This is a genomic window from Serratia sp. CY37869, from assembly GCF_052168895.1.
Taxonomy (GTDB): Bacteria; Pseudomonadota; Gammaproteobacteria; order Enterobacterales; family Enterobacteriaceae; genus Serratia; species Serratia ureilytica.
Map to the genome: position 1 here is coordinate 1 of NZ_JBJNLU010000005.1, position 56,372 is coordinate 56,372.

The window sequence follows — 56,372 nt, forward strand, 5'->3', positions numbered from 1 at the left end:
TTGCAAAAAACTTTTCAAGCGCGGATTTTTTCGGCAAAACGCTGGCCAAACCCGCATTTTTGTCACTTTTCGTACTGAATCTGGCTAAATTCCTGGGCGAAACGATCGACTTGCTGCCAATCTGTGTACTCAACTTCCTTACTGGTATCCGTTTCTCCACCGGTCATACGCATAATAAATTGAATCATGATGCGGTCGAACCAGCGATAACGTGGATAACGCAATGCCCCGGCAAACACCGCGCACTGTTTTGGCTGCCACGGCGACGCCAACAGGAACTTACGGGTATAGGCGTTGGTTTGCGGCGAACGCTTTTCCGGTTTGCGTGCGGTCAGATTGACGGCAAAGAATGCGCTGGGCATCCGATTCAACTGTTCGGCATGACGTTTAACGAATTTATCCAGCACCGGGTTAAAGTGCCCGTAGCGAATAGAAGCGCCGATCATCACCTGCTGATACTGGCTAAGGTCGATCTGTTCCGCCTGCAACAGATCGATAACCTCACAGCGCAGCGTATCCTGCAATTTGCTTGCTATATAAGAAGCGATAGCACGTGTTTGCCCGTCACGGCTCGAATAAAGTATCAATGCCTTCATGGCGTACTCCTTATAACAGGCTCACTCACGCCAGAAGGTTGGCGTGAACAGCACCAGCAATGTAAACACTTCCAGGCGCCCGAACAGCATCGTCACCACCAGGATCCACTTGGCCGCCGCCGGCATCGTGGTGAAGTTGTCCGCCACCACGCCCAGACCAGGACCAAGGTTATTCAGCGTTGCCGTCACTGCGGCAAACGCGGAGAAATCATCAACGCCGGTCGCAATGATCGCCAGCATGCTGACGATAAACACCAGCGCATAGGCGGAGAAGAATCCCCACACTGCTTCCAGAATACGTTCCGGCAGTGCGCGATTGCCCAATTTGATGGTATAGACCGCGTTGGGGTGCACCAGCCTTTTCAACTCGCGCGAGCCCTGCAGGTACAACAGCAGAATACGGATCACCTTCAGGCCGCCGCCGGTCGAACCGGCGCAACCGCCGATGAATGCCGAACACAGCAACAGCATCGGCAGGAACAGCGGCCACTTGGCGATGCTGTCGGTCGTAAAACCGGCCGTGGTCGCCATCGATACCACCTGGAAGAACGCCTGATTGAGCGTTTCCATACCGCTCTTATAGACGCCATGTCCCCAGAGCACCAACGTGCACACCACCACCAGCGTCAGTTGAACGAAGATAAACATGCGGAATTCAGGATCGCGCCCATAGACCTTCAGACTGCGGCCGCTTAGCAAAGCGAAGTGCAGACCGTAGTTACAGCCGGAAATCAGCAGGAACACGGCAATGATGGTGTTGATGGTCGGGCTGGCGTAATAACCGATACTGGCATCGTGGGTAGAAAACCCGCCAATGGCGATGGTCGAGAAACTGTGGCCGATGGCGTCGAACACCGACATCCCGGCCCCCCAGAGCGCCAGCGCACAGGCGACGGTCAGCAACACATAGATTAGCCACAGGGTTTTGGCGGTTTCGGCAATACGCGGACGCATCTTGTTATCTTTCAGCGGCCCGGGCATTTCCGCCCGATACAGCTGCATGCCCCCGACGCCGAGTATCGGCAGTATCGCCACCGCCAACACGATGATCCCCATCCCGCCCATCCATTGCAGCATTTGGCGATAGAACAGGATGGCCTTAGGCAACGAGTCCAGCCCCACCAGCGTCGTTGCGCCGGTAGTCGTCAATCCCGAGAAGGATTCAAAGAAGGCGTCGGTCAGCGACAAATTAGGACGTTCCGAAAACAGGAACGGCAATGCCCCCACGCTGCCCAGCACGGTCCAGAACAGCACGACGATCAGGAAACCTTCACGCGGCTTCAGCTCGTGTTTCTGCTTACGGTTCGGCCACCACAGCATCAGCCCGATGGTCAACGCCACGAAGAACGTTTGGCTGAACGCTCGCCCCGCCCCATCGCGATAAATCAATGCCACCAGGCCGGGAATAAACATCGTCCCGGAGAACAGGATGACCAGAAGACCAACGATACGGGTTATGGCGCGAAAATGCATTTCAGCACGATCCTTAGCAATTCAATTGGGAGGATTATTGCGAAATGGGGGTTAATTGCAAATTACCGCGACTGAGATCACGCAATTTATTCCCAAACAGCTCGACCTCAGTCGCCGGCAGCGCCAAATGCAGCACGACGGCGGCGCCGTATTCACCCTGCAGGATCCGACCTGCGATTTGCTGCAACAAGTTCTCCACCAGCGCCAACTGCGCATAGTCGCACTGCAAGATATATTCGGCTTCGGGCACCTTTTGCGCCAGCGCCAGCTGCTTCAATGCCTGTTGAACACCGTTGCCATAAGCTTTCACCAGCCCGCCGGTGCCCAGCTTGACACCGCCGTAGTACCGAACGACTACGGCGGTCACTTCACCGATACCGCTGCCCATCAGCTGCGCGAGGATAGGTTTGCCGGCGGTGCCCGACGGTTCTCCATCGTCGGAGAACCCCAGCTGCTGCGAATCATCGGGGCTACCGGCGACGAAAGCCCAACAGTGGTGCCGCGCCGCCGGGTGCTCATCCCGCACCTGCTGAATAAACGCCTTTGCCGCCTCCACCCCGCCGGTCGGCGCCAGCAGGGTGATGAAACGGCTCTTCTTTATCTCTTCGGTAAAGCAGGTTGCTTCCGCCGGTATCGGGTACGGCCGCATCAAGCCAGGTTCAGATCGCGCGTCATGTTCTCGATGCGCTTTTCATGGATCACGATGTTGTCTTCGATGCGAATACCGCCATACGGTTTCAGCGCATCGATGCGATCCCAGGCGAAGTGCTGCTTGAACTCGCCGCTGCGCCACGGCGCCAACAGAGACTCGATGAAGTACAGACCCGGTTCGATGGTCAACACCATGCCCGGCTGCAACACGCGGGTACAACGCAGGAACGGGTACTTGGACGGCGCCGCCAGATGGGTGCCTTGCTCATCCTGCATAAAACCGGCGGCGTCGTGCACCTGCAGGCCCAACGGATGGCCCAACCCGTGCGGCAGGAACGGCGTGGTGATACCCGTTTCGACCATCGCCTCTTCGCTGAGGCCATTCACCAGTTTGTGATTCTTGAGCAGCTTGGCGATGCGCTGATGCATCTGCACATGATAGTCGGTGTAACGCACGCCGGTTTTAATGGTGTCGATCAGCGCCAGCTGTTCACTATTGAGATCTTTCACCAGATGAGCGAACTCGCTGCCGCTTTGCGCCGCATAGGTACGCGTCAGATCGGCGGCGTAGCCGTTATATTCCGCCCCGGCGTCGATCAGAAAACTCAGGGACTCGGCCGGCGGCTGATGATCCAGCTTGGTGTAGTGCAGCACCGAAGCGTGCTCGTTCAACGCCACGATGTTGTCGTAAGGCACATCAGTATCGCGATGGCCGGTAGCCGTCAGGTAGGCCAGATTGATGTCGAACTCGCTCATGCCGGAGAGGAAGGCCTCATGCGCGGCACGATGGCCGGTTACCGCCGTCTTCTGCGCTTCGCGCATGCAGGCCAGCTCATAGCCGGTTTTAATCGAACGGTGGAAATCCAGGTAGTTCAGCACCGCTTTCGGGTTGATGTTTTCCGAAGGGATGCCGAGATCGCGGGCGCGCTGTTGGGCATAACCGATATAGCCGACGCGCTCACGCTGCGGCGGCAGCTGCTGCGCGATCGCATCGGCGTTGGCCAGCGGCATCAATTCGAGGGACTTGGTCCAGAAACTGTTCGGCAGCGGCTCAACGCTGTGCCAGTAGTCAACCGGGGAGTAGAACCACAGCTTCGGCTTGTTGACGCCATCTATCCACAACCAGCAGTTCGGCACCGACGTCACCGGCACCCAGGCTTTGAAATGCGCGTTCACTTTGAACGGGTAGCTATGGTCGTCCAAAAATACCTTTTGCAGTTCCCCGGAGTGAATCAGCAGCGCATCCAACTTGTTGCGCTCCAGCACTTCACGCGCGCGTTTTTGCAGTTCTGCCAGGTGGTCGTTATACAAAGAAGCCAGCGTTTCCATCACAGTACCCTTATGCCTTAGCACGAAAGAAGCCATCTTAACACAGCGCTCCGACGCACCAACCTCATCGCGTTGGGCATGCGGAGCAGCTCGCAATTCCCTGCAAATGCCGTTACATCCGCAGCTTAACCATTAACCAGCCGCCCAAACCGAGCAGCGCTATCGCCAGCGCCCACAGGCCATGGTGTTCCAACAACACCGCGCCGGCCGCGGCGACGCCCGCCAGACACTGCTGCAGAAAGCCACACAGCGCCATCGCATAAGCGCCGTACTCTTTGGCATCGCTGACCGCCATCGCCATGCTGTTGGGAAACAGCACCGCCTGGCCAAAAATGGTCAGGCAATACAGCGCGATGAACAGCGCCATGCCGGAAAGGCCAGCCAGAACGCCGCTCCACCACAGCAGCAGGATCGCCGCCGTCGCCAGCGCCACGATGCCGCTGCCGGCCTGCATCAGTTTTTTCCCGCCGAGACGCGCCACCGTACGGTTCACCGTCAGCGCTCCGCTGAAGTAGGCGACGCCGATCACCAGCCCCAGGGCGCCGAACGCCGTGACGTTGAGACCAAACTCCTGCTGCATGACGAACGGACTCACTTCCTGCAGTGTCACCGTGGTGGCAAACCCCAGCCCGCCGACGCAGGCCGGCCAAAAGAACCCAGGCCGCCGCAGGATGGCAAAGTAGGTTGCCGCCATCGCCGGGCGCACGCCCCCTGCCCGTCCCGCCTCCAGCGGCAGCGTCGCCATCAGCGCCAGAATGATCAAACCGGTGGCGCCCATCAGGACGAAGCCCATCTGCCAGTGCGCATATTGGCTCAGCAGGCCACCGATAAACTGACCGCCGCCCAGCGCGGTGATAAAGGCGATGGAGAGCACCGACAGACGCCGCGCCAGTTCGTCCCCGCTCCAGTTATCCCGCACGATGATGCGCGCGATGATCGCCGCACCGCCGGCACCCACGCCCTGCAGCGCACGCAGCGTCAGCAATTGGGCGCCGTTGCTGCACAGCGCCAACAGCCCGCTGCAGCCAATGAAAAGAAATAAAGACAGCGTCAGGGGCACGCGGCGGCCAAAGCGATCGGCGGCCGCGCCCCAGAACAGCACCGGCAAAGCGGCGCCGATGACGAAGATTGAAATGGACAGCTCGGTAGCGCGCCGGCTCATCGCCAGCTCCCGCATCACCGTCGGCAGCGAAGGCAAGTACACGGTCGTCGCCATTTGCGCCATAAACACCAACAGACACGCCAGCGTCATGGTTCTGGCGGGAATGCTCCATAAGCCGCTGCGTTTAACACAAGCCGCCTTAGTCATGCGTAACCTCGTCTGAATGTTCATTCGCTGCGAGCAAGTGTATGAGGGCCGACAAGCTCCGGCAAATGCCGATAGCACATAAAATATAACTTCGTTTCAAATCAAAAAACTAACTTGGCGACATGTGATCAGACCAGCAAAAATGCAATCTCTCATTTGCATATTGTTAACATAAAAACCACACTCCTCTTCATCTGGTCATACCAGATCATACGCTGATTCAGGAGATAGACATGCTCTACCAAGGCGAAACATTACAACTGCACTGGCTCGATAACGGCATCGCCGAGCTGGTGTTCAACGCACCGGGCTCGGTCAACAAGCTGGACACCCGCACCGTCGCCAGCCTGGGCGAAGCGCTCACCGTGCTGGAAAACCAGCCAGAGCTCAAGGGGCTGCTGCTGCGCTCCACCAAAGCCGCATTTATCGTCGGCGCCGATATCACCGAATTCCTTTCTCTGTTCGCCGCGCCGGCTGAAAAGCTGCAGGAGTGGCTGGTATTCGCCAACAACGTCTTTAACCGGCTGGAAGATTTGCCGGTGCCGACCATTTCGGCCATTAACGGCTATGCGCTCGGCGGCGGTTGCGAATGCATTTTGGCGACCGATTTCCGCGTCGCCTCACCGGACGCGCGCATCGGCCTGCCTGAAACCAAATTGGGCATCATGCCGGGCTTCGGCGGCTCCGTCCGCCTGCCGCGCCTGCTGGGTAACGACAGCGCGCTGGAAATCATCGCCGCCGGCAAAGACGTCAGCGCCAAAGACGCGTTGAAAGTCGGCCTGGTCGATGCGGTAGTGGCGCCGGAAAAACTGGCCGAAGCCGCGCTCAACATGCTGCAACAGGCGATCGACGGCAAGCTGAACTGGCGCGCCGCGCGTCAACCGAAGCTGGAGCCGCTGAAGCTCAGCCCGATCGAGGCGGCAATGAGCTTCACCACCGCCAAAGGCATGGTGCTGCAGACCGCCGGCAAACATTACCCGGCGCCGATGACCGCGGTGAAAACCATTGAAGCCGCCGCCAAGCTGGGCCGCGATGAAGCGCTGAAACTGGAAACCGCCAGCTTCGTGCCGTTGGCGCGCTCCAACGAAGCGCGTGCGCTGGTCGGCATCTTCCTTAACGATCAGTTCGTGAAGGGTCAGGCGAAAAAGCTGGCCAAGAATGTGGACGCGCCGAAACAGGCGGCGGTGTTGGGCGCCGGCATCATGGGCGGCGGCATTGCTTACCAATCGGCGTTGAAAGGCGTGCCGGTGATCATGAAGGACATCAGCGACAAATCGCTGACGTTGGGCATGAACGAAGCGGCCAAGCTGCTCAATAAGCAGTTGGAACGCGGCAAGCTGGATGGCCTGAAAATGGCGCAGGTGCTGTCGACCATTCAGCCGACGCTGGACTACGCCGGCATCGAGCGCGCGCAGGTGATCGTCGAAGCGGTCGTGGAGAACCCGAAGGTCAAAGCCGCCGTGCTGTCGGAAGTGGAAAACCTGATCGGCGAAGACACCGTTCTGGCGTCGAACACCTCGACCATTCCGATTAATCATCTGGCAAAATCGTTGAAGCGTCCGCAAAACTTCTGCGGCATGCACTTCTTTAACCCGGTACACCGTATGCCGCTGGTCGAAATCATCCGCGGCGAACAAACCAGCGACGAGACCATTGCCAAAGTGGTGGCCTACGCCAGCCGCATGGGCAAAACGCCGATCGTGGTGAACGACTGCCCGGGCTTCTTCGTCAACCGCGTGCTGTTCCCATACTTCGCCGGCTTCAGCCTGCTGCTGCGCGACGGCGCCGACTTCCGTCAGATCGATAAAGTGATGGAAAAACAGTTTGGTTGGCCGATGGGCCCGGCCTACCTGCTCGACGTGGTGGGCATCGACACCGCACACCACGCGCAAGCGGTAATGGCGGCCGGCTTCCCGGAGCGCATGAGCAAAGACTATCGCGACGCCATTGACGTGATGTTCGACAACCAGCGCTTCGGTCAGAAAAACCAGCTGGGCTTCTACCGCTACAGCCAGGACAACAAAGGTAAGCCGCGCAAGGACAACGACGAGCAGACCGATGCGCTGCTGGCCGAAGTGAGCCAACCGCGCCAGACCATCAGCGACGAAGAGATCGTTGCGCGCATGATGATCCCGATGATCAACGAAGTGGTGCGTTGCCTGGAAGAGAAGATCGTCGCCAGCCCGGCCGAAGCCGATATGGCGTTGGTCTACGGCATCGGTTTCCCTCCGTTCCACGGCGGCGCGTTCCGCTACCTGGATACGCTCGGCACCGCCAACTACGTTGAGCTGGCCCAGCGTTACGCACACCTCGGCGCCCTGTATCAAGTGCCGGCCGGTCTGCGCGCCAAGGCCGAACGCAATGAAAGCTACTACCCGGTGGCGACACCGCTGTCCGACGTCGCAACCCGCCAACCGGCATGAGGTCATAAAGATGGAAAACGTAGTTATTGTTGATGCCGTACGCACGCCGATGGGCCGCTCCAAGGGCGGCGCCTTCCGCCAGGTGCGCGCCGAAGATCTCTCCGCTCATCTGATGCGTGAAGTGCTGAGCCGCAACCCGGCGCTGAACGCCGACGAGATCGATGACATTTACTGGGGCTGCGTGCAGCAGACGCTGGAACAAGGCTTCAACATCGCCCGCAACGCCGCGCTGCTGGCCGAGATCCCGCACCGTGTGCCGGCGGTGACCGTCAACCGCCTGTGCGGCTCTTCGATGCAGGCGCTGCACGACGCGGCGCGCGCCATCATGGTTGGCGACGCGCACATCAGCCTGATCGGCGGCGTGGAACACATGGGCCATGTGCCGATGAACCACGGCGTGGATTTCCATCCGGGCCTGAGCCGCAGCGTAGCCAAGGCCGCCGGGATGATGGGGCTGACCGCTGAAATGCTGGCCAAGATGCACAACATCAGCCGCCAGATGCAGGATGAGTTCGCCGCGCGCTCCCACCAACGCGCACATGCGGCGACGCTGGCGGGTTACTTCAAAAACGAGATCATTCCGACCAACGGCCACGACGCCGACGGCGTGCTGACCCGTTACGATTTTGATGAAGTCATCCGCCCGGAAACCACCGTCGAAAGCCTGTCGGCCCTGCGTCCGGCGTTCGATCCGGTGAACGGCACCGTCACCGCCGGCAGTTCTTCCGCCCTGTCGGACGGCGCTTCCGCCATGCTGCTGATGAGCGAATCACGCGCCAAAGCGCTCGGTTTGAAAGCCCGCGCCCGCATCCGCTCGATGGCGGTCGTCGGCTGCGATCCTTCCATCATGGGCTACGGCCCGGTACCGGCCAGCAAGCTGGCGCTGAAACGCGCCGGCCTGAGCGTGCAGGACATCGATCTGTTCGAGCTGAACGAAGCGTTCGCCGCCCAGTCGCTGCCGTGCATCAAAGATCTGGGGCTGATGGACAGCATCGACGACAAGATTAACCTGAACGGCGGCGCCATCGCGCTCGGCCACCCGCTGGGCTGTTCCGGCTCCCGCATCTCGACCACCTTGTTGAACAACATGGAACGTCGCGACGCGCAGTTCGGCCTGGCGACCATGTGCATCGGCCTGGGCCAGGGTATCGCCACCGTGTTTGAACGCGTTTAGCTGTGTCTATCTTGGGATGACCGCGTCACCACTTCAAATCGCGGCATCCCGCCAAGTTTAGTTGCCGTTCTTCCCGCCTGTCAGGGGCGGGTTTTTTATGCCTGAAATTTGCCGACGCCCAAATAAAAACGGGGCGACCCTCGGCCACCCCGTTCACTGCGCATCGCCTCTGTCAGATAAACGAAAACGCGTCGCCAAACATATGCGCTTCCTGCGCGCCGCGCTCGGCGCAGAAACGCTCGCGGGCGATTTTCGCCATCTCGAAACGCCCGGCGATGTAGATGTCATGCTCCGCCAACGTGCCGAAATCCTGCAACACCGCGCTGAGCACGGTGCCGCTGCGGCCACGCCATTCCGCCTCCGGCTGCTCGACCACCGGGATCACCTTCAGGTTCGGGTGTTGCACCGACAGCGCTTCCAGCTCGCTCAGATCGTACAGGTGCTTCAGCTCACGCCCGCCCCAGTAGATGGAAATGTCGCGATCGGGCTGCTGCTCCAACGCGGTCAACAGGATTGAGCGCGCATAGGAGAAGCCGGTGCCGCCGGCGATCAGCACCAGCGGACGGCAGCCCTCTTCCCGCAGCCAGGCGTCGCCATGCGGCATATCGACGGTGATCGCCTGCTCTTTCAGGATGCGATCCATCACCGCCATGGCGTACAGATTCAGCTCCGAAGCACCGATATGCAGCTCGATGTAATCTTGCTGCGTCGGGGTTGATGCCAGCGAGAACGGACGTTTGTCGCGCTCGTCCATCACCACCATCAGATATTGCCCTGCCTTGAAAGAAAACGGCTGCTCGGGCACCAGACGTACCCGATAAACCGTATCGGTAATGGCCTCTACCGAGGTCACTTTACAGCTCAATATTGTCATGCGTTCCCTCTGTCGGGTCATCAATGCAAAGCTGAGAACAGGGCCTGACGCTATAACGTCGGTTCCCTGTCACTGAAAATTGCGAGCTCATCCCAGATTTCGTCGACGCGCGCACGTACCTTTTCATCCATCTGAATCGGACGGCCCCATTCGCGATCGGTTTCACCCGGCCATTTGTTGGTGGCGTCCAGCCCCATCTTCGAACCCAGTCCGGAAACCGGCGAGGCGAAGTCCAGATAGTCGATCGGCGTATTCTCCACCAGAACCGTATCCCTTGCCGGATCCATTCGTGTGGTGATCGCCCAAATCACGTCATTCCAGTCGCGCGCATTGACGTCATCGTCACAGACGATAACAAATTTGGTGTACATAAACTGCCGCAGGAACGACCAGACGCCCATCATCACGCGTTTCGCGTGGCCGGCGTACTGTTTTTTCATGGTCACCACCGCCAGGCGATACGAGCACCCTTCCGGCGGCAGATAAAAATCAACGATTTCCGGGAACTGTTTTTGCAGGATCGGCACGAACACTTCATTCAGCGCCACGCCCAGGATCGCCGGCTCATCCGGCGGCCGACCGGTGTAGGTCGAGTGGTAAATCGCGTTGCGACGCTGGGTGATGTGCGTGACGGTGAATACCGGGAACTGGTCGATTTCATTGTAGTAACCGGTGTGGTCACCGTAGGGGCCTTCCGGCGCCATTTCACCCGGCTCGATATAGCCCTCCAGCACGATTTCGGCACTGGCAGGCACTTCCAGATCGTTGGAAAGGCACTTGACCACTTCGGTTTTATTGCCGCGCAGCAGCCCGGCAAAGGCGTATTCAGACAGGGTATCCGGCACCGGCGTCACCGCGCCGAGGATAGTGGCGGGATCGGCGCCCAGCGCCACCGCAACCGGGAAACGCTCGCCGGGGTGTGCCTGGCACCACTCCTGGTAATCCAGCGCGCCGCCGCGGTGCGACAGCCAGCGCATGATCACTTTATTCTTGCCCAGCACCTGCTGACGATAGATACCGAGGTTTTGCCGTTCCTTATGCGGGCCGCGGGTCACCGTCAGCCCCCAGGTGATCAGCGGCGCGGCGTCTTCCGGCCAGCAGTGCATCACCGGAATGCGGCCCAGATCGACATCATCGCCCTGCCATACCTGCTCCTGACAAGGCGCGGATCCCAGCACCTTGGTCGGCATGTTCAGCACCTGCTTGAACTTCGGTATTTTGTCGAACAGATCGCGGAAACCTTTCGGCGGCTCCGGCTCTTTGAGGAAAGCCAGCAGTTTGCCGACTTCGCGCAGCGCGCTGATGTCTTCCTGCCCCATGCCCATCGCCACGCGATTGGCGGTGCCGAACAGGTTGCACAGCACCGGCATGTCGTACCCTTTCGGGTTTTCAAACAGCAGTGCCGGGCCGCCCGCCCGCAGGGTGCGATCGGCAATTTCCGTCATTTCCAGGTAAGGATCGATCGGCTGGCTGATGCGTTTTAGTTCCCCTCTCTTCTCCAGCAACGAGAGGAAATCGCGTAAGTCACGGTATTTCATGCTGATCATTATAGCGGCCAGTGGGGAGGGCATTATAAGCCCTCTTCAAGGTTGTTGCTGCAATTTTGTTAACGCCGCCCGCTGCCGGGTGGCCCTCAGCCGCAGTTGAACGGCACCAGCGCAGCCAGTGCGCGCGTATCCTGATATTCGCGCGTCTCTTCGCCGTGGCGGAACACCTTAAAGCCCTGCCCGTTGGCGCTGAAATAACGCAGCGCATTGCCTTCAACGTGCAACAGACTGCCTTCACGCAACGCCACTACCGATTCGCTCGGGTTGATCGCACAGAACTCCGCGAGACGCTCGTCACGGGTTTCGCCCATGTGGCCGCTGATGTGCGCATCGATGTAATGCGGGTTAATCTGCACCGGGAACAACCCCAGCGCCGGCAACACCACGCTGCAGCGCACCGGCATGTCATTGGTGGTGCGAATACTCGGCGTCGCCACGTTGCAACCTGCGCTCCAGCCGACGTAAGGCACTTCACGCTCGCGCACCGCGCGCTGGATAGGCACGATCAGGCTTTGTTCGTGCAGCATCTGGTTCAGCAACCAGGTGTTGCCGCCGCTGACCAAAATGCATTCGGCCTGCGCGATCGCCGCCGCCGGTGAAGCGGCGTGGTGAATGCTGGTGACTTCAATGCCCAATGTTTGCGCCAGCTCCTGCGCGCGCCGATCGTAGTCGTAACGGATCAGCGCGTAAGGGATAAAGACGGCGGATTTGATGCCGCGGCGCGCAATCATCGCCAGCAGTTGGCTTTTGGCGTACCCCAGCAGCTCGGCTTCGCCAGACAGCTTGCCGTTGCTCAACAGAAACAGCTCCATTTTTCTCCCCTCGGTCAAAAACGATGAATAGCGTCACAGCCGGCGGCGCAACGCCTTGCCATACTGTGACGGTAACAAATTTTTAGCCCTCTGTTATACCAGCGCCGTATCGATAAGTGTGTGACCCCTCGCTAATAGCCGTGGATTCAGAAAGATAGGCGATGTTACATGCTGAAACTTGCATCACTATGTATCCGGAATAGCTTTTGATATGCTTACCGGCTGGCAGAAAGGCATGTGAAATTATGGAATCCTGGTATCTACTTTATTGCAAACGCGGTCAGCTGTTGCGAGCGCAGGAACATCTGGAGCGGCAGCAGGTAAACTGCCTCAGCCCGATCATCACGCTGGAAAAAATCGTGCGTGGCAAGCGCATCGCGGTCAGCGAACCCCTGTTTCCCAATTATCTGTTTGTGGAATTCGACCCGGAGCGCATTCACACCACCACCATCAGCGCCACCCGCGGCGTCAGCCACTTCGTGCGTTTCGGCGCGCTGCCGAGCGTCATCCCGAGCAAGGTGATCGATGAGCTGCGCACGCACACCAGCGAGACCTATGTCGATCCGGAAACCCCGCAGCCGGGCGATACCGTTCTGATCGTCGACGGCGTATTCGAAGGGCTGCAGGCGATCTACACCGAGCCGGACGGCGAGGCCCGCTCGATGCTGTTGCTCAACCTGATCAACAAACAGGTCAGTCAAAGCATCGACAATCGGCAATTCCAGAAAATGTAATGCAAAAAGGCGCCCTCAGGCGCCTTTTTTACGGTATCGCGCTTAGCGGCGCAGCGCTTCTTCATGCAGCCATTGGGCGACACGTTTGGCGAAGTAGGTCAGCACGCCGTCGGCGCCGGCGCGTTTAAAGCACATCAACGACTCCATCACCGCAGGCTGCTCCTGCAGCCAGCCGTTCTGAATCGCCGCCATGTGCATGGCGTACTCGCCGGACACCTGATAAGCGAAAGTCGGCACACCGAAGGTATCCTTCACCCGGCGCACCACATCCAGGTAAGGCATGCCCGGTTTCACCATCACCATGTCCGCGCCTTCCTGCAGATCCTGCGCAATCTCTTGCAGCGCTTCATCGCTGTTGGCCGGATCCATCTGATAGGTCTTTTTGTTGCCGCCTTTCAGGTTGCCGCTGGAACCCAGCGCATCGCGGAACGGACCGTAATAGCAGGAAGCGTACTTGGCGGAGTAGGCCATGATCTGGGTGTTCACCAGGCCCTGCAGTTCCAGACGATCGCGGATCGCCCCGATACGGCCGTCCATCATGTCGCTCGGCGCCACGATTTCCGCGCCCGCTTCGGCATGAGACAGCGCCTGACGCACCAGAATGTCTTTGGTCACGTCGTTAATCACGTAGCCCTGCTCATCGAGCACCCCGTCCTGACCGTGGGTGGTGTAGGGATCGAGCGCTACGTCGGTCAGAATGCCCAACTCAGGCACCGCGTCTTTCAGCGCGCGCACCGTGCGCTGCACCAGCCCTTCCGGGTTGTAGGCTTCTTCCGCATGCAGCGACTTCAAGCCCGGTTCAATCACCGGGAACAGGGAGATCACCGGCACGCCGAGTTTGGCGATGGTTTCCGCTTCCTTGACCAGCAGATCGATCGTCATGCGCGATACGCCCGGCATCGAGGCCACTTCTTCCTGGCGGTTGCTGCCTTCCATGACGAACACCGGATAAATCAGGTCATTGACCGTCAGTTGGTTTTCGGCGACCAGACGGCGGCTGAAGTCATGACGGCGCACGCGGCGCATACGGCGACCAGGAAAGGTGCCCGGAAATGCATAGCTCATAGTTTTCTCCTAGCTCAAACCAGCCGGAATAGCCGGCGGGCGTTCTCATCGGTTTTTTGCCCCAGCCATTGCGGCTCTTCTTGCCGCCAGACGGCGACCTGATGCACGATGTGGGGCAGGAAACAGGGTTCGTTGCGGCGAGATGCGGGTTTAGGCTGTAAATCCCGGGGCAACAGATAAGGGGCGTCAGTTTCCAGCAGCAGACGCTCGGCCGGGATCTGCGGCAGCAGGGCGCGCAATTCCAGACCGCGCCGCTCGTCGCATACCCAACCGGTAATCCCGATCGACAGGCCCAGCGACAGGCAGCTTGCTAATTCTTCGGCGGTGCCGGTGAAGCAGTGCACCACGGCCGCGGGCAGTTTATCCAACCACGGCGTCAGTAGCTCGGCAAAACGTGCGTGTGCGTCGCGACAGTGAAGAAACACCGGCAGCGCCAACTCCGCCGCCAGCGCCAGTTGCGCGCTGAACGCCGCTTCCTGCTGCTCCGGCGTCGAGAAGTTGCGGTTGAAATCCAGACCGCATTCACCGATCGCCACCACTTCTGGGCCGGCGGCCAGGGCATAAATCTGCTCAGCGCTACGTTCATCCCAGTTGCCGGCGTTATGCGGATGCACACCGGCGGTGGACCAGCAATAGCCCGCATGCTGCTGCGCCAGTTTGGCGGCCTCGCGGCTCTCAGGCAGATCGGTGCCGGTAATCAGCATCCCGGTAACGCCCGCCGCGCGGGCGCGCTCCACCACGGTCTCGCGGTCTTTGGCGAATTGGCTGCTGGTGAGGTTAACGCCGATATCAAACATGGTTTTTTCCAAAGCAAAAGCCGCCCTATGGGCGGCTTCGCAATCAATGTGGATCAGGGCGCTGGGGGTTCGTCACCCTCGTCGTCGTCTTCCGCCTGCGGACGGCGTTTGCCGGTATAGAAGCGAGCGAAGAATACCCCCACTTCAAACAGCAGATACATCGGTATCGCCAGCAGGGTTTGCGAGAACACGTCCGGCGGCGTCAACAACATGCCGACCACAAACGCGCCGACCAACACATACGGCCGTTTCTTCTTCAGGTCTTCCGGCGAAGTGACGCCGCTCCAGCACAGCAGAATGATGGCGACCGGCACTTCGAAGGCGACGCCAAACGCCATAAACAGCGCCATGACGAAATCGAGGTAGTTTTTAATGTCGGTCGCAATGGTCACCCCCATCGGCGCGGTCTTGGCGAAGAAGCCGAAGGCCAGCGGGAACACGATGAAGTAGGCGAAAGCCATGCCGAGGTAAAACAACAGGCTGCTGGACACCAGCAACGGCATCATCAGGCGGCGTTCATGCTTGTACAGCGCAGGCGCGATGAACGCCCATACCTGATACAGGATCATCGGCGCGGAGACGAACACCGAAACGATCATGGTCAGCTTGATCGGGGTGAAAAACGGTGACGCCACGTCGGTGGCGATCATGCTCGCGCCGGCCGGCAACTGCTTGAGCAGCGGCGCAGAAACCAGCTGGTAGATGTCGTTGGCGAAAAACACCAGCACCACGAACACCGCCAGTACGCAAATAATCGAGTTCAACAGCCGCTTGCGCAGCTCTATCAGATGACTGATAAGGGGTTGGGTATCTTCAACAGCCATGTATTAACGATCGCCACTAGGTTGGTGAGACGCTGGGGTTTTATCCGCAACAGGTTCGACAGGAGCAGGCGCGGTTTCCACCGGCGCTTTAGCGGGTTGCGCCGCCACTGGCGCAGCCACGACGGCTTCAGGTTCCACTGCCGGTTTTGGCACGGCGGCGGGCGCGCTGGCGCTGGTTGCCGCTTCCGCCGGCGTCACGCCGTCGTGCAAGGCTTCCGGATCGATGGCCTGCGGGTTATGGATGGTGTTCGCCAGCTCTTCTTTCTCGCCCCGGTAGGTGCGTTTCAAGGATTCCGCCGCGTCTTTCAGCTCATCCATCGACGCCTTCAACTCCGGCGTCAGGTTCTGCAGGCCGGCCTGTTCGGCTTTCTTCAGGCTGTCCTGCAGCTCCTGCAGCTTCAGCTCCTGAGACAGTTCGTGCTGCACCGAGGCCGCCAGCGAGCGCAGCGCGCGGATCCAGCCCGATACCGTTCTGACCGCAACCGGCAAGCGTTCCGGCCCCAGAACAACCAGGCCGATCACCAGCACCAGCAGCAGCTCACTAAACCCAATGTCAAACACGGTTTATACCTGCTCTTTGTTCTTCGACTCTTCCGGTTTCACTTCCGGCTGCTTATCGGTAATAGGCTTGGCCGAGAAATCAGCGTCATCCAGGCTGCTTTTTTCAGCCGTGTTGGGGGTCGACGGCGTATCGTCACCGATCGCTTTTTTGAAGCCCTTGATCGAGGCGCCGAGATCGGAACCCAGCGTGCGCAGTTTTTTGGTGCCGAACAGCAGCACCACGATCACTGCGATGATCAACAATTGCGTAATACTAATACCGCCCATTTTAATTACCTCTAATTTTAAGGGGTCTTTTAAAGCCAGCCCGCATTATAGAGCCGACTTCACCAGAGTAACGAATTAAATCAGGTGGTTCGCTTCCAGCCAATCACCCAGCATACGATGCCGGCGGCCATCATCCAGGCGGGGAACACCTCGATTTGCCCCAGCAGCAACAGCGTGCCGCTTACCAACAGTGTAGCGCCAACGCCGAACAAATAACGTGACTGCCCCTGACGAACCCGCTGAGCCTGCATCTGGTTGGTCAGCTTATCAACGCTTTGTTGCAACAGTTTATGCTGCTGCAGGCTGTCGTAAAACAGCTCGGGCAGCTCGGGCAGTTTCTCCGCCCAGAACGGCGCCTTCTCTTTCAGCGCGCGCACCACGGCGGGAATGCCGACCTGATCGCGCAGCCAACTCTCGAGGAACGGCTTGGCGGTGGTCCACAGATCCAACTGCGGGTAAAGCTGACGCCCCAGCCCTTCAACATACAGCAAGGTCTTCTGCAATAACACCAGCTGCGGCTGCACTTCCATATTGAAGCGGCGCGCGGTGTTGAACAGGTTCAGCAGCACGTTGCCGAAGGAGATCTCCGCCAGCGGCTTCTCGAAAATCGGTTCGCACACGGTACGGATGGCGAATTCGAAGTCTTCCACGTTGGTGTCGCGCGGCACCCAGCCGGAGTCGACGTGCAGTTCCGCCACCTTGCGGTAATCGCGGTTGAAGAAGGCGATGAAGTTTTCCGCCAGATAGCGTTTGTCATCCTTGTTCAACGAACCGACGATGCCGCAGTCGATGCCGATGTAGCAAGGATCTTCCGGATGTTCGTAGCTGACGAAAATATTACCGGGATGCATGTCCGCATGGAAGAAGCTGTCGCGGAATACCTGGGTAAAGAACACCTGAACGCCGCGTTCCGCCAACAGTTTCATGTTGGTGCCCTGCTGCTCCAGCGTGGCGATGTCCGAGACCGGAATGCCGTAGATACGCTCCATCACCAACACGCTTTCGCGGCAGTAGTCGGAGTAAACTTCCGGCACGTACAGCATCGGGCTGCCGTCGAAATTGCGACGCAGCTGAATGGCGTTGGCCGCTTCGCGCAGCAGGTTCAATTCGTCCAGCAGGGTTTTTTCGTACTCGCGCACCACTTCGCGCGGACGCAGGCGGCGGCCGTCCGGCAACAGCTTCGGCACCCAGCCTGCCAGCCGGTACATCAAGCGCACGTCGGCTTTGATAATCGGCCCGATATCCGGCCGGATCACCTTCAGCACCACTTCCTGGCCGGTGGTTTTCAGCCGCGCGGTATGCACCTGCGCGATCGAGGCGGACGCCAGCGGCTGCTGCTCGAAGTCGTCGAACCAGGTTTCCAGCGGGCCGCCCATCGCCAGCTCGATATGCTTGCGCGCCAGCGCACCGTCGAAAGGCGCCACCCGATCCTGCAGCAGCGTCAGCTGATCGGCAATGTGCGGCGGGAACAGATCGCGGCGGGTAGACATCATCTGGCCGAACTTGATCCAGACCGGCCCCAATTCCTGCAGCGCCAGCCGCAGACGTTCGCCCAGCGGTTTGTCCTTGTGCCGATTAGGCATCCAGAACAGCAGCCGGCGGCCGAAGCGCAGCGGCAGCGTCAAACGCATTGTCGGGATCAGCTCGTCCAGCCCATAGCTGAGAAAAACGCGGACGATAAAATACAAACGGCGCAGTTCGCCTGGGGTCATCGCTTGCCCTCCAACTTATCCATGCGGGCAATCAGCGCTTCCGCGCTGCGGGCGAGCGCATCCACTTCTTCATTGAACCACACCACTTCCAGCGGCCCCGGCGCCAGACGCCACTCTTCCGTCAGCGCCTCAGCCATGTCTTGCTGCCGACGCATCAATCCGGCCTTGAGTAACGAAGCACCTTTGCCCAGCGCCTGCGTAATGCCTTGAGCGGCGATATCGCCGATATAGGGCGCCAGCCATTCCGCCGGATCCCACTCCGCCAGATCGAGCAGGCCAACCAGCTGTTGCACCACCTGAATATCCCCTTCCACCGTCAATTCGCCGCTGCGCATCAGCACCGGCAACTGCTGGCGATCGCGCAGCTTCAGTAAGGAGGGAATGCGGCTGCGCACCGTGCAATCGGCGCTGTCTTCAGACTGCCCCAGCACATCCACGCGCAGTTCGCTGAACACCAGCACCAGCGGTGAAGCCAACTCTTCCAGTTCGATGCGCAGCACCTTGCCCGCCAGGCGTTGGCGAGCGGCTTTCATGCTGCGATCGCGAAACAGCAGGTTATTCAGCGAGGTTTCCAGCGCACCGGTCAGCAGAGGGGTAAACAGCATCGGCATCTCCCTCTCAGAACTTGAAGCCGCGATGCAGGGCGACAATCCCACCGGTCAGGTTGAAATAGGTGACGTTTTCAAAACCGGCGTTGCCCATCATGCCCTTCAGGGTTTCCTGATCGGGGTGCATACGGATCGATTCCGCCAGATAGCGATAGCTGTCCGGATCTTTCACTACCAGCTCGCCGATCTTCGGCAGCACGTGGAAAGAGTATGCGTCGTAAGCTTTGCTCAGCGGCGCCAGCAGCGGTTTGGAGAACTCCAGCACCAACAGGCGGCCGCCCGGCTTCAGCACGCGGAACATCGAACGCAGCGCTTTGTCTTTGTCGGTGACGTTACGCAGGCCAAAGGAGATGGTGATGCAATCGAAGTAATTGTCCGGGAACGGCAGCGCCTCGGCGTTGGCCTGCACGTAATTGATGTTGCCGACGATGCCGCGATCGCGCAGCTTCTCGCGCCCCATCTTCAGCATCGAATCGTTGATGTCCGCCAGCACCACCTGCCCCTGCTCGCCAACCATGCGGGAGAACTTGGCGGCCAGGTCGCCGGTGCCACCGGCCAGATCCAGCACGCGCTGCCCGCGGCGCACGCCGCTGCAGTCAATGGTGAAACGCTTCCAGATACGGTGGATGCCGAACGACATCAGGTCGTTCATCACGTCATACTTTGCCGCTACCGAATGAAAAACGTCCGCCACCATGGCCTGTTTTTCGTCTCTAGCGACGGTGCGAAAACCGAAATCGGTGGTTTCCTGCGATTGATCTGCCATTGTCCTGCCTGCTATTCAGTCAATTTTGTGTGGATGAGTGTACCAGAAGCCCGAGGAATACCCCACCTCGCCACGGCCTCAGCCGTGCGAAACGAAGCCCGGTTCCCCGGTGGTATCATCATCGTCGTTCGTCTGCGGCAGCGCGGCGACCTCGTCGTCGTTCGCCTCTTCCGCTTCATCGTGTTGCGCGCCGGCTTGCTGCGCCAGCAGCGGGTTTATCGGCCGCTTGACCTCAACCCCCAGCGCGCGGAAACCTTCAATTTGGCCGATAAGATTACCACGGCCTTCGCTCAGTTTGTTCATCGCCTGACGATAACTGCCCTGCGCCTTGTCCAGGCTCTGCCCCAGCGCGGACATATCGTCCACGAACAGCCGCATCTTGTCATACAGTTTCGCCGCACGCTCGGCGATGCGCTGGGCATTCTGGCTCTGATGCTCATAGCGCCACAGGTTGGTGATGGTACGCAGCGCCACCAGCAACGTGGTCGGGCTGACCAGCATGATGTTGTGCTTGAGCGCTTCGCTGATCAGCTCCGGCTCGCGATCGATAGCCAGCAGGAAGGCCGGCTCGACCGGAATGAACATCAGCACATAGTCCAGCGAACGCAGCCCCGGCAGCTGCTGGTAGTCCTTGCGGCCCAGCATGCGAATGTGGCCGCGCAGCGAAGCGATATGTTCGCTCAGCGCCGCTTCGCGCTCCGCCTCGTCTTCACCGTTGAAATAGCGCTCGTAGGCGATCAGCGACATCTTGGCGTCGATCACGACATCCTTGCCCTGCGGCAGGCGCACGATCACATCGGGCTGCATGCGGCTCTGATGATCTACCCGCACGTTGACCTGCGTTTCATACTCGTGCCCTTCGCGCAGGCCGGAGGCCTCCAGCACCCGGCTCAGCACCACTTCACCCCAGTTGCCCTGGGTCTTGTTGTCGCCTTTCAGCGCCTTGGTGAGGTTGATGGCCTCGCGCGCCATTTGCGCATTCAACTGCTGCAGATTGCGTATCTCGTGCGTCAGCGTATGGCGCTCACGCGCCTCCTGGCCAAAGCTGTCCTGCACCTGCCGGCGGAAACCGTCCAGTTGTTCGCGCAGCGGCAGCAGTAACCGATCCAAACTTTGCTTATTTTGCTCGTCCACCTTGCGGCCGCTGTGTTCAAAAATGCGGTTGGCGAGGTTTTCAAACTGGGTAGTGAGGCGCTGTTCGCTGTTGATCAGCAGACGCTGCTTCTCCTCCGCCGCCATGCGCGTCTCTTCCAGACGGATGGTGACTTCGCGCAGCTCGGCCTCCTGCGCGCTGTTCACCTCGCGCTGGGCGCGCAGCTCTTGGTTGAGCAGCTCGCATTCGTTGCGCCAATGGTTGAGCTGTTGCAGTTTTTCATGCCCGGCCGCCAGCTGGCTGTGCAGGTTGCGCAGCTCCAGCTCGTTCTGGCGCGACTGCTGTTCGTGGCGCAGCAGGGCCTCCTGCCGCACGGCCGTCTCCTGCTGCGCCTGCTGCAACGCTTGCTCCAGCAACCGCAGTTCGGTTTCATGTTGCGCGTTCGTCTGCTGCACTCGCAGACTGGCGATCAGCCACCCTAACAGCATGCCGATCGCGACGCCGCCAATCCCATAAATCAGACTGGTATCCACCCTGCCTCCTGTTGCACCTTGCCGTTCCGGCGTTTCGCACGCCCATTGCCCGTCACGTTAAGGGGAGGCTGTATGGATGTCCAGCCTGATTTTGCCCGCCGCGCACAATATTGCGCGGCGCTGCGCAATTTAGCGAGAAATCAGCCCAGCCACTGGCTGAGCCACTTGATGCCGAACGCCCCCGGCGCCAGAATGCCGAACGCCCAGATCATCGCCGACGTGACGTTGGCCAACTGGAAGTAGCGCTGCGGCATGCCGCAAATGCCCCCCACCAGCGGCACCACGGCGCGCAGCGGGCCGAAGAAGCGGCCAATGAAAATGCCCAGCACGCCCCAGCGCTCAAAGAAGGCGTGGCCGCGCGCCAGCAGCTGCGGATTGCGCGACAGCGGCCACATATGGGCCACCCGATCCTGATAGTGGTAGCCGATCCAGTACGAGAGCCAGTCGCCGAAAAACGCCCCGGCGGCGGCGGCGGCCCAAATCGGCCAAAAGGCGATGCCGCTTTCGCCGATCAGCGCGCCCAGCGCCAGCAGGATCACCGTGGCCGGCAGCAGCAGCGACAAAAACGCCAGCGACTCGCCGAACGCCAGGAAGAAGATGATGGGAATGGCCCAGCCTTCGTGCTGACGCACGACGTCGCTGACCCAGTTAATAACGTCATTGAGGCTCAATGCAGGGCTCCTGATACGCGATGGTTCGCCGCCTAGGATAAGCCGGGGCGAGTTAAACCCCGGCTAAACACGCGGCAATTTACTCGAGGTAGAACGCCCGCAGCACTTCGCGCTGGGCCGCGCCCAGGCCGTATTCCGCTTCCAGCCAGCGGTCGGTGGAGCCGTATTGTTGGCGGATGCAGCCCAGCGCCGTCATCAGGAACTCCTCGCGCGCGCTGAGCACGTAGGCGAATTGCTCCAGCGCCGCCGCATTCAACTTGATAGACAGCTGATCCAGCATCTGCTCGCGGAAAGCGGCCAGCGTGGTTTCGGTCAGCAGATAGTCTTCCAGCACCGTCGCTTCGTCGGCCCCCAGCGCGAACAGCACCAGCGCCGAACCGACCCCGGTGCGATCCTTGCCGACCGCGCAGTGTTGCACGATTGCGCCGCCGCCGGGGTTGCTCAACAGCTGCGCCAACCGCTGATAGGCCGCATTGCCGAACGGCAGGCGGCGATACAGCTCCAGCATGAACGCCCGGGCGTCGAAAGCGGCCAGCGTTTCGTTGGTGAGCTTTTCCAGGTTGGCGTTGACTTCGCTGCTCAGCGGGTTGGCCGGCACGTGGTGATAGTCGGCGCCATTCCACAGAATATCCGGTTTGGCCTGCACTTCGTCGGCATCGCGGTAGTCCAGCACCGAACGCACCGGCACCCCAGCGAGGAAAGTGCAGTCGTTTTCCGTCAGCCGCTCGAGAGAACCGGAGCGGAACAGCAGGCCGCGTTTGATGCGGCGCCCGTCGGCCACGCCGTTGCCGCCGAAGTCACGGAAGTTAATGCCGCCGTCGAGCGGCGCAAGCGAAGGATGAAGCAGGATCTGGGCGGTCATAAACGTCCTCGTTGTTTTTGTTCTGACAACGCGCGGCAGCCATCGGCGCAGCGCTGAGGAGTATCACCGTAACAGATTAGCCGCGAATGGAAAAACGGACCGCGTCGGCGGCCCGTTCAGTCCGTTGACAAAGGAGGAAAAAACGCGGTTTTTCCTCCTTTGTGGTCATCAGCCGAAAATCAATGAATTGATTTTCCCTGTTTGTTATCCGCTGCTTTCTGCAAACCGGGCAATGGCATGAGGTTTGTCATCAATCTCAACGGACCGCGTCGGCGGCCCGTTGAGGGAAGGTGATTACAGCAGACGGCGGGCGGCGTCCACCACGATCTGCACCGCTTTGCTTTCGGTGTTTTTCATGGTCTCGGCGTTCGGGATCTCTTGCTGGGTGCGGTTAACGATCACCCCGGCCACCATGCCGGCGCGCAGGCCCTGGCTGGCGCACATGGTCAGCAGCGTGGCGGATTCCATTTCATAGTTCATCACGCCCATCGCCTGCCATTCTTCCATCGAGCCTTTGAAACGGCTGACCACGCGGCCAGAGTAGGTATCGTAACGTTCCTGGCCCGGATAGAAGGTATCGGAAGAAGCCGTCACGCCAATGTGGGTGGTGGCGCCGCTGGCTTTGGCCGCTTCCACCAGCGCGGTGGTGCAGGCGAAGTCCGCGACCGCCGGGAACTCCATCGGCGCAAAGTGCAGGCTGGCGCCGTCGAGGCGTACCGCTGCCGTAGTCACCAGTACGTCGCCGACGTTGATGTTCGCCTGAATGGCGCCGGTGGTGCCGATACGCAGGAAGGTGCGGATGCCCAGCTGCGCCAGCTCTTCCACCGCGATAGAGGTAGACGGGCCGCCGATGCCGGTGGAGCAGACGATCACCGCCTTGCCATCCAGCTCTGCGCGCCAGGTGGTGAATTCACGATGGGAGGCCAGATGCACCGGATTTTCCATCAGCTTGGCAATTTTCTCTACGCGCTGCGGATCGCCCGGCACGATGGCAAGCTGGGCCCCTTGTAAATCGTTCTTGGTGAGGCCGAGATGAAAAACATCAGACTGAGACATACGAGACTCCTCATGGATCATGTTTATTGGGAGGAACAAAAAAGCACTCTACTGAAAATCGCCGCTTAATTTCGTGACGATAGTCACTATGAAAAGAGAAACAAATTACATGCTACATATTTTTTGTGATTTTTATCACAAAAAAGCACTATAAGGCATCCAGAACGCACCGCTAAACCTCAGTCTAGCCGACAAACCTTGCCGCTCCCTGCCCGTTGATTGCCGGCTGAAACTATTTAGCTCATCAATTCGAAATACCCCCATCTTATCGGTTGCTTAGGGACAAAAAAGCCCTCTAACGCACCTTATGGCACTTACGCGGGCCAAAACGCGTAATAACATGATAAAAAGCGCTTAAAAATGCCGTAAAGCCAGATAATTAGCCGTTTTTTATCGACTTGTCCGAAAGTGCGCCACGCGGCGCCAATAATGGGTAATCTTTCCTATAGTTAATCTCAGCGCTTTTTTCTATTGCACGGAGACCGCAATGAAAACCGAACATGTGATGACATTAGAACAGGCTCAGGGAGGATTCGCCCCGGCCGCCGCGCCGGTAGCCGCCTCCGCGATTATCACCGATGAACAGGGCATTCACGCCGGGCAAACGACTATTCCTTCCCAGGGAGACGCGCTGCCGGCCTACGTCGCCAAACCCGCCGACCACAACGGCCCCTTCCCCATCGTGCTGGTGGTGCAGGAAATCTTCGGCGTCCATGAACATATTCAGGATCTGTGCCGCCGTCTGGCCAAACAGGGCTATCTGGCGATTGCTCCCGAGCTCTATTTCCGCCAGGGCGACGCCAACGACTACACCGATATCGGCGAGCTGTTCCAGCAGCTGGTGACCAAGGTGCCGGATCGTCAGGTGCTGTCGGATCTGGATCACGCCGCGCACTGGGCTATCCGCCACGGCGGCGACGCCGGCAAGCTGGCGATCACCGGTTTTTGCTGGGGCGGCCGCATTACCTGGCTGTACGCGGCGCACAACCCGCAGTTAAAAGCGGCCGTCGCCTGGTACGGCAAACTGGTGGGTGAAAAAACGCTGAATTCGCCGAAGCATCCGGTCGATATCGCCACGCACTTGTCAACGCCAGTGCTGGGGCTGTATGGCGGGCAGGACAGCGGCATTCCGCTGGATACGGTGGAAAACATGCGTCAGGCGATCCGCGCCGCCAACGCCGATGCCGAAATCGTGGTGTATCCTGGCGTCGGGCACGCATTCAACGCCGACTATCGCCCCAGCTACAACGCCGAAGCGGCGGAAGACGGCTGGCAGCGCATGCTGGCGTGGTTCGCCCAGCACGGCGTCAAGTAATCCCCCTCGCATAAAAAAGGGCGCCGAAGCGCCCAATCATCACACCAGTAAATCTATCTGCGGCGGTTTACCCGCCGCACGGCATCACGCGTGCTCGCGCAGGCGCTGCGCCGCCAATACCATGTTGGCCAGCGACTGCCGGGTTTCAGGCCAACCGCGAGTTTTCAGGCCGCAATCGGGGTTGACCCACAGGCGTTCCGCCGGGATGTTCTGCGCCGCTTTACGCAGCAGCGCTTCGATCCATTCCACGCTCGGCACGTTCGGCGAGTGGATATCGTAGACGCCCGGCCCGATTTCGTTCGGGTATTCGAACTCTTTGAAGGCTTCCAGCAGATCCATATCGGAACGCGAGGTCTCGATGGTGATCACGTCGGCGTCCAGCGCGGCGATGGAGTCCATGATGTCGTTGAACTCGCAGTAACACATGTGGGTGTGGATCTGGGTGTCATCCTGCGCCACGGCGGCGTTCAATTTGAAGGCGTCCACCGCCCAGTTCAGGTAGGCGGCCCAGTCGGATTGTCGCAGCGGCAGCCCCTCGCGCAGCGCAGGTTCGTCGATCTGAATGATGCCGATGCCGGCTTTTTCCAAATCTTCCACCTCGTCGCGCAGCGCCAGCGCAATCTGCTTGGCGATCACTTCGCGGGTCACGTCTTCACGCGGGAACGACCAGCACAGGATGGTCACCGGCCCGGTCAACATGCCTTTCACCGGCTTGTCGGTCAACGACTGGGCGAATTTGGCCCATTCGACGGTAATGGCTTCCGGGCGGCTGACGTCACCGATGATCACCGGCGGCTTCACGCAGCGGGAACCGTAGCTCTGCACCCAACCATTCTGGGTAAACACGAAGCCGTCGAGGTTCTCACCGAAATATTCCACCATGTCGTTGCGCTCGGCTTCACCGTGCACCAGTACGTCCAGCCCGAGGCGCTCCTGCTCGACGATCGCCTGTTTGATGTGCTCACCGATGCTGGTGCGGTAGTTGCTGCCGTCCAAACGGCCCTGTTTGAAGTCCAGACGCAGGCCGCGGATTTCGGTGGTCTGTGGGAACGAACCGATGGTCGTCGTTGGCCAGGCCGGCAGCTTGAAACGCTCGCGCTGCGCCCTGGCGCGCTCGGCGTACGCGCTGCGGCGTTCGCAGTCCTGCGCGGTGATCGCGGCCAGACGGCACTCAACCTGTGGGTTATGCACGCGGTTCGACTGGCGACGGGCGCGGATCGGCGCGCTGTAGGCGTCCAGCTCGGCCTGTTTCGTCGCGTCAGGCGCGTTCAGCGCCGAGCTCAACAGCGCCAGCTCGGCGCATTTTTGCAGGGCGAAGGCGAACCAGCTTTTCACTTCTTCGTCCAGACGGCTTTCCACGCTCAGATCGATCGGGCTGTGCAGCAGTGAACAGGAGGTGCCGATCCACAGCGGGCGCTGCCCCACCAGCGGCTGCAGACGTTCGAACCAGCGGCTCAGATCGGCGCGCCAAACGTTGCGGCCGTTGATCACGCCCAGCGACAGCAGCCAGTCTTGCGGCAATGCGGCGCTCAGCGCGGCGATATCGTCATGGCCGGCGACCAGATCGACGTGCAGCCCCTGCACCGGCAGCGTGCGAATGGTGTCGAGGTTGTGGCCGACGCTGTCGAAATACGTGGTCAACAGCAACTTAACCTGCCCCTGCAACGCGTCATACGCCGGTTTGAAGGCGTCCAGCCAGGCTTGCGGCAGCTCCAGCACCAGCGCAGGTTCGTCGATTTGCACCCACTCGACGCCGCGCTTCGCCAGCTCCGCCAGCACCTGCTGGTAAACCGGCAGGATCTCTTTCAGCAGCGACAGGCGGTCGAACGGCTCGCCCTTCACTTTACCCAACCACAGATAAGTCACTGGGCCAAGCAACACCGGCTTGATGTGATGCCCCAGCGCCAGCGCTTCGTCCACTTCGTCCAGCAGTTGGGTCCAGCCCAGCTTGAACTGCTGGCCTTGCTGGAATTCGGGCACCATGTAGTGGTAGTTGGTATTGAACCATTTGGTCATTTCCGCCGCGGCCGCCGGCTCGCCGGTCGGTGCGCGGCCACGGCCGATGCGGAACAGCGTGTCCAGATCAATAGAGCCATCCGCATTCTGATGGCGCGCCGGCACGTTGCCCAGCAGCAGGCTGGTGGTCAACACATGATCGTACCAGGCGAAATCGCCGACCGGCACCAAATCCACCCCGGCCTGCCGTTGCTGCTGCCAATGACGAGCGCGCAGCTCGCGGCCAACCGCCAACAGCTCTTCCTGCGTTGAGTTGCCGGCCCAGTAGCTTTCCTGAGCTTTTTTCAGCTCACGTCGTAGCCCAACGCGAGGAAAACCCAGTGTGTGATTCAAAATTGCCATCGTCATATTCCCCATTTAGCCGTCCAGATGTTTACACATCCATAATCAGCAGGTACTGTATTAACCACAAGCGCAATTTATTCACTGTCAATGTGAAGGACTCTCATGATCGAACTGAAACATTTACGGACGCTGCAGGCTCTGCGCAACAGCGGTTCGTTGGCGGGGGCGGCGGCCCAACTTCATCAGACGCAGTCTGCCCTGTCGCACCAGTTCAGCGATCTTGAACAACGTCTGGGCTTCAAGCTGTTCGTGCGCAAGAGCCAGCCCCTGCGCTTCACCGCCCAGGGCGAGATCCTGCTGCAGCTGGCGGAACAGGTGCTGCCGCAGATCCAGCAGGCGTTGCAGGCCTGCCACGAGCCGCATCAAACCACGCTGCGCATCGCCATCGAATGCCACAGCTGCATTCAGTGGCTGACGCCGGCGCTGGACAACTTCCGCCAGCGTTTCCCGCAGGTGATGATGGACTTCACTTCCGGCGTGACTTTCGATCCGCAGCCGGCCCTGCAACAGGGCGAACTGGATCTGGTGATGACGTCGGATATTCTGCCGCGCAGCGGCCTGCACTATTCGCCGATGTTCGATTTCGAGGTGCGTCTGGTGCTGGCGCCGGATCATCCGCTGGCCGGCAAGCCGCACATCGAGCCGGAAGACTTGAGCGATGAAACGCTGTTGATTTACCCGGTGCAGCGCCAGCGGTTGGATATCTGGCGGCATTTCCTGCAGCCGGCGGGCGTCAACCCGGCATTGAAGAACGTCGATAACACGCTACTGCTGATCCAGATGGTATCGGCGCGGATGGGGATTGCGGCGCTGCCGCATTGGGTGGTGGAGAGTTTCGAACGGCAGGGGCTGGTGGTGACCAAAACCCTGGGTGACGGCCTGTGGAGCCGCCTGTACGCCGCCGTGCGCGACGGCGAACAGCGCCAGGCGGTGACCGAAGCCTTTATCCGCTCGGCCCGCCAGCACGCCTGCGATCATCTGCCGTTCGTGCGCGACGCCGCACGCCCCGGCGCGACCGGCGCCAAAGCGTTGGCGGCCGGCGTGTAAACTGCCGGCCCTCGTTTAGCCGAGCTGTTTCGGCGCCACCCAGCGGCGGTGCACCCACAGCGAAGCGACGATCACCGCCCCACCGAGGATAAAGCTCGGCCAGTGCGGCTGCTGCTGCCAAATGGCCAGGTTGACCAACAAGCCGGCCGGCACATGCATGTTGTTCATGATGCCGAGCGTGCCGGCATCCACCTGCGTCGCGCCGTAGTTCCACATGAAATAGCCCAGCCCAGACGCTACCACGCCCAGCCAGATCAGCACGCCCCACTGCAGATTGGTGGTTGGCAGCTGCTGCGGGTTGCCCCACAGGAACCAGGCCACCACCGCCACTGCCGCCGCCCCCAGGTAGAACCAGGAAAAGGCGGTATGTTGCGGCAAGGGGTGCACTTCCATCAGGCGCTTATAGCCGACCATGCCGATGGCGAAGCTGATGTTCGCCGCCTGCACCAGCAACAGCCCCCACCAAAAATGTTCGCTCAGTTGGTGATAGCGAATGATCGCCGCGCCCAGCACCGCCAGCAGCGCGCTGAAGGCGTAGCCCCAGCGCAGGCGACGGCCGCTCAGCAAGTCGTAGATCAGCGTGATGTACAATGGCGTCAGCACGGTGAACAACAGGAACTCCGGCACCGTCAGATAGAGATAAGCGCGGAAGCTGATGAGGTACATGATGCCCAGCTGGAAGGCACCCACCAGCATATACAGCAGGATCACCTTGAGTTTGATGTTGCGCCAGCGCAGGAACGGCAGGAACACCAGCGCCGCCAGCCCGATGCGCATCAGCACCGAGAACCAGCTGTCGACATGGCCCGCCAAATATTCGCCGATCAGGCTGAAAGAGAACGCCCACAGAATGGTGGTGATAACCAAAAGCAGCACGATGGGTTCATCCTAACAATTCATAAACCGCGATTGTAACGGAAGATGGACGCATAAGGGGATGAAAGGCGGTTTACATCTGAACAAAATACAAACTACCAGCAAAATTTCACCGCTGAGTTAGGCTTAATAAAAAGGCGAGGTAACCATCATGAAAACTTCTCACATTCTGTTCGCTCTGCTGTTGCTGCCTGGGTTGGCGGCGGCGGCCAACGGCGTAACCGACCTGCGCTCACAGCAGCAGTTACTCAACCAAAACAGCCAGCAGGCGCAACAACAGCGCTTGTTGAACAACCGGCAGATGGATCAACGCCGCCTCCAGCAGCAGCGACAGTTCGACAATCAACGGCAACAGCTGTTGCAAACCGCGCCGAACGGCGGGCAACTGCTGCCTAACGGCAACCAGCCGCGCGATCCGTTCAATCGCACCGCGCCGGCGGTGCCGCAGGCGCCGATGCCGGCTACGCCCGCACGCCCATAACGGTGAGGATCAGCGGCGTGGTGATCGCCGCCAGCACGGTGGACATCACCAAGCTGGTGGCGGCCGGGCCGGTGAGCGTATTGAACTGGCGCGACATCAGGTAGACGTTCACCCCCACCGCCATTGAGCCCAACAGCACCACCACGCGGGTCTCCATCGGCGGCAGATCCATCATCCAGGCCAGCAGCCAAATCACCAACGGCTGCACCAGCAACTTCAGCACGCAGATGGCGCTGCTCAGCTGCCAGCCTTCGCTGATGCGATACTCCGCCAGGCCCATGCCGAGCACCACCAGCGACAGCGGTGCCGCCACCTGGCCGAGCATGCTGACCGGCCGATCGACGAAGGCCGGCAGCGGCAGGCCGGTCAGGCTGAACAGGGTGCCGGACAGGATGCCGACGATCAACGGGTTGGTCAGCACGCTGCGGGCGGTTTTGGCAAAGCCGCTCAGCGTCGGCGAGCCGTTGCGCGCCCATTCGATCGACACCGTCACCAGCGTCCACAGGATCAGGCCGTTGAACACCAGCACCAGCGCTACCGACGGGATCGCCGCCTGCCCCAGCATCACGCTGGCGATCGGTAAACCGAGCATCACGTTATTGGAGAAAATACCGCCCAGCGCAAACACCGAACCAGCGACCCCATCCAGCCGGAAGAGGTGCCGGGCGACCAGGCGGCCGAGCACGAACACCAGCAGGCAACTGCCGAAGAACGCGATCAGCAGCCGGGCGTCGACCGCCGGGCGCTGCGAGAAGTCGCACATCATGCGAAACAGCATGGCGGGCAAGGCGAGGGAAAACACGAAGCGCGTCAGGCCATCAGTGATACTGGAAGGCCATTTCCCCCAGCGAATCAGCCCATAACCCAACGCGATCAGGACGAACAGCGGTAAAGACAGCACGATCTGGTGCCACAGTGACAGGATAAAGCCAGGCATCGCATTCCTTCCGGTGGTGCGGCGGCAAGGCTTGTCGTCGCGGGATTCATCGGCGCCGGATTAAAAATCCGGGCCAATCAAATCTATCCGGTCGGTGCAAATGCAGTCAACGCCCCAGTCGAGCAGCAGACGCGCGCGATCCGGTTGGTTGACGGTATACACCAGAATGCGTAGACCGGCGTCTTTCAACGCTTTCACCCGCTCAGCGGTCAGCGCTTTGTGATCGATATGCAGCGAGACGCAATCCAGACGCTCCGTCAGCTCGCGCCAGTTGTCGTCCCAGGCCTCCAGCAGCAGGCCGCGCGGCAAGTCCGGCACGGTGCGTTGCGCCGCCGCCAGCGCTTCGACCGAGAAGGAGGAGAGCAGCGGGTCGGTCTGCCCTTGCCACAGCAACCGCGCCGCCAGCGCCACCACCCGCCCGGTTTCATCGTCGCTGCCGGTGGTCGGTTTGATCTCGATATTGGCCATCAGGCCGTGTTCCCGGCAGCGTTCCGCCACCTCCGACAGCAGCGGCAGCCGCTCGCCCTTGAAGGCCGAACTGTACCAGTTGCCGGCGTCCAGCTGCACCAGTTTGTCCCACGGCAGCTCGCCCGCCACGCCCCAACCGTTGCTGGTGCGATCCAGCGTGTCGTCGTGCAGCAGGAAAATTTGCCCGTCCTGCGCCAGCTTGGCGTCGAACTCGATCATCTTGTGGCCGTGGCGCGCGCCGACGTTGATCGCCGCCAGGGTGTTTTCCGGCGCCAGAGAACCGCCGCCGCGGTGGGCGACAATATGAGGGTAAGGCCAGGGTCTCGTCATCAATCCATCCGTAATCCGCTGTGGGTGTCAAAGAAGTGCAGCGCCTGAGCAGGCAGCTGCAAATATAGCGTACTGCCCGCCGTCGGCAAGGTTTCATGCGACAGCCGCGCGATCACCCCGTGCCCGCCCCACTGGCCGTGCGCCAGATTGTCGGCCCCCAGCAGTTCCAGCGTCTGCAGCTGCAGCGGCACGCCCTGGCCTTGCGCCACCAGCTGAATATGCTCCGGCCGAACGCCCAGCGTCAACGACCGCCCCGCCCACTGCGGCTTGGCCGCCGGCAACGGCAGCGTCATGCCGTCCGCCAGCAGCAGCTGGCCGCCGTCGGCGCTCAGGGTGCCGGGCAACAGGTTCATCGCCGGCGAGCCGATAAAGCCGGCGACGAACAGCGAAGCCGGCCGCTGATACACCTCGCTCGGGGTGCCGATCTGCTCCGCCACGCCCTTATTCATCACGATCACCCGCTGCGCCAGCGTCATCGCCTCCACTTGGTCGTGAGTCACGTACAGGCTGGTGGTTTTCAGACGGCGGTGCAGCTGTTGCAGCTCCAGGCGCATCTGCACCCGCAGCTTGGCGTCCAGATTGGACAGCGGTTCATCGAACAGGAACACCGCCGGTTCGCGCACGATGGCGCGCCCCATCGCCACGCGCTGGCGCTGGCCGCCGGAAAGTTCGCGCGGTTTGCGCTTGAGCAGCGGCTCCAGCTCCAGGATGCGCGCCGCTTCCTCCACTCGCTGGCGGATATGCTCCTTGCCGAAACCGCGGATCTTGAGGCCGTAAGCCATGTTGTCGTACACGCTCATGTGCGGATAGAGCGCGTAGTTCTGGAACACCATCGCGATGCCGCGATCCTTGGGCTCCAGATCGGTCACGCGCCGGGTATCGATATAGATATCGCCGCTGGTGGTGCGCTCCAGCCCGGCCACCATCCGCAGCAGCGTGGATTTGCCGCAGCCGGACGGGCCGACCATCACGATGAATTCACCGTCCGCCACGTCGAGGTCGATCTGTTTGATCACCGGCGTTTTACCGTCGTAAGACTTGGTGACCGCCTGTAGTTTTAATCCTGCCATCGTCGTTATTTCTCGCTATCAACCAGACCGCGCACAAACCAGCGCTGCATCAGAAGCACCACCGCCAGCGGTGGCAATAAAGTCAGAATCATCGCCGCCATCACCTGGTTCCACTGGGTCGGCGCGCCGGAAGTGGAGATCATGCTCTTGATGCCCGCCACCGCGGTGCCCATCGAAGCGTCGCTGGTGATCAGGATCGGCCACAGGTATTGGTTCCAGCCGTAGATAAAGGTGATGACGAACAGCGCCGCCAGATTGGTTTTCGACAGCGGCAACACGATGTCCCAAAAGAAACGCATCGGCCCGGCGCCGTCGATGCGCGCCGCCTCCAGCAGCTCATCCGGCAACGTCATGAAGAACTGGCGCAGCAGGAAGGTGGCGGTGGCCGAGGCCATCAGCGGCAGCGTCAGGCCGGTATAGCTGTCCAGCAGGTTGAGGTTGGAGATCACCTCCACCGTCGGGAAAATGCGCACTTCCACCGGCAGCATCAGGGTGAGGAAAATCAGCCAAAAAAACAGGCTGCGCAGCGGGAAACGGAAATACACGATGGCGTAAGCCGACAGCACTGACACCGCGATCTTGCCGCAGGTGATCGCCAGCGCCATGATCACGCTGTTGAGCAGCAGCAGCGAGAACGGCACCTTGAGGTTGCCCACGCCGCCCTGCCAGATATTGCGGATGTTCTCCCACAGGTGACCGCCGGGCACCAGCGTCATCGGCACCTGAAACACCTGTTTGTCGTCCAGCGTGGCGGCGACAAAGGCCACGTACAGCGGGAACAGCACCACCAGCACGCCGATAATCAGCATCACATGGCTGAAGACATCCAGCCCGCGTCGATTCTCAATCATTGGTAGCGCACCTTACGTTCAACGAAGCGGAACTGGATCACCGTCAGGCCGATCACCAGCAGCATCAGGATCACCGACTGCGCGGCGGAACTGGAGAGATCCAACCCTGCGAAGCCTTCGCGGTAGATCTTGTAGATCAACGTGGTGGTGGACTGCACCGGCCCGCCGCCGGTGGCGGCGTCGATCACCGGGAAAGTATCGAAGAAGGCGTACACCAGATTGACCACCAGCAGGAAGAAGCTCACCGGCGCGATCAGCGGCAGCACCAGATGGAAGAAACGCCGCACCGGGCCGGCGCCGTCGATGGCCGCCGCTTCCACCAGCGAACGCGGGATCGACTGCAGCGCCGCGAGGAAAAACAGGAAGTTATAGCTTATCTGCTGCCATACCGAGGCCAGCACCACCAGGAACATCGCCTGGCCGCTGTTTTGCGCATGGTTCCAGTTATAGCCCAGACCGTTGAGGAAATGGGTGATCAACCCCAGACCGGGGTTGAACAGAAAGATCCACAGCACCGCCGCCACCGCCGGCGCCACCGCGTAGGGCAGGATCATCAGCGTGCGATAGAGGCGGCTGCCGCGCAGCACGTAGTCCACCAGCGCAGCGAAGAACAGCGAAACCGCCAGCCCGATGCCGGCCACCAGGAAGCTGAAGATCAGCGTGGTGTAGAACGAGTCGAGGTAGTAAGGATCCTGGAACAGCTGTTTAAAGTTATCCAGCCCGACAAACTGGCTGGACAGGCCGAACGGATCGAGGCTCTGCACCGAATACCACAGCGCTTCGCCGGCGGGCCATAAAAAGAAGACGGCGGTAATCAGCAGCTGCGGCAGCACCAGCGCATAGGGCAACCAGCTGCAGCCGAAACCGGGACGGGAAGATGACATAGCAGTTAAACCATTAATCGGGTACGGAAGGATCGGCGTGAAGACGCGAGCCCGGTCTACCGGGCCCGCGACGCGGGGTTACTTGGTCGAAGCTTCGAAGCGGCGCAGCAGCACGTCACCGCGCTGCACGGCGGCGTCCAACGCCTGCTGAGGCGTTTTCTTGCCGGTCCACACGCCTTCCAGCTCCTCATCCACCACGCTGCGGATCTGCGGCATGTTGCCCAGGCGCAGGCCCTTGGTGAACGGCAACGGCGGCTTGTTCAGCATCTGGCGAGTGGCGACGTCGGCACCCGGGTTCTTGTCGTAGAAGCCCTGCTGCTTGGTCAGATCGTAAGCCGCGGTGGTGATCGGCAGATAGCCGGTCTTCTGGTGCCATTCGGCGGCGATTTCCGGCTGCGCCAGGTACTGCAGGAATTCGGCCACGCCCTTGTAGGTGGCGGCGTCTTTGCCGTTCATCACCCACAGGCTGGCCCCGCCGATGATGGCGTTTTGCGGCGCATTTTTCGCGTCGGCGTCGTACGGCATCATGCCGACGCCGTAGTTGAATTTGGCGTAGTGCTTGATGTCCGCCAACGAACCGGATGAGGCGGTGGTGATGGCGCAGTCGCCGTTATAGAACTTCTCGGTGGATTCGTCTTTGCGGCCGAAATAGGTGAAGTCGCCCTTCTTGTTCATCGCTTCGAGCAGCGCAATATGTTTGACCTGCAGCGGTTGGTTGAACTCCAGCTTGGCGCTGGTGCCGCCAAAGCCGTTGTTTTCACTGGCGAACGGCACGCCGTGCCAGGCGCTGAAGTTCTCCAGTTGGATCCAGCCCTGCCAGCCGCTGGCGTAACCGCACTTCATGCCGGCTTCGCGCAGTTTGGCGGTATCCGCCGCCAGTTCCTGCCAGGTTTTCGGCGGTTGTTCCGGGTTCAGGCCGGCCTTTTTGAAGGCGTCTTTGTTGTAGTACAGCACCGGCGTGGAGCTGTTGAACGGCTGCGACAGCAGATGGCCGCTCTTGTTGTCGGTGTAATAGCCGGCCACCGTCGGCACGAACACCGACTCGTCGAAGTTGATGCCGGCCTCTTTAAACACTTCATAGACCGGTTTGATGGCTTTGCTGGCCATCATGGTGGCGGTGCCCACCTCGTAAACCTGCAGGATCGCCGGCGCCTTGCCGGAGCGGTAAGCGGCGATGCCCGCCGCCAGGCTCTGTTCGTAGTTGCCTTTATAAACCGGCACAATCTTGACGTCGCTGTGCGACTGGTTGAAGCGATCCGCCAGAGAGTCCACTTCTTTACCCAGTTCGCCTTCCATCGAATGCCAGAACGGGATTTCTGTCGCCGCCAGCGCCTGTGCGCTGACCGCCAGGGTCAATGCGACGCACAGCGTGGTTTTGCGAATAGCGTAGGTGAGCATGCCTAACTCCTGAAAAAGCTGGTGTAAAAGCGCGTGAGCGAAAAGAATCAGTTTTTTGTTCGGAAGCTAACATGCCATGCGCGGATGACAGAAAAATAACCGTTAGATGACAGCCACATGACGGCAAGGTGAAGTGAAGATGGCGGTTTGATGTCGGCGGCGGGCATGGGCTCCGCCGCCGCGAGGATTACAGCGAACGGCGCAGGCGCGCGACCGCTTCTTGCATCTGCTGCTCGGTGGCGGTGGCGAACGACAGGCGGAAGGTCGAACGATCCGGGTTGTCGGAGAAGAAGTATTCCCCCGGCACGAACACCACGCCCTGCTGCAGCGTGGTGTTCAGCCATTCGGTGGCGTTGAACGGCTGGCGGAAACGCGCCCACAGGAACATGCCGCCCTTCGGTTTATCGAAGGTGATGTAGTCGCCCAGCTCCTGCTCCACCAAACCGGCCAGGATCTCGCCCTTGTGTTTATAGGCGGCGCGGATCTTGTCGATCTGCGCCGGCAGGCGATCCAGGCCAAGGTAGCATTCGACGATGCTCTGCGACAGGGCGCTGGCGTGCAGATCCGCCGCCTGTTTGATGATCGCCACTTTATGCAGCAGGAACGGCGGCAGGATCGCCCAGCCCAAACGCAGGCCCGGCGCCAGGATCTTGGAAAAGGTCGAGGTATAGATGATGTGGTCGGTGTTGCCCAGCACCTGCTGCGACACCTGATGCAGCGTCGGGTGGCGCTCTTCGGTGAAACGCAGCTCGCCGTACGGATCGTCTTCGATGATCAGGAAGTTATGTTCGGCGGCCAGCTTCACCAGCAGTTCGCGGCGCGCGGCGCTGAGGGTGATGCCGCTGGGGTTGCCGAAGTTCGGCACCACGTACACGCCCTTGATGCGCTGGGTTTTCAGCAGCTCGGCCAGCTCTTCCACCACCATGCCGTCGCTGTCGGACGAGACCGATATGATGTTGGCCTCCGCCAGTTCCAGCGTTTGCAGCGCCGCCAGGTAGGTCGGGCGCTCCACCACGAACACGTCGCCCGGGTTGACGATGGCGCGCATCACCAAATCCAGGGCCTGCTGAGAGCCGGCGGTGACCATCACCTCTTCTGCGCGCGCGGTGACGCCGCGCTCGGCGCACAGCGCGCAAATGCGCTCACGCAGCAGCGGGCTGCCCTCGGTCAGGCCATACTGGAATGCGCTTTTCGGCTGTTCGGTGATCGCCTGCTGGGTGGCGATGCTCAATCCTTCGAAATCGAACAGCGCATCAGAGGGGATGCCGCCCGCCAGCGAAATGACGTGTTCCATCTTGCTGTGCTTAAGCAATTCACGGATGGCCGAACTTTTTACGTTAACGATGCGCTGCGCGAGTAACCCTTCTGTCTTCATTTCTTCTTCTCGTACCTGATTATTTTAATTCGTAGGGGGGCGGATTAACCGCCCAGATACGCCGACCTCACTGCTTCGTTGGCTAACAATGCAGCCCCCGTATCTTCCAACACCACGCGGCCGTTTTCCAGCACATAACCGCGGTCCGCCAATTTCAGCGCCTGATTGGCGTTTTGCTCCACCAGGAAGATGGTCATGCCCTCTTCCCGCAGCTGCTGAATGATGTCGAAAATCTGCTGGATGATGATGGGCGCCAGCCCAAGCGAAGGTTCGTCGAGCAGCAGCAGCTTCGGCTGGCTCATCAGCGCGCGGCCGATGGCCAACATCTGCTGTTCGCCGCCGGACATGGTGCCGGCACGCTGGCTTCGGCGCTCCAGCAGGCGCGGGAACAGCGTGAACACCCGTTCGATGCGCTGCTGATATTGGTGACGATCGGCGAAGAAGCCGCCCATCGCCAGATTTTCTTCCACCGTCATGCGCGAGAAGACGCGCCGCCCTTCCGGCACGATCGCCACCGCTTCGCGCATGATGCGCGAGGTTTGCCACTGGGTGATGTCCTGCCCCTGGAAGACGATGCTGCCTTCGCTGGCGCGCGGTTCGCCGCACAGGGTGCCGAGCAGCGTGGTTTTACCGGCGCCGTTGGCGCCGATTAACGTCACGATTTCGCCCTGACTAATCGTGAGACTGACCTGATGCAGCGCCTGGATTTTGCCGTAATGGGCGGATACCTGATTGAATGACAACATATTATTATTCGCCCAAATAAGCCCGGATCACATCCGGATTGTTGCGGATCTCCGCCGGTGTGCCCTGCGCCAGCGGCGTGCCCTGATTCACCACGTAAATGCGATCGGAGATGCCCATCACCAGCTTCATGTCGTGCTCGATCAGCAACACCGAGACCTTATGCCGATCGCGCAGCTCGACGATCAGATGATCCAGCTCGTCGGTCTCTTTCGGGTTCAGACCGGCGGCCGGTTCGTCCAGCATCAGCAGCTCCGGCCGGGTCACCATGCAGCGGGCGATCTCCAGCCGACGCTGCTGCCCGTAGGCCAGATTGCCCGCCGAACGGTTGGCCATATCCAGCAGGCCGACGCGCTCCAGCCACTCCGCTGCGTGCGCCAGTGCCTCGGCTTCGGCGCGGCGGAAGGCCGGGGTTTTCAGCAGCCCGGCGAACACGCCGCTTTTCAGGTGCTGATGCTGCGCCACCAACAGGTTCTCAATCACCGTCATTTCACGGAACAGCCGCACATGCTGGAAGGTGCGCACTACGCCCATACGGGCGATGGCCTGCCCCGCCAGCCCTTCCAGATGGCGATCGCGCAATTTGATGGTGCCGCCGCTCGGGCGGTAGAAACCGGTCAGGCAGTTAAACACCGTGGTTTTACCGGCGCCGTTGGGGCCGATCAGCGACACGATTTCGCCTTCATTGAGCGTCAACGCGACATTGTTGACCGCCAGCAGCCCGCCAAAACGCATTGACAGGCCTTCCACCTGCAGTAAAGGTTGAACGCTCATGCCTGTTCCCCCTTGCCCGCGTGAATGTCCGCCGCCTGCAGCTTCAGCTGCGGCCGTTTCATCGGCAACAGCCCCTGCGGCCGCCAAATCATCATCAGCACCATCAGAGCGCCCAGCAGCAGCATGCTGTATTCATTCAGATCGCGCATCAGCTCGCGCGACACCACCAACAGGATCGCCGCCAGAATGACCGCGAACTGCGATCCCATGCCCCCCAGTACGACGATCGCCAACACGAAGGCCGACTCGACGAAAGTGAAGGATTCCGGGCTGACGAACCCCTGGCGCGCGGCGAACAGCGTGCCGGCAAACCCGGCGAACGCGGCGCTGATGGTAAAGGCGGTCAGCTTGATGCGCGTCGGGCTGAGGCCCAGCGAGCGGCAGGCGATCTCGTCTTCGCGCAGCGCTTCCCAGGCGCGCCCGAGCGGCATGCGCAGCAGGCGGTTGATGACGAACAGCGTCAGCACCACCAGCAGCAGCGCCACCAGGTACAGAAATACGATGCGATCGCTCGGATCGTATTTCAGGCCGAAGACGTTATGGAAGGTATCCCAGCCGCCGTCGCGCACGCTGCGGTTAAACTCCAGGCCGAAGAAGGTCGGTTTCGGGATCTGGCTGATGCCGTTCGGCCCGCCGGTGATTTCGGTATTGTTCAGCAGCAGGATGCGCACGATCTCACCGAAGCCGAGCGTCACGATCGCCAGATAGTCGCCGCGCAGCCGCAGCACCGGGAAACCGAGCAGGAAGCCGAAAGCGGCGGTGACGATGCCCGCCAGCGGCAGGCTCTCCCAAAAGCCGAGGCCGTAATAATGATTCAGCAGCGCATAGGTGTAGGCGCCGATGGCGTAGAAACCGCCGTAGCCGAGCACCAGCAGACCGGACAGGCCCACCACCACGTTGAGGCCGAGGCCCAGCATCACGTAGATCAGCGTCAGGGTGGCGATATCCACCGTGCCGCGCGACACCAGGAACGGCCAGGCGACCGCCGCGACGAGCAGCAGAGCCGCCAGCAGCTTTTGCCGCGGCGTGGTGCCGTCGAAGCTCGGCAGCACGAACGCCGGGCCGGAGACCTTTTTCAGGCCCTGCTGCAGCAGCGGGCGCAACAGCTGGAAGAAAAAGACGATGACGCAGCCGATGCCGATCCACATCCAGCGCACTTCCGCCGCGCCGTGCACCACCAGTTTGGTGCCGTCCAGGCTCAGCTGCATGCCCATCAGGAACGACGCCATCACGAACAGCACCGCCGTGGCGATCAGCGCATTGAGCAGATTGAGTTTCATACTTTCTCAACCTCCGGACGCCCGAGGATGCCGGTCGGCATGATCAGCAGCACCACGATCAGCAGCGCGAACGACACCACGTCTTTGTATTCGGTGCTCAGGTAGGCGGAGGTCAGCGCTTCCGCCACGCCCAGCACCAGGCCGCCGATCATCGCGCCCGGAATGCTGCCGATGCCGCCCAGAACCGCGGCGGTGAAGGCTTTCATACCGGCCATGAAGCCGATGTAAGGGTTGATGACGCCGTAGAACTGGCCGAGCAACACCCCGGCCACCGCCGCCATCACCGCACCGATGACGAAGGTCAGCGAGATCACCCGGTCCGTGTTGATGCCCAGCAGGCTGGCCATCTTCAGATCTTCCGCACAGGCGCGGCAGGCACGGCCCATGCGCGAATAGCGGATAAACAGCGTCAGCGCCAGCATCGCCAGGAAGGTCACGAGCCAGATGGTCAGCTGCATGGTGCTGATGGTGGCGGCGAAGCCGTTGCTTTCCCCCAGCACCCACTGGCCGGTGACCAGGCTGGGCAGCGCCAGATCGCGTGAGCCCTGCGTCAGGCTGACGTAGTTTTGCAGGAATATCGACATGCCGATGGCCGAGATCAGCGCAATCAGGCGCTTGGAGTTGCGCACCGGCTTGTAGGCCACCCGCTCGATGCTCCAGCCGTAGGCGCTGGCGATGACGATCGAGACCAGGAACGCGGCGCCGATCAGCAGCCAGCCGACGTCGATGCCGAGCATCATCAGGGCGGCAATAACGATAAAGGAGACATAGCTGCCGATCATGTACACCTCGCCATGGGCGAAGTTGATCATGCCGATGATGCCGTAAACCATGGTGTAACCGATGGCGATCAATGCATAGGTGCTGCCCAACGTTAAGCCGTTGAACATCTGCTGCAGAAAATAGAGGAGCTGCTCTGACATACTCTGAACCCTTGGCTGCGAAACCCGCCGGCGGAGAACCGGCGGGTAAAGGGAGGCGGGGCCGACAAGCCGACCCGCCGGGCGCAGCGGGCTGCGCCCCACCCTAATCATTATGGCTTATTTGATCGGTGTGGACGTGCCGTTGGCATGCCATTCGAACACGCCGAACTCGAAGCCTTTCAGGTCGCCCTTGTCATCCCAGGTCAGCGGCCCCATCACGGTCTCCACCGGCTTACCGGTTTTCAGATCCTTGACGATGTCCGCCGGTTCCTGACTGCCGCTGCGCTCCATGCCGGTGGTCAGCGACTGCAGCGCGGCATAGGTGGTCCAGACGAACGGGCCGGTCGGATCCAGCTTCTTGGCTTTCAACGCATCGACGATCGGCTGGTTGGCAGGCACCTGATCGTAGCGTTTCGGCAGCGTCACCAGCATGCCTTCCGAAGCGGCGCCGGCGATGTTGGACAGTGAGGAGTTGCCCACGCCTTCCGGCCCCATGAAGCGGGTAGTCAACCCGGCCTGTTTGGCCTGACGCAGGATCTGGCCCATTTCCGGGTAGTAACCGCCGAAGTACACGAAGTCGATATTCTCTTTCTTCAGGCGCGCCACCAGGGTGGAGAAGTCTTTGTCGCCGGCGGTGATGCCTTCGAACATCGCCACTTCGGTGCCCTGTTTTTTCAGGCTGTCGCGCACCGAGCGCGCCAGGCCTTCGCCGTATTGTTGCTTGTCGTGCACCACGGCGATGCGCTTCGGCTTGATGTCGCTGAGGATGTATTTGGCGGCGGTCGGGCCCTGATCCGAATCCAGACCGGTGGTGCGCAGGATCATCTTGTAGCCGCGGGTGGTCAGATCGGCGTTGGTGGCCGCCGGGGTAATCATGATCACGCCTTCATCTTCATAGATATCGGACGCCGGCTGGGTGGATGAGGAGCACAGGTGGCCGATCACGTAGCGAATGCCGTCGTTGATCACCTTGTTGGCGACCGCAACCGCCTGTTTCGGGTCGCAGGCGTCGTCGTATTCCACGCCGACCAGCTTGTCGCCCTTGATGCCGCCCTTGGCATTAATGTCGGCAATCGCCTGGCGCGCGCCGGTAAATTCCATGTCGCCATACTGCGCGACCGGGCCGGACATTGCCCCGACGATCGCCACCTTGATGTCTTTCGCCATGGCCGCCTGGCTCATGGCCATCGCAATACAACCCGCCAGCAGTGCCTTACCTGTTGTTAATTTCATCCGCAAATCCCCATCTGTCGTTGTGAACGTACCTGTTGTGTTTGCCTGCGCCCGATCGTTATTGACCGCTTTTGTTATAAGTAATAATGATTTAGGCGCTTTTCTGGCATTACTTTCTAATAAGACTTTATTTTTCATACCATTAAACAGGAATTTTCTGCTGCAAATCAACTTCATCCGACAGAAACAAGCGGTGTAAACAGGATAAAATTCGAATTAAATCTGCGCTGTTTACCTTGAGGCGTAGCGCGTTGTGCTGGTTAACAATCCGTTTACTAACTATTTACTCGGAAAATGCCCCGTGCAAAAAACATATTGCACAGTAATCGTACAGAAAAACTTACACAACGCTCTGCACAAGATCTATTACACTGTCGGCATCATTTAGCTGCGCGGAAATTCTGCATGAAACTGACCATCGAGCGCCTGACCGCGCTGTCCCCGCAAGACCTTATCGACCTCGGTAAAATTTGGCCGCACCAGCAGCCGGAACAGTGGCAGAGCTGGCTGAGCGGCGGCAAGGCGCTGTTCGCCGCCCGCTTCAACGAGCGTCTGCTGGGCGCGGTGAAAATTGCGCTGCAGGACGACCGCGCCGAACTGCTGGATCTGCTGGTACGCGAAGTGACGCGCCGCCGCGGCGTCGGTCTTTACCTGGTGCAAGATGCACAGCGTCAGCTGCCGCAGGTCGCCCATTGGCAGCTGTCGACCGCCGGTCTGGCGCCGCGCGAACGTGGGGAAGTCGATAACTTCATGCGCGCCTGCGGCTTCGCGCCGCAGGGCGATCTCTGGCAAAAATGAAACGCTGGCTGGCGGCGCTGGTCTTGATTGCGCTGGGGTTGGCGGCCTGGTTCGCCGGGCGTCAGCAGGCGCTGCGCCAGGCCTCAGGCTGGGATCAGCAGGTTTACGTTTGGCAGCGGGTTTGGACGCCGCAACACGCCGATGCGCTGGCGCGCAGCCGCGATCTGTTCGCCGGGCTGCGGGTGTTGGCGCTGCAGGTGCATCCACGCGAGGGCTGGCGGGAAATCCCGGCCGATCTCAGCCTGCTGAAGCGGGACGGCCGCCCGCTCTGGCTGGTAGCGCGCCTCGACGGCCAGCTGCCGCAGCTGGACCAAGAAGCCATTATCCAGCGTCTGCTGGCGATCACCCAGCGCTGGCAGGCGGCCGGGCTGCCCGTCACCGGCGTCGAGATCGATCATGACGCCGCCACGGCTCGCCTGCCGGATTACCAACGTTTTCTGCAGCGGCTGCGCCAACGGCTGCCCGCCGCTTTGCAACTCGGCATCACCGCCCTGCCCGCCTGGATCGGCTCGCCCAACTTGCCCGGCGTACTGCAACAGGCCGACAGTTCCGTCCTGCAGGTGCATGCGGTGCTCTCACCGCAGCAGGGGCTGTTTGACGGCCCGCTGGCGCTGCGCTGGGTGCGGCAGTACGCCGCCGTCACACCGAAACCGTTTCGCGTCGCGCTGCCGGCCTATGGCATGGCGCTGTTGGGGTTTGATGCGCAGGGCGCGCAGGTGGAGAGCGAATCCTCGCTGCGCGTAGCCGGCAACGGCCGAGAACTGACGGTCGCGCCGCAGCAGATCGCCGATTTTCTGCAAACGCTGGCGCAGCAAACGCCGCCCCGGCTGCGCGGCGTGATTTGGTTCCGACTGCCGCTGGCGGACGATCGGCGCGCCTGGTCGCTCGCCACGCTGCGAGCGGTGATCGAACAGCGGCCGCTGAATGTAGACTGGCAGGTAAAATTTAGGCCTCAGCCGCAGCAAAACGGGCTGTATGATCTGATAATTCATAACAACGGGCCGGTGGACGCCCCGCTGCCGCAAGAGGTGGTCATCCGCGCCGACGACTGCCTGGCGGCGGACGCGGTCGGCAACTACCGGCTGGAATCCGCACCGCAACGGCAACGCTTTATTCGCATCAGCAGCGACCAGCTGCGCGCCGGGCAATCCCGGCCGTTGGGCTGGCTGCGCTGCCAACAACTGACGCCAGGAGGCACCCTTGTCACACCTTGATTCGCGCGCGGCACGGAACACCCGCCGCCTTCTTCCGCTGGCCATGCTGATCGGCGCCGCACTGCCGCTGGGCGGCTATGCCTGCGGCCCGGATTTTCCTAATCGGCTGCTGATCGATCGCAACGGCACCCTGCTGTATATGCCGGAGGGCAATTTCGCCTTCGAAGCCGGCCGGCTGGTGCCGACGGATAAACAGTTGCCGCACTGGCAAGCCCCGCCGCCGCCGATGCCGCCGAAACCGATGCCGCAATCGCCGGAAACGATAGCGATAGGCAAAATGCGCGCCGCCAAAACGGTGGAAGAGGCTGACGCCGTCAATACGCAGGGGTTGTCCAACGCCGCGCGTCTCTATCAACTGGGCGCCGTGGCTTTCGCCAACCACGATCCGCGCGCCGCAGACTATTTCCAGCAGGTGCTGAAGCTACCGGCCGCCGAACAGGGCGACTGGGGACTGCGGGCGCAGTATTCGCTTGGCCGCGTACTGATGGCTGACCACGGGACGCCGGTGAACGAATCCGGTGAAGCGGCCCCCGCCGCCGAGCACCCGCCAAAAGCCGCGCTTGAACAGGCGCTGACGGCATTCCAGCAGGTGATCGACCGGGTGAAAAGCGGCGCCGCCGATCCCGATCAGTTGGCGCTGAGCAGCCTTGGGCAGCAGGCGCGCATCCACCTGTGGCTGGGTGACGTCGCCCCCGCCGCCCATCTGTACGCGCAACAGGCGGCGCAGGGCGATCCGAGCGGCGGGCAGTCGCTGCAGTACGTCTCCAGCTTCCTGGTCAATCCCGACCATTTGGACACGCTGAAACAGATTATCGGCGATCCGTTGATCCAGCAGCTGGTGACCATTGAGCTGTTCGCCCGCAGCGGCAACCTGCAAATGGCGGATACCGACGGCAACGGCCGCTCCGCGCAAATCATCAACCAGATCCTGACGCTGCTGGACGGCTCAGTGAAAAGCGGCTTCGCCGGCAGCGATCGGCTGGCGGCGCTGGCTTACCGTTCGGGGCAGTACCCGATGGCGGCCAGCCTGCTGAAAAACGCCGGCGACAGCGGCCTGGCGTGGTGGCTGCGCGCCAAAATGGCGCTGCGCGACGGTGACGTGAAAGCCGCCACCGCCGCCTACGCCAAGGCGGCAAGCGCGTTCCCCGCCGACGAAAGCTGGGGTGAACAGCGCAACGCCGACTTCGTCGCGGAAACCATCGTGCCGGAGTGCCGGGTGGCCGGCGAACAGGCCATCCTGGCGCTGAACCGAGGCGACTATCTGCAGGCGATGGACCTGCTGTATCGCGGCAAAGCGCTTTACTGGGCCGACGTGGCCGACGTGGCGGAACGGGTGCTGACCGTCGATGAGTTGAAAGGCTTTGTCGATAAGCACGCCCCGGCGCCGACGACGCCGCTCAAGCCGGTTAATCCGGACGATTACGGCGGCCAGCAGATCACGCCGGAGGTGCAGCTGCGCGAACTGCTGGCGCGGCGGCTGATGCGCGCCGGGCGATCGCCGGAGGCGCTGGCCTACTTCGATATTCCCAACTACCGGCAAGCGGCGCAGCAGTTCGCCGACGAGCTGAAGGCCGCCAAGGACAAATCCGCTGCGCCGCTGGCGCGCGCGCAGGCTTACTATCGCGCCGCCAACCTGCTGCGCGCCCAGGGGCTGGAGTTTACCGGCTATGAGATGACGCCGGATTACGCCATCTATGGCGCCGGCTATTCCTATCTGGGAGATGCGTTCGATACCCGCGAGCTGAAGCATAAAAGCTGGATCGACAGCGCCGAAGCGGCGCGCGCCAAGGCGGCGCTACCGGCGGAAGACAACCGTTTCCTGCACTATCGCTGGCAGGCGGTGGGGCTGGCGCAACAGGCGGCCGATCTGCTGCCGCCTAAGAGCCAGGCCTATGCCGCCGTGCTGTGTAACGCCGCCAGCTGGGTTATCAAACGCGATGCCAAAACCGGCCGGGCGCTTTATCAGCGCTATATCAACACCGGCACCCGTTATCCGTGGGCGGCGAAATTCGGCTACGACTGCCCGGCGCCGGACTTCGCCGCCGTGGCGCCATAACGCCGAATTTCAGGCACTAAAAAGCCCGGCTCGCCGGGCTTTTTTTATCGAATCTCGCATCGACTCAGGCTTCGATCGCCATTTTCAGTTTCTTCATGGCGTTCTTTTCCAGCTGGCGCACGCGTTCGGCGGAAACGCCGTACTGATCGGCCAGCTCCTGCAGTGTCGACTTATTGTCGTCATCCAGCCAACGGGCGCGGATGATATGCTGGCTGCGCTCGTCGAGACCTTCCAGCGCATAGGCCAGTTTGTCTGCGGCGTTGCTTTCCCAGTTATCTTCCTCGATGCCTTCGGCGAAGTCCGAGCTCTTGTCCTGCAGGTACAGCACCGGCGCCATCGACTGGCCATCGCGGGCCTCGTCGTCCGGAGTCGGATCGAACGTCATGTCCTGCGCCGCCATGCGCGATTCCATCTCGCGCACGTCTTTGCTGGTGACGCCCAGCTCACGGGCCACCAGTTCCACTTCGTCCTGGTTGAACCAGCCCAAACGCTGTTTGGTTTTGCGCAGGTTAAAGAACAGCTTGCGCTGCGCTTTGGTGGTCGCCACTTTCACGATGCGCCAGTTGCGCAATACGTACTCGTGGATTTCCGCCTTAATCCAATGCACCGCAAAGGAAACCAGACGCACGCCGACTTCCGGGTTGAAGCGGCGAACGGCTTTCATCAGGCCGATGTTGCCTTCCTGAATCAGATCCGCCTGCGGCAGACCATAGCCTGAATAGTTGCGGGCAATATGAGCGACAAAGCGCAGGTGAGACAGGATGAGCTGCTTAGCGGCATCCAGATCGCCCTGATAATGCAGCCGTTCAGCCAGCTCCCGCTCTTCCTCTGCCGTCAGCATCGGATAGGCGTTGGCTGCCCGGATATAGGCTTCCAAGCTACCTTGGGGTACTAAGGCTAAAGTTTGCATTTCTTTGGTCATTCAAACCCTCTCTATGAGAATACAAAATCATGCAGGTGATTATTACAGCGGGGAAATGATTGATTCTACGGCAGTTGCTGAAGCAAAAGCGGTTCCACACGCCGGGCACCTTAACATTTGCTGCAATTTTTGACCGTACTCCGCCCTAAAAGTTCACCCTTTTTTGCAAGCATTGTTGCTGACAATACGTGACGAGGGTGCAGGCCGATAGGGAATTTGTGCGCTAAGAAGAGAGGGATGGTGCTGACTTCGCTTGAGGTCACTCTTCTCCCGCAACGCGATCAAAAGCAGCAGGAGAAGAGTATACCAAAAAAATCTTACTGTGGTGTAAATCGGCGTAAATGTTGCACCGTCGCCAGCCAGGCGGCGATCCAGCCGATCATCGCGGAGATGATCAGCAGCAGCAGCGCCTCATCCCAGCCCAGCCCGTGCAAGGTGAAGGTGGTGCCGAATACCTTGGCCACCCCGGCGACCACCGACTCCAGCTGCCACACCAGCGCGCCGGACAACACCAGCGACAGCAGCGCGCCGGCAAAACCCAGCATCGCCCCGCCGTTGAGGAACGGCCGCAGAATAAAGCCGTCGGTGGCACCGATCAGCTTCATCACGTTAATGGTGTCGCGGCGGCTGAAGATGCTCAGACGCACGCTGTTGCCGATCACCAGGAACACCGCCACGATCATCAGCACGCCGATGATCGCCGCGATCTGACCCGCCAGCCCGGTCAGCGCCGCCAGGCGGGCAAACCAGCTGTCATCCATACGCACTTCTTCCACGCCCTGCACCGCCGCTACGCGATCGCGCAGGGTGTTGAGGGTATCCGAACTCTGGAAGCTCATCTTCGGCGTGACGATCGCCACCGCCGGCAGCGGGTTCTCTTCCAGCATGTCCAGCGCGCCGCCAAAGCCCGACCAGTTGCGGAACTCGCCGCGCGCTTCTTCACGCGACAGGTAATTGACCTTCTCCACGCCGGCTTCCGCCTTGATGGCGTCGAGCACTTTCAGCGCGGCGTCGTCATCGAGCGATTTATCCAGATAAACGGTCAGCTGCGGCGTTGGATACCACTGGCTGGCCGCGGTGCTGACGTTTTTCCACACGATGTAGCACACGCTCGGCAGCGTCAGGGAAATGGCGATCACCATCACCGTCAGCAGCGTCGCCAACGGCTGACGCAGCATGTCTTTGATGGCGTTCATCCAGGCGTAACGCCACTGTTCGCGCCAGCCGCCGCGCAGCGCCTTGCTCTTGGCGGTTTTTGCGTTATTGGCCATGGTGAGCGCCCCCTTGCATGCGGCCCTGGCTCAGCGTCAGGATGCGGTAATTGCGGCGGGCGATAAGCCCGGTGTCGTGCGTCGCCATCAGTACGGTCACGCCGACGCGGTTGAATTCTTCAAACAGGCGCAGAATGCCTTCCGACAGCGCATCATCCAGGTTACCGGTCGGTTCATCCGCCAGCAGCACCGCCGGCTTGTTCACCACCGCACGGGCGATGCCCACGCGCTGCTGCTCACCGCCGGACAGCTGAATCGGGAAGTTTTTCGCTTTATCCAGCAAACCGACCTTGTCCAGCGCGGCGGAAACGCGGCGGCGGATATCTTCGGTGCTGGCGCCGGCGATGATCAGCGGCATCGCCACGTTGTCATACACCGTGCGATCCAGCAGCAGGTGGTGATCCTGGAAGATCATGCCGATCTGCCGACGCAGGAACGGCACCTCGCGGTTTTTCAAGCGACTGATGTCGTGACCGCCAAACCAGATGTGGCCGGCGCTGGGCCGTTCGATACCGCAAATCAGTTTCAGCAGGGTACTTTTCCCCGCGCCGGAATGGCCGGTCAGAAACGCCATCTCCGCCGGGCGCAGATGGAAATCAACCCCCTGCAGCGCTTGCCGTCCGCCCAGATAAGCTTTACTGACCTGTTCAAAGCGAATCATCCGTATTAATCCTCTCGGGCAAAAAGTGCCTCAATAAAATCGTCAGCCTTAAACGGCCGCAAATCTTCGATGCCTTCCCCGACGCCGATATAGCGGATCGGGATACCGAACTGATCGGCGATGGCGAAGATCACCCCGCCCTTGGCGGTACCGTCCAGTTTAGTCAGCGTGATGCCGGTTAAGCCCACGGCCTCATTAAATAATTTCGCCTGACTGACCGCATTCTGGCCGGTGCTGGCATCGAGCGTCAGCATAACCTCATGGGGGGCCTGGTCGTCCAGTTTTTTCATGACGCGGACGATCTTCTTCAGCTCTTCCATCAGGTGCGATTTGTTCTGCAGACGGCCGGCGGTATCGGCGATCAACACATCGATGCCGCGCGCCTTGGCGGCCTGCACTGCATCGAAGATCACCGAAGCGGAATCCGCGCCGGTATGCTGCGCCACCACCGGAATGCGGTTGCGTTCACCCCACACCTGCAGCTGCTCCACCGCGGCGGCGCGGAAGGTATCCCCCGCCGCCAGCATCACCGACTTGCCTTCCGCCTGGAATTGACGCGCCAGCTTGCCGATGGTGGTGGTTTTACCCACGCCGTTCACCCCGACCATCAAGATGACATACGGGGTTTTCCCGCTGACATCCAGCGGCTGATCGACCTTGGCCAGAATTTCGGACATTTCCTCCTTCAGCTTGCCGTACAGCGCTTCGGCGTCTTTCAGCTGCTTGCGGCTGGCGTGCTGGGTCAGGGAGGTGATGATTTTGCGCGTGGTATCCACGCCGACGTCAGCGATCAGCAGCTGTTCTTCCAGCTCGTCGAACAGATCGTCGTCGATCTTTTTACCGCGGAACAGCCCCATAAAGCCGGAGCCGAGGTTTTGTTTGGTCTTCAGCAGGCTGCGTTTCAGGCGGGCGAAGAAGCCTTCTTTGGTCGGCCTTTCCTGTTCTTGCGCCGCGGCCGGCACCACCGGCTCAAGCGGTTCTTCTTCCACTTCCGGCACGGATTCAGGTTCAACGACCGACACAGGCTCGACGACCGGCTCAGGTTCAACGACCGGCTCAGGCTCGACGACCGGCTCGGGTTCAACCACCGGCTCAGGCTCGACGACCGGCTCAGGCTCAACGACCGGCTCAGGCTCAACGACCGGCTCAGGCTCGACGACCGGCTCAGGCTCGACGACCGGCTCAGGCTCAACGACCGGCTCAGGCTCAACGACCGGCTCAGGCTCGACGACCGGCTCAGGCTCGACGACCGGCTCAGGTTCAACGACCGGCTCAGGCTCAACGACCGGTTGCTGTTGCGCCGCCACCTGTTCGGTGACGCTGACGATCTCTTCGGCCAGCGCTTGCGCCGCCGGCTGTTCAGCCGCCGCCGGCAAATTTTCCGCGATTTGCTCGCCGGCCTGACCGTTATCCCACTCTCCCGGGGTGTCGACGGAGGCGGCAGGTTCAGATTCCTGGGCGGGGAGCTTGTCGTCCAGCTTGGCGGCGGCCGGTGCAGCCGGCGTCTCCGCGGCCTGAGCTTCCGCCTGCTCTACCGGCTGCTCAGGTTGCTGTTGCTCTTCTTCCTTTTCCTTCTGGCCAAAGCCCAGCCAGGAGAAAAACCCACGTTTCTTATCTTTTGCCATGTTATGACTCTACTCCGTACCGAAGGCTCGCTTACCCTACATACCTGAAGGATATATGCTGACAATAATCCGCCGAGTCTATCACTTTCCCTCGCGCAGCAACACGCATCCGGCATGCTTTCCGGTGTGAAATCAGACAACAAAGTTTTACCGTTCCCCCCGACGCCCGTCACCGGTAGAATAGGGACAACTTTTCGTTAACCTCTGCGGCCCCGCGCCGCAAAAGAAATCAAACAACGCTTATGACAAGACTCTCGCCACGGGCGGCGGCCAAAAAACCGCCCCAGGCCGCAGCCGGACAGATCCGCATCATCGGCGGCCAATGGCGCGGCCGTAAGCTTCCGGTGCCGAACAGCCCGGGGCTGCGCCCCACCACCGATCGGGTACGCGAAACCCTGTTCAACTGGCTGGCGCCGGTGATTCAGGGCGCGCGCTGCCTGGACTGCTTCGCCGGCAGCGGCGCATTAGGGCTGGAAGCGCTGTCGCGCTATGCCGGCAGCGCCACGCTGTTGGAATTCGAGCGGCCGGTGGCGCAGCAGCTGGAAAAAAATCTGGCGCTGCTGCAGGGCAAAGGGGTGGTTATCAACACCAACGCGCTGAGCTGGCTGGCGGGCGACGGTCAACCGTTCGACGTGGTGTTCCTCGATCCGCCGTTTCGCAAAGGCCTGCTGGCGGAGACCGCCCTGCTGCTGGAGCAGCGGGGCTGGCTGGCCGACGAGGCCTGGATCTATGTAGAAGCCGAGGCGGAAAGCGCCGCGGCGGACGTGCCTGCCAGCTGGCAGTTGCACCGGGAGAAGGTCGCCGGCCAGGTGGCTTATCGCCTTTATCTTCGTTCGCAAGAGAAAACCGACCATGCTGATTAATCTGGGCCGCCTGCTGATGCTGTGCGTATGGGGCTTCCTGCTCTCTAACCTGTTCCATCCGTTTCCCAAGCCGCTGAAGTATTTCATCGACGTGGCGCTGTTCTTTATGGTGGTGATGCACGGCCTGCAGTTGGTGCTGTTGAAATCCACCCAGCCGAAGGATCAGCCGATCAGCTACTGGCAAGAGGCCAAGATCTTTATCTTTGGCGTGTTCGAGCTGCTGGCCTGGCAAAAGAAACAGCCGCCCATCAAGAAAAAGTGACCGCTACGGCTGAACGGTGAACGAGACGAAGCGCGTGCCCTGCATGTTTAACGTGCCCTGCGCGCCTTTTTCTATCGGGTTGTACTGCCATTGCTTCAGCCGCAGCGTAATGTTTTCACCACCCTGGTTAGGGCTGAACACCACCTCGTAATACATCGGCTCGTTGACCAACGGCTCGCGCTGCGGCGCACGGGTCTTGGCGACCGGGAAGCTCCGCTTGTCGCTCACCGTCACCTGCAGACTGCGCATCGGCGCGCGATCGTTTTCCGCCTCCTGCTGGCGCTGTTTGAAGTAACGTTGCGTGGCCAGCACGGCGATCAACGCAATGACGGCGACAAAAAATAACGGTGGCTTACTCATCGGTTTCCCATTTCCTTCACGGTCAAATCGGCGTAAACATAGCATTCTCAAGAAAGCATTGTCGATCGTCGGCAGGCTACCTACACTGAAATGAAGAAGTGACATGGGTGACAGTTTGGAGCCGGTGGTTGCGGCTCCCTCCTACATAAGGAAGACATAAATGAGTTGGCCGTTCCTTGCCGTATTCTTTTCCGGTTGGCTGTTCGTCGACGCCTCTTACCGTGGGCCGCGCTGGCAGCGTTGGGTGTTCAAACCCGTCACGCTGCTGCTGCTGTTGCTGTTGGCCTGGCAGGCGCCGGTGCTCAGCGCCGCGGGCTATCTGATCGTACTCGGCCTGCTGGCAACGCTGATCGGCGATGCGCTGCTTCTGTTGCCGCGCGAGCGGGTGCTGTACGCCATCGGCGCCTTTTTCCTGTCCCACTTGCTGTACACCCTGAGTTTCGCTAGCCAGATGACGTTCAGTCTGTTCTGGCCGCTGCCGCTGGCGCTGCTGGCAATCGGCGCATTGCTGCTGGCCGCCCTTTGGACCCGGTTGGAAGAGATGCGTTGGCCGATCGTCACCTATGTGGCGATGACGCTGCTGATGGTCTGGCTGGCGGGCGAGCAATATTTCCTGCGCAGCACCGATTTCGGCTTCTCGCTGCTGACCGGCACCTCGCTGCTGCTGCTGGCCAACGTGGTTTGGCTGCTCAACCGCTACCGCTTCACCTTCCGCGCGGCGGACGCCATCGTGGCTTTCTGTTACTTCTCCGGCCACTTCCTGATCGTGCGTTCGCTCTACCTGTAGAGACCTGCCGCGGGTTCGGCGCGCCGAACCCGTTTCTTCATCAAGCCAGCGCTTTCAACGTCAGGGCATCACCCGCACCCAGCTGATTGCGGTACAGATCGCCGTCGCGCGAGAAGAACGCCAGCGTGCTGCCATCCGCCTGCAGCAGGGCGATGCCGTCCGGCGCCGGGCGCCAGCCCACCACCTCGGCCGCAAATACGCTTTGCAGACAACGCTGCCGATCCACCAGCTGGTAGCCGTTGGTCTCGCTTTGCTCATTGGCCAGAAACTCGATTTGGCATTGCCGTTCGCTGTCGGCTACCTGCCATTGCCCCGCCAGCGACTGCGCGGTCGGCAGCGCCAGACTGCCGGCCATCACCGCACTCGTCACCATCATGCCTCCCGCCGCCAGGGCGGCGCGCGTTAAAGTACCTTTCATACCGGCTCCCACATCACGCCCGGCCGAGACTGCGCCGGGCGCTCCGTTGCTGCGTTACACGATAAAGTCAGTGGCGACGTCTACCTGACCGACGATTTTCACCAGGAAGTCAGGCGCCTGATGACCACCGATGTTCACCGACAAATCGGTCACGTTGTTGGACGCGTTGTAGCTCAGCAGCGCTTCACCGGCCGCGCCGCTGAAGTGATCGACGAAGTGAATGAAATCGCTGCTCTGCGCTTCTTTGTTGAAGAACGAAAGATCAATCTTGTCGATCCCTTTCTGGAAGTCGCGGATCCAGTCTGAAGCGCCCGGCGCGGAATCGCTGGCGGCAGAGAACACGAAGATGTCTTTACCGGCACCGCCCCACAGCTCATCCGCCCCGCCGCCGCCGAACAGCACGTCGTTACCCGCGCCGCCTTTCAGCACGTTATTGGCCGCGTTGCCGACGATCACGTCGTTGCCGGAACCGCCAATGGCGTTCTCGATGGTCACACCGGCGGCGATCGAGACGTTGCCTTTCAGGCCGCCCACGTCGGAGAACGACTTCTCGTTCAGGTTGATGCGCTGGTTAGCGGTATAACCGGAGAAGTCGAAGGTATCGTTGCCACCCGCATCCCAGGCCGCAAAGATCACTTTCTGCGAATTGCTGGTGGTGCTGAGGAAGTCACGACCGGTGTTGGAGTTAAAACCGTACACGGTGTCGCCGGTGCGGGTCGACAGGTTGGCGCCATACAGATGTTGAATGGCGGCAATGTCATCCAGCAGCGGAGCTGCGGCGTAATGACCGCCGTTATCACCACCGGTGTTGGTTTCGCTCCAGTAGCTCATCAGGCTGAACTGACGGGTGTCTTCCGCATAAGTGACGTCGCGATAGGTCGGGTTGCCTTCACCGGCGTTGTAATCGCCCGGGTGGCTCAGACCCAGCGCATGGCCAATCTCATGGGTAAACGTCTGGCGGCCGTAGTCTTCGGTCGCCGGATGCTTCACGTTGGACTGGTTGACGTTGTACCAGGTCTGGCCCCCCAGATCCTGCCCCTGCCAAATGGTGTTCGGCAGGAAGGCGTAGGCCTGGGTGCCGTAATCATAGTGGCCGGGACGATCCTGGCTGTAGTTACCGAAGGTGATGTTGGCCTTTTGTCCGGCCGCCACTTCGGTAAAGGTGATATTGGCGACGTCGGCCCAGGACTGCAGCGACAGCTTAGCCTGCTGCTGCTGTTCCGCGCTGAACTTGCTCAGCCCGGTGTCGCCGGCGACGTTGGTGGAAGAGAACTTATAGTCCGGGAAGGAGAAGGTTAATTTGACCGGCTGGCCAAATACCTTGTAACCGTTCCAGGTTTGGTTCTCACGGGTAATAAACAGCCCAGCTTGCTCGTTAGAAAATGAATCCTTGCCATTAATCTGAATCCCGTTGCCCCGCTCATGATAATGCAACAGGTCGTCTACAGCATCGTAGCCGGTTGTGGCGGCCGCGAAGTTGGATTCAGTAATTTCAATTGCCTTTTTAGTAGATTGCATTGGTTCGATTCCACTCATTACCTGATTGATATCAATCAGACAGATAGACATAACCTCCCCGTAAGCCACGGTTAATGAACCTTAAGCTTGCTGGAAGGGGCTTATGCGCCGTTACCGGCAGTGTGTTTGGTAGAATTAATGCATATATATCAGCAAATAAGATCACCATTAAAAATGGTAATCGATTCCAATTATAGGCAGGACCGCAAAACTGCACATAAAATAATCAACCATTTATTATCGCAACGAAAGTTTGTTATGCTACTTTTTGCGCTTATTTACAAAACAAATGAAACTTAGAGAGGAGAAGTTGGCACCAAACTTCAATAGCAATGCGGCTTGCAGACACAAGCGAATCATGCTGGCTAATTAGGCGCCAAAAGATAAATTTTGCTAACGCGTTATAGATAAATAACTCTTTATTATTAGACCGGGCGACTTTTTAGTTTCTATAGGAATATTATTTTCTTATTTAAACTAACGGCGGCGAGACTTTTTCTCGAAATAGGTAATAAGAAAAAGCAATAGATTAAAATTCGCATTATTCATTATTGAATGAATCCCCCCATAACGCCTGAACGCCGTTAGCAATAATTCTCATCCGGCGCTTGACTCTGGAGTGGACTCCAGGGTGTAGAGTCAGCTGAGCAAACCCGGTTAACTGCCCGAAGGGGGACGTTATGCACAATCAGCAAAATCATAATCATCAGGAACATCACCACGCCGAAGGCGGATGCGGCTGCAACCACAGCCACAGCAAAACCCAGCATGGCTGCAGCAGCGAGCCGAAAAACGCCGCTGCGCAGACCGAACACGCCCATCACCATCACGATCATGGCGAGAGCGGCTGCGCCGCCGCCCCCGACGATCCGGACGAGGAAAGCGACAGGCTGGCCGCCGCTCCCCCTTCCGGCAGCCAACGTTTCAGCTGGAAAGTCACCGGTATGGACTGCCCCAGCTGCGCCAAGAAAATCGAAAATGCCGTCACCGCGCTCCCCGGCGTTGACAGCGCACGCGTATTGTTCGCCACCGAAAAACTGGTGGTCGACGCACAGTCCGATATCAGCCTGCGGATCCAGGACGCGGTCGCCCAGGCCGGTTTTACCCTGCTCGGCGTTCAGACAGCCAAAGATGCCGCGCCAAAAGCCTCGCGCTTCGGCGAATTTGCGCCGCTGCTGTTGTTAACCACCCTGATGGTGGTCAGCTGGGTGCTGGATCGGATTAACCCGGAGCTGGGTCGCATCGCCTTTATCGCCACCACGCTGGTCGGGTTGGCGCCGGTCGCCGCCAAGGCGCTGCGTCTGATTCGCTCCGGCACGCCGTTCGCCATCGAAACGCTGATGAGCGTGGCGGCCATCGGCGCGCTGTTCATTGGCGCCACCGCCGAGGCGGCGATGGTGCTGCTGCTGTTTATGGTTGGCGAGCTGCTGGAATCCTACGCCGCCAACCGTGCGCGGCGCGGGGTGAAGGCGCTGATGGAGCTGGTGCCGGAAGATGCGCTGCTGCTGCAAGGCACGGAACGCAAACGCGTGC

General features: G+C 60.6%; 54 protein-coding genes (1 of these 54 running past the window's edge). 13 read left to right on the plus strand and 41 right to left on the minus strand.

Going from position 1 to position 56,372, the window contains the following annotated elements; translation table 11 throughout:
- Positions 1–62 precede the first annotated feature (62 nt).
- The 5 genes from hemG to ACJ8J1_RS21535 all read right to left on the minus strand — a co-directional run bounded on the left by hemG (position 63) and on the right by ACJ8J1_RS21535 (position 5,358).
- Complete coding sequence (hemG, locus tag ACJ8J1_RS21515) at positions 63–596, minus strand: menaquinone-dependent protoporphyrinogen IX dehydrogenase (RefSeq protein ID WP_033652659.1); 534 nt, start codon at positions 594–596, stop codon at positions 63–65.
- Positions 597–617: 21 nt separating this feature from the next.
- On the minus strand, positions 618–2,069 hold the full coding sequence (gene trkH / locus ACJ8J1_RS21520; protein ID WP_004934492.1) for a Trk system potassium transporter TrkH: 1,452 nt from the start codon (positions 2,067–2,069) through the stop codon (positions 618–620).
- Between the two features lie 34 nt (positions 2,070–2,103).
- Entirely contained in the window at positions 2,104–2,718 is a 615-nt protein-coding gene (locus ACJ8J1_RS21525) for an IMPACT family protein (RefSeq protein WP_033644956.1), read from the minus strand.
- Entirely contained in the window at positions 2,718–4,049 is a 1,332-nt protein-coding gene (gene pepQ / locus ACJ8J1_RS21530) for a Xaa-Pro dipeptidase (protein ID WP_033644957.1), read from the minus strand. The genes ACJ8J1_RS21525 and pepQ overlap by 1 nt, the downstream gene beginning before the upstream one ends.
- 112 nt (positions 4,050–4,161) lie before the next feature.
- Entirely contained in the window at positions 4,162–5,358 is a 1,197-nt protein-coding gene (locus ACJ8J1_RS21535) for an MFS transporter (protein WP_185741844.1), read from the minus strand.
- 233 nt (positions 5,359–5,591) lie between these two features.
- On the opposite strand from ACJ8J1_RS21535, the gene fadB reads away from it, so the two are divergent.
- Both fadB and fadA read left to right on the plus strand, forming a co-directional pair.
- On the plus strand, positions 5,592–7,781 hold the full coding sequence (fadB, locus tag ACJ8J1_RS21540) for a fatty acid oxidation complex subunit alpha FadB (protein ID WP_033644960.1): 2,190 nt from the start codon (positions 5,592–5,594) through the stop codon (positions 7,779–7,781).
- A gap of 10 nt (positions 7,782–7,791) precedes the next feature.
- Entirely contained in the window at positions 7,792–8,955 is a 1,164-nt protein-coding gene (fadA, locus tag ACJ8J1_RS21545; protein WP_033644961.1) for an acetyl-CoA C-acyltransferase FadA, read from the plus strand.
- Between the two features lie 172 nt (positions 8,956–9,127).
- On the opposite strand, the gene fre is transcribed toward fadA, so the two are convergent.
- The 3 genes from fre to pepE form a co-directional block, all read right to left on the minus strand.
- Positions 9,128–9,829, minus strand: coding sequence for an NAD(P)H-flavin reductase (gene fre / locus ACJ8J1_RS21550; protein WP_069100519.1), 702 nt, complete (start codon positions 9,827–9,829; stop codon positions 9,128–9,130).
- Between the two features lie 50 nt (positions 9,830–9,879).
- Complete coding sequence (ubiD, locus tag ACJ8J1_RS21555) at positions 9,880–11,400, minus strand: 4-hydroxy-3-polyprenylbenzoate decarboxylase (RefSeq protein WP_033644963.1); 1,521 nt, start codon at positions 11,398–11,400, stop codon at positions 9,880–9,882.
- 62 nt (positions 11,401–11,462) lie between these two features.
- On the minus strand, positions 11,463–12,188 hold the full coding sequence (gene pepE, locus ACJ8J1_RS21560) for a dipeptidase PepE (RefSeq protein WP_033644964.1): 726 nt from the start codon (positions 12,186–12,188) through the stop codon (positions 11,463–11,465).
- A gap of 245 nt (positions 12,189–12,433) precedes the next feature.
- On the opposite strand from pepE, the gene rfaH reads away from it, so the two are divergent.
- Positions 12,434–12,922, plus strand: coding sequence for a transcription/translation regulatory transformer protein RfaH (gene rfaH, locus ACJ8J1_RS21565; protein WP_033644965.1), 489 nt, complete (start codon positions 12,434–12,436; stop codon positions 12,920–12,922).
- Between the two features lie 42 nt (positions 12,923–12,964).
- Here rfaH and hemB read toward each other — a convergent pair whose 3' ends face one another.
- The 12 genes from hemB to udp form a co-directional block, all read right to left on the minus strand.
- A complete protein-coding gene (hemB, locus tag ACJ8J1_RS21570) occupies positions 12,965–13,987 on the minus strand; it encodes a porphobilinogen synthase (RefSeq protein ID WP_033644967.1) in 1,023 nt (340 codons plus the stop codon).
- A 14-nt stretch (positions 13,988–14,001) separates the two neighbouring features.
- Complete coding sequence (gene tatD, locus ACJ8J1_RS21575; protein ID WP_033645224.1) at positions 14,002–14,784, minus strand: 3'-5' ssDNA/RNA exonuclease TatD; 783 nt, start codon at positions 14,782–14,784, stop codon at positions 14,002–14,004.
- A gap of 53 nt (positions 14,785–14,837) precedes the next feature.
- Positions 14,838–15,608, minus strand: a complete 771-nt coding sequence (gene tatC / locus ACJ8J1_RS21580) for a Sec-independent protein translocase subunit TatC (RefSeq protein ID WP_033644968.1) — start codon at positions 15,606–15,608, stop codon at positions 14,838–14,840.
- A gap of 3 nt (positions 15,609–15,611) precedes the next feature.
- Positions 15,612–16,169 carry a Sec-independent protein translocase protein TatB gene (gene tatB, locus ACJ8J1_RS21585; RefSeq protein WP_033644970.1) on the minus strand — a complete coding sequence of 186 codons (558 nt, stop codon included), beginning with the start codon at positions 16,167–16,169 and terminating at the stop codon, positions 15,612–15,614.
- Positions 16,170–16,172: 3 nt separating this feature from the next.
- Positions 16,173–16,436, minus strand: a complete 264-nt coding sequence (gene tatA / locus ACJ8J1_RS21590; protein ID WP_004934452.1) for a Sec-independent protein translocase subunit TatA — start codon at positions 16,434–16,436, stop codon at positions 16,173–16,175.
- 80 nt (positions 16,437–16,516) lie between these two features.
- Complete coding sequence (gene ubiB, locus ACJ8J1_RS21595; protein WP_033644971.1) at positions 16,517–18,148, minus strand: ubiquinone biosynthesis regulatory protein kinase UbiB; 1,632 nt, start codon at positions 18,146–18,148, stop codon at positions 16,517–16,519.
- Complete coding sequence (ubiJ, locus tag ACJ8J1_RS21600) at positions 18,145–18,753, minus strand: ubiquinone biosynthesis protein UbiJ (protein ID WP_033644973.1); 609 nt, start codon at positions 18,751–18,753, stop codon at positions 18,145–18,147. The genes ubiB and ubiJ overlap by 4 nt, the downstream gene beginning before the upstream one ends.
- A gap of 13 nt (positions 18,754–18,766) precedes the next feature.
- Positions 18,767–19,522, minus strand: coding sequence for a bifunctional demethylmenaquinone methyltransferase/2-methoxy-6-polyprenyl-1,4-benzoquinol methylase UbiE (ubiE, locus tag ACJ8J1_RS21605; RefSeq protein ID WP_004934443.1), 756 nt, complete (start codon positions 19,520–19,522; stop codon positions 18,767–18,769).
- Positions 19,523–19,600: 78 nt separating this feature from the next.
- Positions 19,601–21,148 carry a DNA recombination protein RmuC gene (rmuC, locus tag ACJ8J1_RS21610; RefSeq protein WP_033644974.1) on the minus strand — a complete coding sequence of 516 codons (1,548 nt, stop codon included), beginning with the start codon at positions 21,146–21,148 and terminating at the stop codon, positions 19,601–19,603.
- A gap of 140 nt (positions 21,149–21,288) precedes the next feature.
- Positions 21,289–21,819 (minus strand): DedA family protein, encoded by a 531-nt coding sequence (locus ACJ8J1_RS21615; RefSeq protein ID WP_004934438.1) that lies wholly within the window; start codon positions 21,817–21,819, stop codon positions 21,289–21,291.
- Positions 21,820–21,898: 79 nt separating this feature from the next.
- Positions 21,899–22,681 carry a tyrosine-protein phosphatase gene (locus ACJ8J1_RS21620; RefSeq protein WP_033644975.1) on the minus strand — a complete coding sequence of 261 codons (783 nt, stop codon included), beginning with the start codon at positions 22,679–22,681 and terminating at the stop codon, positions 21,899–21,901.
- 294 nt (positions 22,682–22,975) lie between these two features.
- Complete coding sequence (gene udp / locus ACJ8J1_RS21625; protein ID WP_004934432.1) at positions 22,976–23,737, minus strand: uridine phosphorylase; 762 nt, start codon at positions 23,735–23,737, stop codon at positions 22,976–22,978.
- 487 nt (positions 23,738–24,224) lie between these two features.
- Here udp and ACJ8J1_RS21630 point away from each other — a divergent pair, with 487 nt between their 5' ends.
- Positions 24,225–25,052: a dienelactone hydrolase family protein gene (locus tag ACJ8J1_RS21630; protein ID WP_033644976.1), complete on the plus strand. Its 828-nt coding sequence runs from the start codon at positions 24,225–24,227 to the stop codon at positions 25,050–25,052.
- An 84-nt stretch (positions 25,053–25,136) separates the two neighbouring features.
- Here ACJ8J1_RS21630 and metE read toward each other — a convergent pair whose 3' ends face one another.
- A complete protein-coding gene (gene metE / locus ACJ8J1_RS21635) occupies positions 25,137–27,425 on the minus strand; it encodes a 5-methyltetrahydropteroyltriglutamate--homocysteine S-methyltransferase (RefSeq protein ID WP_080273426.1) in 2,289 nt (762 codons plus the stop codon).
- A 90-nt stretch (positions 27,426–27,515) separates the two neighbouring features.
- Here metE and metR point away from each other — a divergent pair, with 90 nt between their 5' ends.
- On the plus strand, positions 27,516–28,460 hold the full coding sequence (gene metR / locus ACJ8J1_RS21640; RefSeq protein WP_046688062.1) for an HTH-type transcriptional regulator MetR: 945 nt from the start codon (positions 27,516–27,518) through the stop codon (positions 28,458–28,460).
- Positions 28,461–28,475: 15 nt separating this feature from the next.
- Here metR and ACJ8J1_RS21645 read toward each other — a convergent pair whose 3' ends face one another.
- Complete coding sequence (locus tag ACJ8J1_RS21645; RefSeq protein WP_033652651.1) at positions 28,476–29,336, minus strand: carboxylate/amino acid/amine transporter; 861 nt, start codon at positions 29,334–29,336, stop codon at positions 28,476–28,478.
- 151 nt (positions 29,337–29,487) lie between these two features.
- Between ACJ8J1_RS21645 and ACJ8J1_RS21650 the strand changes: the two genes are divergently transcribed.
- Entirely contained in the window at positions 29,488–29,817 is a 330-nt protein-coding gene (locus ACJ8J1_RS21650) for a hypothetical protein (RefSeq protein WP_033652650.1), read from the plus strand.
- Here ACJ8J1_RS21650 and ACJ8J1_RS21655 read toward each other — a convergent pair.
- The 12 genes from ACJ8J1_RS21655 to ACJ8J1_RS21710 form a co-directional block, all read right to left on the minus strand.
- Entirely contained in the window at positions 29,798–30,754 is a 957-nt protein-coding gene (locus ACJ8J1_RS21655) for an AEC family transporter (protein ID WP_046688061.1), read from the minus strand. The two genes, ACJ8J1_RS21650 and ACJ8J1_RS21655, sit on opposite strands and share 20 nt — an antisense overlap.
- Before the next feature lie 60 nt (positions 30,755–30,814).
- On the minus strand, positions 30,815–31,552 hold the full coding sequence (gene ugpQ, locus ACJ8J1_RS21660; RefSeq protein WP_047573114.1) for a glycerophosphodiester phosphodiesterase: 738 nt from the start codon (positions 31,550–31,552) through the stop codon (positions 30,815–30,817).
- The gene (locus tag ACJ8J1_RS21665) at positions 31,552–32,622 is read right to left on the minus strand and encodes a sn-glycerol-3-phosphate import ATP-binding protein UgpC (protein WP_442520424.1); all 1,071 of its coding nucleotides are present in this window, start codon (positions 32,620–32,622) and stop codon (positions 31,552–31,554) included. The genes ugpQ and ACJ8J1_RS21665 overlap by 1 nt, the downstream gene beginning before the upstream one ends.
- Positions 32,623–32,627: 5 nt before the next feature.
- Positions 32,628–33,473 (minus strand): sn-glycerol-3-phosphate ABC transporter permease UgpE, encoded by an 846-nt coding sequence (ugpE, locus tag ACJ8J1_RS21670; RefSeq protein WP_033638989.1) that lies wholly within the window; start codon positions 33,471–33,473, stop codon positions 32,628–32,630.
- Positions 33,470–34,357 (minus strand): sn-glycerol-3-phosphate ABC transporter permease UgpA, encoded by an 888-nt coding sequence (gene ugpA / locus ACJ8J1_RS21675; RefSeq protein ID WP_015376293.1) that lies wholly within the window; start codon positions 34,355–34,357, stop codon positions 33,470–33,472. The genes ugpE and ugpA overlap by 4 nt, the downstream gene beginning before the upstream one ends.
- 78 nt (positions 34,358–34,435) lie before the next feature.
- Positions 34,436–35,755 carry a sn-glycerol-3-phosphate ABC transporter substrate-binding protein UgpB gene (ugpB, locus tag ACJ8J1_RS21680; protein WP_033644983.1) on the minus strand — a complete coding sequence of 440 codons (1,320 nt, stop codon included), beginning with the start codon at positions 35,753–35,755 and terminating at the stop codon, positions 34,436–34,438.
- Positions 35,756–35,942: 187 nt separating this feature from the next.
- Positions 35,943–37,130 carry an aminotransferase-like domain-containing protein gene (locus ACJ8J1_RS21685; protein WP_442520425.1) on the minus strand — a complete coding sequence of 396 codons (1,188 nt, stop codon included), beginning with the start codon at positions 37,128–37,130 and terminating at the stop codon, positions 35,943–35,945.
- Positions 37,131–37,174: 44 nt separating this feature from the next.
- Entirely contained in the window at positions 37,175–37,876 is a 702-nt protein-coding gene (livF, locus tag ACJ8J1_RS21690) for a high-affinity branched-chain amino acid ABC transporter ATP-binding protein LivF (protein ID WP_015376292.1), read from the minus strand.
- Between the two features lie 4 nt (positions 37,877–37,880).
- The gene (gene livG, locus ACJ8J1_RS21695) at positions 37,881–38,648 is read right to left on the minus strand and encodes a high-affinity branched-chain amino acid ABC transporter ATP-binding protein LivG (protein ID WP_142001777.1); all 768 of its coding nucleotides are present in this window, start codon (positions 38,646–38,648) and stop codon (positions 37,881–37,883) included.
- A complete protein-coding gene (locus ACJ8J1_RS21700) occupies positions 38,645–39,928 on the minus strand; it encodes a high-affinity branched-chain amino acid ABC transporter permease LivM (protein WP_042783462.1) in 1,284 nt (427 codons plus the stop codon). Before ACJ8J1_RS21700 ends, livG begins: the two co-directional genes overlap by 4 nt.
- Complete coding sequence (livH, locus tag ACJ8J1_RS21705) at positions 39,925–40,851, minus strand: high-affinity branched-chain amino acid ABC transporter permease LivH (RefSeq protein ID WP_015376290.1); 927 nt, start codon at positions 40,849–40,851, stop codon at positions 39,925–39,927. Before livH ends, ACJ8J1_RS21700 begins: the two co-directional genes overlap by 4 nt.
- A gap of 117 nt (positions 40,852–40,968) precedes the next feature.
- Entirely contained in the window at positions 40,969–42,084 is a 1,116-nt protein-coding gene (locus ACJ8J1_RS21710; RefSeq protein WP_025304902.1) for a branched-chain amino acid ABC transporter substrate-binding protein, read from the minus strand.
- Positions 42,085–42,489: 405 nt separating this feature from the next.
- Here ACJ8J1_RS21710 and panM point away from each other — a divergent pair, with 405 nt between their 5' ends.
- Genes panM through ACJ8J1_RS21725 form a run of 3 tightly spaced genes read left to right on the plus strand, consistent with a single transcriptional unit; the run spans position 42,490 to position 46,152 of the window.
- Positions 42,490–42,882: an aspartate 1-decarboxylase autocleavage activator PanM gene (panM, locus tag ACJ8J1_RS21715; RefSeq protein WP_033644987.1), complete on the plus strand. Its 393-nt coding sequence runs from the start codon at positions 42,490–42,492 to the stop codon at positions 42,880–42,882.
- Positions 42,879–44,096 carry a DUF3142 domain-containing protein gene (locus tag ACJ8J1_RS21720; RefSeq protein WP_442520426.1) on the plus strand — a complete coding sequence of 406 codons (1,218 nt, stop codon included), beginning with the start codon at positions 42,879–42,881 and terminating at the stop codon, positions 44,094–44,096. Before panM ends, ACJ8J1_RS21720 begins: the two co-directional genes overlap by 4 nt.
- A gap of 43 nt (positions 44,097–44,139) precedes the next feature.
- On the plus strand, positions 44,140–46,152 hold the full coding sequence (locus ACJ8J1_RS21725; RefSeq protein WP_405053043.1) for a hypothetical protein: 2,013 nt from the start codon (positions 44,140–44,142) through the stop codon (positions 46,150–46,152).
- Positions 46,153–46,216: 64 nt separating this feature from the next.
- Here the strand turns inward: ACJ8J1_RS21725 and rpoH are convergent, their stop codons facing one another.
- The 4 genes from rpoH to ftsY form a co-directional block, all read right to left on the minus strand.
- Positions 46,217–47,074, minus strand: a complete 858-nt coding sequence (gene rpoH / locus ACJ8J1_RS21730; protein WP_004934345.1) for an RNA polymerase sigma factor RpoH — start codon at positions 47,072–47,074, stop codon at positions 46,217–46,219.
- A gap of 317 nt (positions 47,075–47,391) precedes the next feature.
- On the minus strand, positions 47,392–48,345 hold the full coding sequence (ftsX, locus tag ACJ8J1_RS21735; RefSeq protein ID WP_033636680.1) for a permease-like cell division protein FtsX: 954 nt from the start codon (positions 48,343–48,345) through the stop codon (positions 47,392–47,394).
- Positions 48,335–49,006, minus strand: a complete 672-nt coding sequence (gene ftsE, locus ACJ8J1_RS21740; protein ID WP_004934337.1) for a cell division ATP-binding protein FtsE — start codon at positions 49,004–49,006, stop codon at positions 48,335–48,337. The genes ftsX and ftsE overlap by 11 nt, the downstream gene beginning before the upstream one ends.
- Before the next feature lie 5 nt (positions 49,007–49,011).
- Positions 49,012–50,631, minus strand: coding sequence for a signal recognition particle-docking protein FtsY (gene ftsY / locus ACJ8J1_RS21745; protein ID WP_047573128.1), 1,620 nt, complete (start codon positions 50,629–50,631; stop codon positions 49,012–49,014).
- Between the two features lie 242 nt (positions 50,632–50,873).
- On the opposite strand from ftsY, the gene rsmD reads away from it, so the two are divergent.
- Together rsmD and ACJ8J1_RS21755 are read left to right on the plus strand one after the other, a co-directional pair.
- The gene (gene rsmD, locus ACJ8J1_RS21750; RefSeq protein ID WP_033644994.1) at positions 50,874–51,494 is read left to right on the plus strand and encodes a 16S rRNA (guanine(966)-N(2))-methyltransferase; all 621 of its coding nucleotides are present in this window, start codon (positions 50,874–50,876) and stop codon (positions 51,492–51,494) included.
- Complete coding sequence (locus tag ACJ8J1_RS21755) at positions 51,484–51,756, plus strand: DUF1145 family protein (protein WP_004934327.1); 273 nt, start codon at positions 51,484–51,486, stop codon at positions 51,754–51,756. Before rsmD ends, ACJ8J1_RS21755 begins: the two co-directional genes overlap by 11 nt.
- Positions 51,757–51,759: 3 nt before the next feature.
- Here the strand turns inward: ACJ8J1_RS21755 and ACJ8J1_RS21760 are convergent, their stop codons facing one another.
- On the minus strand, positions 51,760–52,116 hold the full coding sequence (locus ACJ8J1_RS21760) for a DUF2500 domain-containing protein (protein ID WP_033644996.1): 357 nt from the start codon (positions 52,114–52,116) through the stop codon (positions 51,760–51,762).
- Positions 52,117–52,276: 160 nt separating this feature from the next.
- Between ACJ8J1_RS21760 and ACJ8J1_RS21765 the strand changes: the two genes are divergently transcribed.
- On the plus strand, positions 52,277–52,903 hold the full coding sequence (locus tag ACJ8J1_RS21765; protein ID WP_033644998.1) for a lysoplasmalogenase: 627 nt from the start codon (positions 52,277–52,279) through the stop codon (positions 52,901–52,903).
- Positions 52,904–52,943: 40 nt separating this feature from the next.
- Here ACJ8J1_RS21765 and ACJ8J1_RS21770 read toward each other — a convergent pair whose 3' ends face one another.
- Both ACJ8J1_RS21770 and ACJ8J1_RS21775 read right to left on the minus strand, forming a co-directional pair.
- On the minus strand, positions 52,944–53,321 hold the full coding sequence (locus tag ACJ8J1_RS21770; protein ID WP_025304893.1) for an AprI/Inh family metalloprotease inhibitor: 378 nt from the start codon (positions 53,319–53,321) through the stop codon (positions 52,944–52,946).
- Between the two features lie 54 nt (positions 53,322–53,375).
- Positions 53,376–54,839: a serralysin family metalloprotease gene (locus tag ACJ8J1_RS21775; protein WP_033644999.1), complete on the minus strand. Its 1,464-nt coding sequence runs from the start codon at positions 54,837–54,839 to the stop codon at positions 53,376–53,378.
- A gap of 680 nt (positions 54,840–55,519) precedes the next feature.
- On the opposite strand from ACJ8J1_RS21775, the gene ACJ8J1_RS21780 reads away from it, so the two are divergent.
- On the plus strand, positions 55,520–56,372 hold the beginning of the coding sequence (locus tag ACJ8J1_RS21780; protein ID WP_033645000.1) for a zinc/cadmium/mercury/lead-transporting ATPase. 1,463 nt of this gene lie beyond the right edge of the window; the window shows 853 of its 2,316 coding nt (coding positions 1–853); its start codon is at positions 55,520–55,522; the stop codon falls past the right edge of the window.

Excerpts from the sequence above, each read along its gene's own strand:
- hemG (WP_033652659.1), bottom strand. The coding sequence starts at position 596 with ATGAAGGCATTGATACTTTATTCGAGCCGTGACGGGCAAACACGTGCT.
- trkH (WP_004934492.1), bottom strand. The coding sequence starts at position 2,069 with ATGCATTTTCGCGCCATAACCCGTATCGTTGGTCTTCTGGTCATCCTG.
- ACJ8J1_RS21525 (WP_033644956.1), bottom strand. The coding sequence starts at position 2,718 with ATGCGGCCGTACCCGATACCGGCGGAAGCAACCTGCTTTACCGAAGAG.
- pepQ (WP_033644957.1), bottom strand. The coding sequence starts at position 4,049 with ATGGAAACGCTGGCTTCTTTGTATAACGACCACCTGGCAGAACTGCAA.
- ACJ8J1_RS21535 (WP_185741844.1), bottom strand. The coding sequence starts at position 5,358 with ATGACTAAGGCGGCTTGTGTTAAACGCAGCGGCTTATGGAGCATTCCC.
- fadB (WP_033644960.1), top strand. The coding sequence starts at position 5,592 with ATGCTCTACCAAGGCGAAACATTACAACTGCACTGGCTCGATAACGGC.
- fadA (WP_033644961.1), top strand. The coding sequence starts at position 7,792 with ATGGAAAACGTAGTTATTGTTGATGCCGTACGCACGCCGATGGGCCGC.
- fre (WP_069100519.1), bottom strand. The coding sequence starts at position 9,829 with ATGACAATATTGAGCTGTAAAGTGACCTCGGTAGAGGCCATTACCGAT.
- ubiD (WP_033644963.1), bottom strand. The coding sequence starts at position 11,400 with ATGCCCTCCCCACTGGCCGCTATAATGATCAGCATGAAATACCGTGAC.
- pepE (WP_033644964.1), bottom strand. The coding sequence starts at position 12,188 with ATGGAGCTGTTTCTGTTGAGCAACGGCAAGCTGTCTGGCGAAGCCGAG.
- rfaH (WP_033644965.1), top strand. The coding sequence starts at position 12,434 with ATGGAATCCTGGTATCTACTTTATTGCAAACGCGGTCAGCTGTTGCGA.
- hemB (WP_033644967.1), bottom strand. The coding sequence starts at position 13,987 with ATGAGCTATGCATTTCCGGGCACCTTTCCTGGTCGCCGTATGCGCCGC.
- tatD (WP_033645224.1), bottom strand. The coding sequence starts at position 14,784 with ATGTTTGATATCGGCGTTAACCTCACCAGCAGCCAATTCGCCAAAGAC.
- tatC (WP_033644968.1), bottom strand. The coding sequence starts at position 15,608 with ATGGCTGTTGAAGATACCCAACCCCTTATCAGTCATCTGATAGAGCTG.
- tatA (WP_004934452.1), bottom strand. The coding sequence starts at position 16,436 with ATGGGCGGTATTAGTATTACGCAATTGTTGATCATCGCAGTGATCGTG.
- ubiB (WP_033644971.1), bottom strand. The coding sequence starts at position 18,148 with ATGACCCCAGGCGAACTGCGCCGTTTGTATTTTATCGTCCGCGTTTTT.
- ubiJ (WP_033644973.1), bottom strand. The coding sequence starts at position 18,753 with ATGCTGTTTACCCCTCTGCTGACCGGTGCGCTGGAAACCTCGCTGAAT.
- ubiE (WP_004934443.1), bottom strand. The coding sequence starts at position 19,522 with ATGGCAGATCAATCGCAGGAAACCACCGATTTCGGTTTTCGCACCGTC.
- ACJ8J1_RS21620 (WP_033644975.1), bottom strand. The coding sequence starts at position 22,681 with ATGACCGCCCAGATCCTGCTTCATCCTTCGCTTGCGCCGCTCGACGGC.
- udp (WP_004934432.1), bottom strand. The coding sequence starts at position 23,737 with ATGTCTCAGTCTGATGTTTTTCATCTCGGCCTCACCAAGAACGATTTA.
- ACJ8J1_RS21630 (WP_033644976.1), top strand. The coding sequence starts at position 24,225 with ATGAAAACCGAACATGTGATGACATTAGAACAGGCTCAGGGAGGATTC.
- metE (WP_080273426.1), bottom strand. The coding sequence starts at position 27,425 with ATGGGGAATATGACGATGGCAATTTTGAATCACACACTGGGTTTTCCT.
- metR (WP_046688062.1), top strand. The coding sequence starts at position 27,516 with ATGATCGAACTGAAACATTTACGGACGCTGCAGGCTCTGCGCAACAGC.
- ACJ8J1_RS21650 (WP_033652650.1), top strand. The coding sequence starts at position 29,488 with ATGAAAACTTCTCACATTCTGTTCGCTCTGCTGTTGCTGCCTGGGTTG.
- ACJ8J1_RS21655 (WP_046688061.1), bottom strand. The coding sequence starts at position 30,754 with ATGCCTGGCTTTATCCTGTCACTGTGGCACCAGATCGTGCTGTCTTTA.
- ugpQ (WP_047573114.1), bottom strand. The coding sequence starts at position 31,552 with ATGACGAGACCCTGGCCTTACCCTCATATTGTCGCCCACCGCGGCGGC.
- ACJ8J1_RS21665 (WP_442520424.1), bottom strand. The coding sequence starts at position 32,622 with ATGGCAGGATTAAAACTACAGGCGGTCACCAAGTCTTACGACGGTAAA.
- ugpE (WP_033638989.1), bottom strand. The coding sequence starts at position 33,473 with ATGATTGAGAATCGACGCGGGCTGGATGTCTTCAGCCATGTGATGCTG.
- ugpA (WP_015376293.1), bottom strand. The coding sequence starts at position 34,357 with ATGTCATCTTCCCGTCCCGGTTTCGGCTGCAGCTGGTTGCCCTATGCG.
- ugpB (WP_033644983.1), bottom strand. The coding sequence starts at position 35,755 with ATGCTCACCTACGCTATTCGCAAAACCACGCTGTGCGTCGCATTGACC.
- ACJ8J1_RS21685 (WP_442520425.1), bottom strand. The coding sequence starts at position 37,130 with ATGAAGACAGAAGGGTTACTCGCGCAGCGCATCGTTAACGTAAAAAGT.
- livF (WP_015376292.1), bottom strand. The coding sequence starts at position 37,876 with ATGTTGTCATTCAATCAGGTATCCGCCCATTACGGCAAAATCCAGGCG.
- livG (WP_142001777.1), bottom strand. The coding sequence starts at position 38,648 with ATGAGCGTTCAACCTTTACTGCAGGTGGAAGGCCTGTCAATGCGTTTT.
- ACJ8J1_RS21700 (WP_042783462.1), bottom strand. The coding sequence starts at position 39,928 with ATGAAACTCAATCTGCTCAATGCGCTGATCGCCACGGCGGTGCTGTTC.
- livH (WP_015376290.1), bottom strand. The coding sequence starts at position 40,851 with ATGTCAGAGCAGCTCCTCTATTTTCTGCAGCAGATGTTCAACGGCTTA.
- ACJ8J1_RS21710 (WP_025304902.1), bottom strand. The coding sequence starts at position 42,084 with ATGAAATTAACAACAGGTAAGGCACTGCTGGCGGGTTGTATTGCGATG.
- panM (WP_033644987.1), top strand. The coding sequence starts at position 42,490 with ATGAAACTGACCATCGAGCGCCTGACCGCGCTGTCCCCGCAAGACCTT.
- ACJ8J1_RS21720 (WP_442520426.1), top strand. The coding sequence starts at position 42,879 with ATGAAACGCTGGCTGGCGGCGCTGGTCTTGATTGCGCTGGGGTTGGCG.
- ACJ8J1_RS21725 (WP_405053043.1), top strand. The coding sequence starts at position 44,140 with ATGCTGATCGGCGCCGCACTGCCGCTGGGCGGCTATGCCTGCGGCCCG.
- rpoH (WP_004934345.1), bottom strand. The coding sequence starts at position 47,074 with ATGACCAAAGAAATGCAAACTTTAGCCTTAGTACCCCAAGGTAGCTTG.
- ftsX (WP_033636680.1), bottom strand. The coding sequence starts at position 48,345 with ATGGCCAATAACGCAAAAACCGCCAAGAGCAAGGCGCTGCGCGGCGGC.
- ftsE (WP_004934337.1), bottom strand. The coding sequence starts at position 49,006 with ATGATTCGCTTTGAACAGGTCAGTAAAGCTTATCTGGGCGGACGGCAA.
- ftsY (WP_047573128.1), bottom strand. The coding sequence starts at position 50,631 with ATGGCAAAAGATAAGAAACGTGGGTTTTTCTCCTGGCTGGGCTTTGGC.
- rsmD (WP_033644994.1), top strand. The coding sequence starts at position 50,874 with ATGACAAGACTCTCGCCACGGGCGGCGGCCAAAAAACCGCCCCAGGCC.
- ACJ8J1_RS21755 (WP_004934327.1), top strand. The coding sequence starts at position 51,484 with ATGCTGATTAATCTGGGCCGCCTGCTGATGCTGTGCGTATGGGGCTTC.
- ACJ8J1_RS21760 (WP_033644996.1), bottom strand. The coding sequence starts at position 52,116 with ATGAGTAAGCCACCGTTATTTTTTGTCGCCGTCATTGCGTTGATCGCC.
- ACJ8J1_RS21765 (WP_033644998.1), top strand. The coding sequence starts at position 52,277 with ATGAGTTGGCCGTTCCTTGCCGTATTCTTTTCCGGTTGGCTGTTCGTC.
- ACJ8J1_RS21770 (WP_025304893.1), bottom strand. The coding sequence starts at position 53,321 with ATGAAAGGTACTTTAACGCGCGCCGCCCTGGCGGCGGGAGGCATGATG.
- ACJ8J1_RS21775 (WP_033644999.1), bottom strand. The coding sequence starts at position 54,839 with ATGCAATCTACTAAAAAGGCAATTGAAATTACTGAATCCAACTTCGCG.